Consider the following 56,560-nt stretch of genomic DNA (forward strand, 5'->3'; position numbering starts at 1 on the left):
CCTGGTCGAGGAGACGGTGCTCGGGACGGGTCGGCTCCCGATCCCGGACGAGCCGGGCCTCGGGCTCACGCTCGACCTCGACACCGTCGGCGAGCACCTCGTCGCCGGCGAGACCCTCTTCGACGAGGCCTGAAGCGGTTCGAACACGGCGAAAACCCTTTACGTATCGTTCGCCTCCCGTCCGCAATGGCACACCTCGAAGACGTCTCGGCGGACGACCTCCGAGAGATCCTCGCGGAGGTGGAGGGAAAACGAGCCACACAGCGTGTGATGGTCGGTCTCAACTACAAAGAGGGGCTCTCACAGCGGCGGCTGGCGCGGATGTACGGTCGAACCGAGAAGACGATCTACAACTGGCTCCGCCGGCTCGACCGGCTCGCGGACGAACCCGTCGAGGAAGTGGTGTACGACGCGCCACGGCCGGGTCGCCCACCGAAACTCGACGACGAACAACGCGACCGACTCGAAGACGTCCTCAACCGACCGCCGACCGACTTCGGCTACGACCGCTCGACGTGGACGCCGGCGCTCGCGCGCGAGTACATCGCCGAGACGTTTGGCGTCGAGTACGAACTCCGTCGCGTCCGGGAACTCATGAGCGAAGCGGGACTCTCCTACAGGACGGTCCGGACGGGGGACGCGGCTTCCGCTCCGACGGAAACCGACACCGAGCCCGGGAAGAAACGCTGGACGAACTGACGCTGTCATCCAAGGAACTGTAATCACTTAATGCTGGCACGACACCGGCGTCGACCGTTCCGTTCCTTCGTCGTCGCCCTTCCTTCCGGTAGTCAGAAGTACGAACTCGCGCCTCGCTCGCGGGACGGTGACTTCGTCGTCGATTTCCTCGGGACGAAACGACGTCGGATATTCATTTCAGGTCGACTATTCGAAGATTAACGATCCCGGAGATGCAATTACTTCTGATCGGAAGTCTGTAATGGACCTATGATTGTTACGTCGATACTAGTGGTATTAAGATATTAGACGACGATCTGGCTACTAACCGGCACGGAGTTCGAACTTAACCGAATTTGGCGGGACGAATTTCAACACTATCTTCGATCGTCGAAGAACGGTTCGTATGTTCGTCCCCGAGGTCCACTCGTCCTCGCGGTCACCGCTTCGTTCGGTCCGCCCGACCACCGGTCGTGGCAGCCTCCTTCCGATCTTCGTTCCATCGTGGCGGCTCGCTTCCACACCGATCCTCGATCCACCATCCAGTGTGGGGATCACAAATTTTATACCCGTGCCATGGTCTCACTGTGCATGGTTGTAGACCGCTGCATCACCGGCGGAACGGTCGTCACTGCCGAGGGGCGCACCGAGACTGGCATCGCCATCGACGAGGGTCGTATCGCCGCCGTCGGGGACCCCGAGAACCTGCCCGAGGCGGCCGAAACCGTCGACGCGACCGGCCAGTTGGTCATGCCCGGCGCGGTCGACGTCCACGTCCACGTCGACGACATGTTTTCGGTGGACAGCTACGAGACGGCGACGAGCGCGGCCGCCGCCGGCGGGACGACCACCTACGTCGACTTCGCGTGGCAGGCGTGGGCCGGCGACCTCAGCATCTGGGACGAGCCGGGGACGCTCCTCGACGGCGTCGAACGCAAGCGAGAGAAGGGCGCGGACGCGCTGATCGACTACGGCCTCCACGGCGCGATCACGCGCGAGGACCCCGCCGTCTTCGACGAGCTCGCCGACGTGATCGACGCCGGCGTCTCGTCGTTCAAGATGTTCACCACCTACGAACACGGCCTCTCGAACGGCTTCATGCACCGGGCGATGGAGCACATCGCGGACGAGGGCGCGGTCGGCGTCTTCCACACCGAGGACGACTCGCTCGTCGACCACCTCAACGCGCAGTTCAAGGCGGAGGGCAAGGGCGACCCCGAGTGGTATCCGAAGTCGCGACCCGATTACGTCGAGGCGATGGCGGCCGACGACGCGGTTCGGATGGCGCTCGAAACGGGATTGCAGTACTACGGGATCCACACCTCCTGTCGCGCGGCCGCCGACGTGATCGATTCCTACCAGGTGGACGGCAGCCAGATCCGCACCGAGACCTGCACCCACTACTGCACGCTCGACGACAGTATCTTCGCGGAGCTGGGCAACCTCCCGATGATCGCGCCGCCGATCCGGAAACCAGACGACATCGAAGCGATGTTCGAGTACATCAAATCCGGTACTATCGGCGTCGTCTCGACCGATCACTGTGGCTATCGCCTCGACCAGAAGGAGGTCGAGCACTGGTGGGACAGCGCCTTCGGCGCGAACGCCCTCCAGGTCAGTTTGCCGGTCTTCTACGACGAGGCCGTCAACCGCCGCGGGCTCGACCCGGAACTCGTCGTCGAGGTGATGGCTACCAACCCCGCCCGAACGTTCGGCCTCACCCAAAAAGGTACGCTCGAACCCGGTACCGACGCCGACATCGTCCTCCTCGACCCCGAGGAGACCTACGCGATCGACCCGGCGAACAACCACTCCATCTCGGAGTTCTCGATCTACGAGGGGCGCGAGGTCCAGGGCCGCGTGAAGAAGACCTTCGTCAGGGGCGAACTCGTGGCCGACGACGGCGAAATCGTGTGCGAACCGGGCCACGGCGAGTTCGTCGCGCGCGAGGTCCCCGACTGGGGGCCGGCGGGCCACACTCGGACTGCGGAGTAGGAAGGAACAACTCCCCGAATTCTACGACGCCTTGTGATCCGCAAAGACGTCGATGACTTCCTCGACGTTGTCACCGAGCGAGTAGACCACCGGCTCGGTACAGCCCGCCTCGCAGTACTCCCCGACGCGTTCGACCACGTCCTCGGGTGTCCCAGCCGCCACGACGTTCGTCACGACGTCGTCGTCGACGAGCCGGGACGCGCGTTCGATGTCCGCCTCCTTCGCCGGCCAGCTTCCGAGTTCCTCCTTTATCTCCTCGCCGCGTTCGGGTTCGATGCCGCAAGCCTTCCGGATGTGGGGCTGCTGGCCGATGTACTGGGTCACGAGGTGACGGGCGTTCTCGACGGCGGCGTCGTAGTCCTCGTCCATCGAGACGGCGATGAGCTGCGGCCGGTCGATATCCGCGAGCGTGCCACCCTGTTTCTCGACGCCTTCTTCGAGCTTCTCGACACCGAGCTCGTTGTGCTCCGGGGGGATGAGGTAGTTCATGAACACCCCGCCGCAGATCCCGAGACCGACGAGCTCCCCAGTCAGTTTGTGCATCGTCGGGCCGGTCGCGCCGACGTAGATCGGGACGTCGCGGGCGTCGGCGTTCGAGCGCACGAGGTCGAGTTCGATGTTCTCGACCGAGAGCGTGTCGCCCTCGTAGGTCACGTTCTCGAGGTCGAGCAGTCGCTTCGTGACGGTACAGTACTCCCACATCCGCCGGAGCGGATTTTTCCTCTCGATCCCGACGTTGCTCGCGAGCGGGTCCCACCACGCGCCGATCCCGAGCTTCATTCGTCCACCCGAGAGTTCGTCGAGCGTCGAGAAGGTCTGGGCCATCAGCGCGACGTTTCGGGTGTAGCAGTTCGTCACCCCCGGGGCGATGTCGATCTCGTCGGTGACCTGGGTGTAGGCCCCCATCACGGTCATCGCGTCGCGTACGAGCCGGGATTCGCCCTGCCAGACCGAATCCAGCCCCTGCTCCTCGGCGTACTGTGCGTAGTGGAGTTCCTCGGCGATGTCCGGGCGCTCCCAGTTCCAGATCCCGACCCGGTCGAACGTCGTCATGGTTCCTCCGTCGCGAGGTCGTAGGCCGCGTTGACCGTGGTCGTCACGGCGGCGTGGCAGTCGTCCCAACTGGTGTGTTCGGCCTCGTTGTGGCTTTTCCCCTCATCACTGACCGCGAACACCATGCCGGTGTCCATCAGCGACGTCATGTGGGTCGCGTCGTGGCCCGCGCCGCTGAAGATGTACCGCGAGTCGTAGCCCGCGTCGTCGGCCGCCCCCGCGACCGCCTCGACGCACTGGTCGGCGAACTCGACCGACGGCGCACGCATCCGCTCCTCGTGCTCCCACTCGACGCCCTCACGCTCGGCGGCCGCCTCCGCCTCCGCCAGCACGCGCTGGTAGGCCTCCTCGACGATCTCGTCGGAGGGGTCACGAAAGCCCCAGGTGAAGGTGACCTCGCCCGGGATGATGTTGATCGAGTTCGGGCTGGCGTCGATGTAGCCCGTCGAACCGACCGTGCGCTCGCCGAGGGTCCCCGGGATCCGTCGGATCTGCGTGATGACGTCGGCGGCCGGCACCAGCGCGTCCCGACGGTACTCCATCGGCGTCGGCCCCGTGTGGTCGGCTTCGCCGTAGAAGGTGATCGCACCCCACGTGAACCCCACTACGCCGGTGACGACACCGACGTCGTGGCCGCCCTCCTCCAGGTAGGGGCCCTGCTCGATGTGGAGTTCGAGGTAGGCCTCGTACTCCTCGGTTGGTTCGGCCGGCACGTCGCCCTTGTAGCCGATGCGTTCGAGTTCGTCCTCGAACCGGTTCCCGTCCTCGTCGGTCTGGTCGTACTCTTCTTCGAGGTCGTGAACGCCGGCCCAGATCCCGCTGCCCTGCATCGCGGGCTGGTAGCGCGAGCCCTCCTCGTTGGTCCAGTTGACGACCTCCACGGGATGGTCGGTCTCGATACCTTCGGTTTCGAGACAGCGAACGAATTCGAGCGCGGCGACCACGCCCAGCTGGCCGTCGTAGATCCCGCCGTAGGGCTGGGAGTCCATGTGTGACCCGACGAGGACGGTGGGGAGGTCCGCGGTCCCCTCGCGCCGGCCGAACATGTTGCCCGCCGCGTCGACCCGGACGTCGAGATTTAGACGCTCCATCTCGTCGCGCAGCCAGTCGCGGACCGCCCGGTCCTCGTCCGAGAGCGTCAGCCGGTGGAGCCCGCCGTTCTCGGTCGCGCCGATCGCGGCCTGCGCTTGCATCGTCTCGACGAGCCGCTCCTTGTCGACATCGAGTCGCATGTTACCACGACAGACAGTGGCCTCTTAAGCTTTCCTCACCGGCGTACACCTCACCACGGCTTCGGGCTCCGTTCCCCGTTCGATGCCGTCGAAAACTCCGTTATCGGTCGCTTTCACCGACTCGTTCTCCCGAAACCCCTCACTCGATCCGGTCGGCGAGCCGTTCGTGACACCGCTTCGGGTGGTCGGGATACACCGTGAGCGGGCCGTCGTTCCCGACGTGGACCGAGAGCGCGTACCGCTTTCGATAGGTTCGATAGAGGCTCAACAGCCCGGCGACCGCGAAGCCGACCCCGACGAGCGGGTTCCGGGTCGCCACGACGTAGCCACCGACTCCGACCAGCAGGAGGCTCATCACGACGAGATCCCACTCGATCGCTCGGAGCGTGATCCGTGTGATGTCCTCGTCGCGGATCTTCACCTTCCCGTCGCGCTTCACGTAGAGACCGTCGTTCCCGTAGCCCAGCCAGCCACCGTTCCGGAGCGAAGTCCGCGTGATGGCGACCTCGTCCTGGTCGGTGGAGTCCGGTGACTGTTGGCCCGGTTCGGCGACCCCGGTCGCGTCGCCTGCCTGCGCCATCAGTCGTCACCCGTTCCGCTGCCCCGGTTCGAAAGGAACCGCTCGTGGGCGGGTTCGAACGCGTTCTCGTCCTCGGTGATCTCCTCCCAGGCGGTGAGGCCGCGCTCCTCCTTGGTGCCGGGGATCGTGTTGTCGAGGACGAACGCCGCGATCCCGCCGACCGCGATCTCGGTCCCGAGCACGATCCCGATGGTGTTCGCGACCTCCGGGATCCCGAGCACCGGACCCAGCAGCGGCACGTTCGCGAGGCCGGCCTGAAGTGTCACGCCCGAGGCGGCCTCGACGTTCGCGATGTACTGGGGGATCGAGAGCCCCGCGAACAGCCCGAAGCCAACGACGAACACGTTCCGATTCTGGTTCATGTCGACGTGCTGGAGCTGTGAGAGCCCCACGCCGACGATCTGGGCGAACATCGCGAGGAAGAGCCCGCCGACGATCGGGTCCGGGATCGTGGTCACGAACGCCCCGAAGTAGCCGACGTAGCCGACGACGATCATCACGAGCGCACCGATCTGGACGACGTACCGGGAGGCGACACCCGTGATCCCGATCGCGCCGACGTTCTCGGTGTAGGAGGTCGAGCCGTTGCCGGTGCCCATGATCCCCGCGAAGACGTTGCCGAGCCCCTCCATCCCGAGGCCGTGGTTGATCCGCTTCTTGTTGGGCGCGCCCTCGCCGGCCATCCGCGCGACGGAGTGGTAGTCCCCGAAGCTCTCGATCGCGGAGGCCAACATTCCGGCGAGCATCCCGACGACGAACGACCCGGTGAACAGCGGCATGCCCCACTGGAAGGGCACGATCGCGCGGATCGGCGGTGCGGCCGCGACCGGGCTCAGGTCGACGACGTTCGCCACGCCCGCGAGCGTGACCACGAGCGCGATCAGGTAGGCCGTTCCGAGCCCGAGCAACACGGGGAAGAGCTTGAACACCTCGGCGTAGTTGTTTAGATACTGCGAGAAGAGCACGATCAGTGCGAGCGTCAGCCCCGCGAGATACCAGTTCTGGTTCGCGGACGTGATCTGGCCCACGCTGAGGAGCGCGAGCCCGATGAGACCGATCACGACCGCGATCACGATCGGACCCATGTACTTCTTCAGCCGGCCGAACACCCCGAAGTAGCCGATCGCCACCTCGGCGAGCCCGGCGACGATCACCGCGCCCTGGAGCTGGCGTATCATCACCTCCGGCGGCGCGTTGCTCGCCGCGAGCACGCCGATGATCGCGAGCGCCGGCCCGAGCATCGAGAAGGTCCCACCTTGCACGATCGGGTAGCGGTTCCCGACCGTGGTCTGGGCGAGCGTGGCGACGCCCGAGACGACGAAGAAGGTCCCCACGAGCTGGGCGGTCTGGGCCGCGTCGAAGCCGAGCGCCCCCGCGAGAACCAGTGGAATCGCGATCGTCGAGCCGATCATCGTCATCCAGTGTTGGACGCCGAGGAGTATCGACCGCCCCAGCGGGGGCTTGTCGTCGACCCCGTATATCACCATCCCCGACTCGATATCGGTGTTCGTCGTACTATCCCCCTCAGACATGGAGCTTTTCCACCCTGTCCCCTCGTTTGCTGGTCGGTTGTCGGTCGTTCATGCGATGATAGTGGCTGTTTTGAGACCGACTTATTCTTTTGGGTTGTGATCCCCGTTCGGGCGAACCCAGCCGTGCGTCACGACTCGATCCCCGCATCGGCGTACTCCTTGCCGTCGGTGAACGCCGGCAGTACCTCTCTCCCGTAGGTCTCGACGTGTCTGGCCTCCTCGCCGGACATGAGGTAGATGTTGAACTGGTCCACGCCTTGTGCTTCGAGCTCTTCGAGCTTCTCGATGTGGTCTTCGGGCGTGCCGAGCACACAGAAGCGGTCGATCATCGGGTCCGGGATCCAGTCGAGGTGGTCGGCGTCCTGTTCGGCGTGTTCCGAGTAATCGTAGCCACCCTCCGCGCCCTCGCCCTTCCGACCCTCGATGTAGGTCGTGAGTTCCTCGGGGAGTTCGTCACCCTTGTGATGCGTGTCGACGAGGTCGGCGACGTGGTTGCCGACCATCGCGAGGAACCAGCGGAGCCTGTCGCGCGCCTCGTCTACGTCCTCGCTGAGCCAGACCGGCGCACACGACATGATTCGGATCTCCTCGGGGTCGCGGCCGTGTTTGCGCGCGCCCTCGCGGATCTGGTCGACGAACCAGCCCACGAGGTAGGGATCCGAGATCTGGAGGATCACACCGTCGGCGGTCTTGCCGGCGAGTTCGAGCATCCTCGGGCCGTAGGCCGCAACCCACGTCACGAGCTCGGTGTCGGTCCAGGTCAGCTCGATCTCGTTGCCGGTGTTCGGGTGTTCGATCGGCTCGCCCCGGTGGAGGTCGCGGATGTAGTCCACCTGTGTCTCGAACTCGTGCCACGGCACCGGCTGTTCGCCGAGCATTCGCAGCGAGCTGTCGCCACGCCCGATCCCGAGCTCCGCCCGGCCGCCCGAGAGCTGGTTCAGCCCCGCGAACGCGCTGGCGGTCACCGAGACGTCCCGTACTTTGGGATTGGTGACCAGCGTTCCCGTCTTCATCCGGTCTGTGTTTTCGAGCAGCTGTGCCATCTGCGGGTAGGGGTCCTTCCAGAGAACGTGGGAGTCGTAGAACCAGCCGTAGTCGAACCCCGCGTCCTCCGCGAGCCCCGCCAACGCCACCGTTCGCTCGGGCGAGACGTCACCCTTGAACGTCACCGCGAACTCGTCGAGTGTCATACGGTCACACGACACGTCTCGTTCGTAATACGTCTATCGATCCCTCGAATCTCTCGCTAAACGTTCGTCAAGAACCGAGAATTTTGGATTTCGTCCGCATCCTGCCCCGAAACGCTGGCCGGATCGGCGAGAGTGGAACGCGAATCGTTCCCGTCCGCGCTCAGGCGTCGGGCCAGCGCTCGATGTAGACCGTCTCGTCGGTGTAGAAGCGGATCATGTCGTCGCCCTGGGCGTGGAGGTCGCCGAAGAAGGAGTCCTTCCGGCCGCCGAAGTGGAAGAACGCCATCGGGGCGGCGGTGCCGGCGTTCACGCCGAGGTTGCCGACGTCGGCCTCGTGGCGAGCTTTGCGGGCGTCGGCCCCGCTCCCCGTGAAGAGGCTCGCGGCGTTGCCGAAGTCACTCCGATTGAGGACCTCGATCGCCTCGTCGATGTCGGCCACCGGGAGGAGTCCCAATACCGGCCCGAAGATCTCCTCGCGTGCGATGGTCGCGTCGGGGTCGACGTCACCGAAGACGGTCGGCCCGAGGAAGTTGCCGTCGGGGTATCCTTCGACCTCGACATCGCGGCCGTCGAGCAGGAGTTCGGCCCCCTCGTCGACCCCCGTCGCGATCATCTCGCGAACGCGTTCCTCGTGTTCGGGGCTGATCAGCGCGCCGATGTCCGTGCCGTCGTCGAGGCCGTAGCCGACGACCTGGTCCTCGGCCTCCGCGACGACGCGCTCGGTGAACTCGTCGTAGACCGACTCGTCGACCACGACGACGTCGTTCGCGAGGCACCGTTCGCCGCCGCAGGCGAACGCCGACGAGATGGTCTTCTTCGCCGCGAAGTCGAGGTCGGCCGACTCGGCCACGATGATGTGGTTCTTCGCGCCGCCCTGGGCCTGCGCGCGCTTGCCGCTCGCCGCCGCCCGCTCGTAGATGGTGCGCGCGACGGGCGTCGAGCCGACGAACGAGACCCCCTCGATCCCGCCGTGGTCGAGGAGTGTGTTCACGGTGTCGACGCCGCCGTTGACGAGCTGGACGACGCCATCGGGAAAGCCCGCCTCGTCGAGGAGTTCGAACAGGCGCTGAGCGACCACCGGGTCCTGTTCGCTGGGTTTGAGGATGAACGAGTTGCCGGTCGCCACGGCGTAGGGCAGGAACCAGAGCGGGATCATCCCCGGGAAGTTGAACGGGGTGATCGCCGCGAAGACGCCGAGCGGTTTGCGGACCGCGGTCTCGTCGATGTCGGGGGCGGCGTTCGGGAGGTGGCCCGCCTGCATCATCGAGGGGATCCCGCAGGCGACCTCGACGTTCTCGATCCCGCGGCGGAGTTCGCCCTTGGCCTCGCCGAGCGTCTTGCCGTGTTCCTGGACGAGTACCTCGGCGAGTTCGTCGTGGTGGTCCTCCAGCAGGGTCTTGAGCCTGAACAGCGGCTGGATCCGCTCCTCGACGGGCGTCTTCCGCCACGTCTCGAACGCCGCTTCGCCGGCCGCGACGGCCTCGTCGACGTCCGCCGCCGAACTGAAGCCGACCGTCGAGACCGTCTCGTTGGTTGCAGGATTGACGACCTCGCGACCCTCCTCGGATGGCGCGGTCCAGTCGCCGTCGATGTAGTTCGGTACGTCGTTCCACGGGGGGGTGGTATCGAGCGTCATGCGATGTGCGTGAGTGTGTCCACCTCGACATAAACCTTTCCGACAGCGTTCGTTCGAGCCCCGAATCCATCGACTCCTGTTTTACTGTTCTCCCAGAAATCGTCGTTCGTTCAGCCGATCGCCGAACGAGCCAAAGACTAATCACGGGTAGTTCCGTAGAGGGTGGCGTATGAGCGAACCCGAGTCACCCATCGGGGCCAACGCGGTCGAGCGAACCGACAAGGAACACGTCTTCGGGACGTGGTCCTACCAGTCCGAGGTCGACCCCACCCAGGTCGTCGAGGCGGACGGCGTCCGTTTCACGACCGCCGATGGTAACGAGTACATCGACTTCTCGAGCCAGCTGATGTGCTCGAACCTCGGTCACGCCGCCGACCGGGTCGCCGACGCGGTCGCCGAGCAGGTCCGCGACGTGCCGTTCGTCGCGCCGAGCTACACCACCGACGCACGCGCGAAGCTCGGCGAACAGCTCGCCGAGATCACTCCAGGGGATCTCTCGAAGACCTTCTTCTCGACCAGCGGGACCGAGGCGGTCGAGGCCGCGCTCAAGATCGCCCGACTCTACACGGGGAAACAGAAGGTCGTCTCGCGCTACCGGTCCTATCACGGCGCGACCCACGGTTCGATCAGCGTCACCGGCGACCCGCGACGGCTCGCTTCGGAACCCGGTGTTCCGGGCACCATCAAGGCTCCCGACCCCTACGCCTACGGCTCGACGCTCGACCCGATGGAGAGTCTAGAGTACATCGACGAGATGCTGATGCTCGAAGGCGACACCGTCGCCGCCGTCCTCGTCGAACCCATCGTGGGCTCGAACGGGATCCTGGTGCCACCGGACGAGTACCTCCCCCGATTGAAGGAGATCGCCCACGACCACGGCGCGCTCCTGATCTGCGACGAGGTGATGAGCGGGTTCGGGCGCACGGGTGAGTGGTTCGGGTGTGACGTCTTCGGTGTGACACCCGACATCATGACGATGGCGAAAGGGTTGACAGGAGCCTACCAGCCACTCGGCGCGACGACCGTCACCTCGGAGATAGCCGACTACTTCGAGGACGAACTGTTCTGTCACGGCCACACCTACGCCGGCCACCCGGTCGCGGTCGCGGCGGGGGCGGCCGCGGTCGAGACCTACCGAGAGGAGAACCTGATCGAGCACGCCAGCGAGGTCGGCGACTACCTCGGCGAGCGGATCGCGGAGCTCGGCGAGCGCCACCCGAGCGTCGGCGAGACACGCGGGGTCGGCCTCTTCCGAGGGATCGAGCTCACCAAGCGTGCCGACGAGCGGATCCCCTTCGGCGAGCGAAAGGACAAGATCTCGACCGGGACGACCGTGGTCGACGAGGTGTCGGCGACCGCGGCCGACCACGGGACCTACGTCGCGAACATGATCAACACCCTGATCGTCGCGCCACCGCTCCCGATCACCGAGCGCGAGGTCGACGAGGCCATCGACGCGCTCGACGCCGGGCTCGACGTCTCGGACGACGCGATGGACGACTGACGGCCGCGCCGTCGCCAGCCCGGAGGTTCATACCCTCGCGCCCCCATCCGACGGTATGAACGGTTCACAGGACGCGGCCGCGGCGCTCGACGAGACCGACCTCGCGCTGCTCGAACAGGTCGAGGCGGATTTCGACGTCAGCCTCGAAACGATCGCCGACGAACTCGGCCTCTCGAAGTCGGCGGTCCACTATCGGCTCAACAAACTCGAAGCCAACGGCGTCATCCGCGGGGTGACCGCCGACGTCGACCCCCTCGCACTGGGGCTGGAGATGACCGCCGTCACGGACGTCATGGTGGCCCACGAGACCGGCTACTCCGAGGCGATCGGGGAGTCGCTGGTCGCGCTCGACGGGGTCGAACACGTCTACTACACGATGGGCGACGTCGACTTCGTGGTCGTCAGCCGTGTCCAGAGCCGCGACCAGCTCAACGACCTCATCGACCGGATCGTCGCCGTCGAGGGCGTCAACGAGACCGCCTCGAAGTTCGTGCTCGACGAGTTCGCCGACCACGCCGTCTCCTCGAACCTCACGCCCGCGGCACGGAACACGATCCTCGAACCGGCCGACCGGTAGCCGTTCGCGGGTACGAACCCAGTCCGATCGGCTCGATCCGAAGTCAGCAATAAGTCTTTACACACCCGATACGGGAGGGGCTCGCTCGACCAACGGATCGGAGAGACGGGATTCATCTGAACGACGACAGCGAGACGGAGCACGAGCCGGCTCGACCGTCGATCGCTGACACTCTCCACAGACCGACCACCGCACATCACTTTCGATCTAATGTCTCTGTCTGTACTGGAGAACTCCGATAATCATCTGTTTTGCTTTCGAGATTGGTGAAAATCGAGAGAATATTGTAGAAAAAATCTGAATTAATCATCTAACTGAAATTCGTGCGCGAGATGTTGAGGAGTAACGATTTAATGCTGAAAATTCGGCCGTGCTGCTGGGTACGGCTCTCCTCGCACCTCGACCGGAACGGTGGCGGCGCGTCGCCGGCGGCGGCTACCCGAGCGGTTCGGTAAGCGCGTCCCGCGCCGTCGTTCGGGAACCGAGACCCTCCTCGACGTCCGTCCGGTCGAGGGCGTCACGAGCGAGTTCGCTCGCGAGCCGCTCGATCTCGGCGAGGCGGTCGGCGTTGTCGTCGGTGCAGTTCGTCGCGCACTCGGCGTGGATGGTTTCGGGATCGTGCTGGTGGTACTTCAGCCGACCGTGGCAGTGTGGACACCGGAGTTCGACGTGGCCCAGCATCCACTCGACGTCGATTCCCGTGGTGTCGAGGTGGTCGTGGAGCGCGAGCCAGACCACCATGTCCGGCGAGTGTGGTCCGCTCGCGGTGCGTTTCAGGTCGCGGAGCCGGAGCGCGACCGTCCGATAGAGCTCGTCGTCCGGCCGGTGGTGGTACTGGTGGGTGCGCCGGAAGTGGGTGAGGAGCGCCCGGCGGGACGAACAGACGGCCCCCGCGGTGAGTTCGCCATCTATCTCCTCGGCCGAGACATACTCGTCGTCGACGGGCACCCTGAGCGGTGGGCCGTCCGCGCGATAGTACCGTTCCTCTGAGAGCCGTGCACCGGTCTTCGGACAGAACGCGAGATCCCCGATCATCGATGTTGCCTCCAGTGAAGCGATCCCGACCGACCGTCGTAAGCGAGCGGGACGGCTTTCCGGGAGTGCCAGAAGCGCTACTCCGGGTGGTGGTACGTCCGGCCACGTCCCTCACCCCGCTTTTCGATCAGGTTGTAGTGGGCGAGCTTCGAGAGGTGATTTCTGACGGTCCGGTTGGAGCGGGGTTCCTCGACCCGCTCGCGGTACGCCTCGTAGAGCTCGCCGGGCGTGACCGTCTCGCGGTCGTGGACGATCTCGTAGAGCGCGCGCTGGTGTGGCGTGAGCTGTTCGACGTTTCGTTGTCTGACCTCGGTTCGGCCCGCCGGGATCGCGGTTCGGATCGTCTCCATCCCGATCCCGTCCTTCTCCGCTCCCTCGGCCTGCCGTGCGGCGCTCCGGAGGATCCCGATCGCGACGCGGGCGTCGCCGGCCGCGGCGTCGGCGATGGTCACCAGCCGGTCGCGCGGGACCTCCACGTCGAGCCCCCACCGAACCCGGTCGTGGAGGATCGAGACCAGCTCGTCGAGTTCGTACTTCTCGAAGCGGATCCGGGTCGAGGCGTGGAGGCGCGAGACCAGCCGGCTGTCGAGCCGTGCGAACAGTTCCTCCTCGCTGTTGGCGATCAGGACCATCGAGACGCCGACGGTGCGATAGAGGTCGTAGAGGAGGTCGTGGTCCTGCAGCTGGTCGACCTCGTCGAGGATCACCACGAACTCCGGCCCGTCGTAGGCTTCGAGCCGTTCGAGGAGGGCGTCCGTCGGCGTCGACTGACGGTGGATGTCCGCCGTCGAACCGATGGCTTCGAGGATGCGATAGAGCGCCCGGAATCGGGTGTAATCCTGCCAGCAGTTGACGTACTGGTAGTTGAGGTCGAGCACCACTTCGCGGAGGCGGGCGAGCGCGAACCGGGCGAGACAGGTCTTGCCCGTCCCCGAGGGCCCGAACAGGAACGCGGTCTCGGCGGGCTCGTTGCGCGTCACGGGGTCGAGCGCGCGGGTGAGGGCGTTCATCTCCTGGTCGCGATGGCCCACCTCGCGCGGGAGGAACTCGTCTTGGAGCACGCGGGCGTCCCGGATCATGTTGCTGGTGTTCACGCCCACCGACATAAGCGGCGGTGCCGGGTTTCCAGTTCTTCCGGAAACCGATCTGTCGAGCCGGTGATATCGGCGTTCACCGCCGCCACGGGGGAGTATAAGTCGCTACACCCCGAACATCGATCGTGTCGAATACTACGTCGGACACAGCGACCGAACGGTATCGAGTTCGACCGGAGACGGTGGTGACCGACCGCGGTGACGGTCCGGCCGTCGTGTTCGCCCACGGCACCCTGATGGACCGGACGATGTTCGACCCACAGGTCGAGGCGCTCGCCGACGACTTTCGGACGGTGGCCTACGACCTCCGGGCGCGGACGGACCAGTACGCGAGCTCCTACGACCTCTACGACCTCGCGGACGACGTCGACGCGCTCTGTGACGGGCTCGACCTCGACACGGTCGTGCTCTGCGGGATGTCGATGGGCGGGTTCATGGCGCTGCGCTTCGCCGAGCGCTACCCCGAGCGGCTCGACGGACTGGTCCTCATCGACTCGATGGCCGAGTCGTACACCGAGGTCGAACGCGAGCAGTACGGCCAGCTCGCCGAGCAGGCTCGCGCGGAAGGGAAATTCACGGAGCCCGGCGTCACGGTCGCGCGGGACGGGCTCTTCGGCGAGACCACGCGCGCGGAGAACCCCGCCCTCCCCGATCGCTGGGTCGAACGGTGGCGGACCTACCCCGCCGAGGGGTTCTACCGCGAGATGCACTCGTGGCTGAACCAGCCGGACTTCACGCCGAAGCTCTCGGGTATCGACGTCCCCGTCCTCTCGATCCACGGCGAGGAGGACGCCTCGATAGCCCCCGAACGCACCGAACCGATGCTCGACGCGCTCCCCAACGCCCGCCAGGAACTGATCCCGGAAGCCGGGCACTCCTCGAACCTCGAAAACCCCGAAGCGGTCAACGAGGCGCTTCGAGGGTTCCTGAACGACGTCTACTGAAAAGCGCAGTCAGTCGTCGGCGATAACGGGTTGGCGCACCGGCCGATCCGTCGGCTCGCCGTCGATGTCGTAGGGGTATTCCCCAGTAATGCAGCCCATACAGAGGTCGTCCCGTTGGGTTTCGAGCGCGTCGGCGATCGCCCCCGGCGAGAGGTACGCGAGGCTGTCGGCGTCGATCTCGTTTCTGACCTCCTCGACGGTTCGATCGGCCGCGATGAGCTCCTCGCGGGTCGCCATGTCGATCCCCATGTAACACGGGGCGGTGATGGCGGGCGAGCCGATCCGGAGGTGGACCTCCGACGCGCCCACGTCCCGGAGGAGTTCGACGAGCTGGGTCGAGGTCGTTCCCCGGACGATCGAGTCGTCGATCAGCGTCACCGTCTTGTCCTCGACCGTGGACTTGATCGGGTTGAGCTTCAGCCGAACGGCGCGTTCGCGCTCGTCCTGGGTCGGCATGATGAACGTCCGGCCGACGTACCGGTTCTTCATCAGCCCCTCCGCGAACTCGACGCTGCCCTCGTTCTCGTTTGCAGCCTCGGCGTAACCCGAGGCGAACGCCCGGCCCGAGTCGGGCACCGGCATCACCACGTCGGTGTCGATGCCGTTCTCGGCCCAGAGTTTGCGGCCGAGTTCGCGCCGGACCTCGTAGACCAGTTTGTCGTCGATGGTCGAGTCGGGCCGGGCGAAGTAGACGTGTTCGAAGAAGCAGTGAGCGGTGTTGTCGAGTTCCGTGAGCTGATACGTGCTGTAGCCCGAGCCGTCGGGTTCGAGGACGACAAGTTCGCCGGGTTTGACGTCGCGGATGAGCTCCCCGTCGAGCGCGTCGACGGCGGCGCTCTCGGAGGCGAGTACGTAGCCGTCCTCGAGCTCGCCGAGACAGAGCGGGCGATTGCCCTGTGGGTCGCGGAGGCCCAAGACCCGATCGTCGTGCATCACGGTCAACGAGTAGGAGCCGTGTATCTTGCCCATGGTTCGTTCGACGGCTTCGACGAGCCCGGAGTCGAGGAGATTCCGCGCGAGGTCGTGGGCAATGACCTCGGTGTCGCCATCGGAGGTGAACGCGTGGCCGAGCCCGGCGAGTTCGTCGCGGAGCGCGTCCGCGTTCACGAGGTTTCCATTGTGCGAGAGGCCGAGCGAGCCGCTCTTGAACGAGACGGCGAAGGGTTGGGCACAGGAGCTGTCGACGCTGCCAGCGGTGGGGTAGCGAACGTGGCCGATGCCGTTCGAGCCGTTGAGACTCGCGATGTCGGCGGGGTCAAAGGCGTCGCCGACGAGCCCCATCTCGACGTGGGAGTGCTGTTGGAAGCCGTCGTGGGTGATGATCCCCGCCGACTCCTGGCCGCGGTGCTGGAGGGCGTAGAGCGCGTAGTAAAGCGGGCGCGCGGCGGCTCGGTCGGCGAGGGAGACGCCGACGACGCCGCACTTCTCGTGCATCTACTCGCCGGCCTTCTCCTGCCACGCGTAGTCGCGTCGTTTGGCGGATTTCCCGAACCCGCACGACGCGCAGACCTTCTTGGTCTTGTGGTAGGAGGCCTCGCCGCACCGCCGGCACTTCACGTGCACCGTCTTGTTCTTCTTCCCCTGACTCGGTGTTCCTGAGCCCGTCATGGTGTTATCGACACGACGTTGTCGCCCCGGATAATCGTTGTGCTCTCGACCGTCTCGGTCGCTGCGTCGTTCTCGGGGTCCTCCTCCGCGGGGTCGAGCACCACGTTCATGTGCTGGTCGTAGCCACCGAGTTCGCCGGCGTAGGCCGCGCCGTCCTTCAACCGGACGGTGACGCGGTCGCCGAGCGTCGCCTCCAGCACGTCGAGGGGTCGTCCACTCATGGCCCCCACTCGCCGGGTTCGCTTCTTAAACGTACCGACCGTTCGCGACCGTTTCGGGTCGACGACGAGGGTCACCGTCCCGCGATCTTCGTATGTTCGGCTGCGGTGGCGCGCGCTCACGACCGGTCCGAACGACAGTGAGGGCCGGTCGTGGACACTGTGCGAGGGATGAGCACCGTAGGGAGTGAGCCGCAGGCGAACGACCGAGGAGCGCAGTCGGCTGGGGAGGCGTGTGGCCTGTGCGGGGCGGTGCTGTGCGTCTCTCATTTGCATCGGAATTCGCCGTAGACGAATCAGCAGTCCAACTTTCGCCGTAGACGAATCAGCAGGCCGACCAAAACGGTACGTCAGGCAGCGAACGGGTCCGAGGTCGCCTCCCGTCGCCGACCCCGATACCACAGCAGGAGCGACGAACAGCCGCCGACGAGCGCGACCAGCACACCGAACCCGACGAACAGCGGCCCCGGCGAACCCGGGTCGTACTGAATATCGAACGTGTACATTTCACCCCGATATCGAACCGCGTTGTTTGCGAAGAACGCCAGTGAGGTGTCTTCGACGTGGGCCGCCTGACCGGTGGCCGGCCCAGCGGGGTCCGTCGTCATCCGGTCGAAGATCGCCTGCTGTGATGATGAGAGGTCGTGATAGGCTATCGCCGGCTCGGACGACGACGTCGTCACGTCGTCGACCTGCACGAGATACGGTGTCGACTGAGCCGTGGTGTACGCGGCCCAGCCGGCGATGACGATCCCGAGAACACAGAGGCCGACAGCGACCAGCTGAGCGACACGGCCGACGTATTTTCTTCCATTCATGTTCGATAGATCTCGAAGGGTTCGCTTAAACATTTCTGCCAGTGGCTCGACGGCTCGGTGAGTCAACTCGTAGACGAAAACGCGGGCAAGCGGCGTTGGTTCAGATCTCGACGGCGAAATCGTCGTCCGCACCCACAGATTCCGAGAACGCGCCGAGCAGGTCGACGACTGAATCGAGGTCGTCGGTATCGATAACCTCCACAGGGGTGTGCATGTAGCGATTCGGGATACCGACGTTGAGCGAGGGGATGCCGCCGCGCTGGGTGAAGATCGCGTCGGCGTCGGTGCCCGTTCGGGAGCCGGTGGCCTGGAGCTGTACGTCGACCTCGGCCTCGTCGGCGGCCGCGCGCAGTTTCTCGACGAGGACGGGATGATTCGCGCCGCCGCGGGCGATGACCGGGCCCGCCCCGAGTTCGACGCCGTTGGAGCGGTTGCCGGGCGTCGCGGGTTCGTCGGTGGCGTGGGTGACGTCCATCACGATGGCCGCGTCGGGCGCGAGGTCGAAGCCGACCATCTTCGCGCCCTGGAGGCCGACCTCCTCTTGGACGGTGCTCACGGCGTAGACGGTCGCCTCGACGTCGGCCTCGCAGGCCCGTCGGAGCCCCTCGGCGGCGGCCCACGTGCCGACCCGGTTGTCCATCCCGCGGGCGGCGAGCCGGGTTCCTTGAAGGGGTTCGAGCGTCGTCGCGACCGTCAGCGGGTCGCCGATGGCGACGAGCTCGCGGGCGGCTTCCTCGCTCTCGACGCCGATGTCGACGTGGAGGTCCTCGATGTCGGCGACCTCGTGTTCGTCGCGGAGGTGGATCGCGGCCTGGCCGATGACGCCCGCGACGGGGTCGTCGTCGGTGTGGACGGTGACGTGCTGGCCGCGCGAGACGGTCTTGTCCGCGCCGCCGATGGAGCCCAATCTGAGGAATCCCTCGCCGTCGATGTCCCGAACCACGAACCCGATCTCGTCGGCGTGGCCGGTGAGCGCGACCGTCGGTGCGTCGTCGCTCCCCTCGTGGACCGCGACGGCGTTGCCGTAGTCGTCGGTGGACACCTCGTCGGCGAACTCGCCGACGTAGTCGAGCCAGACACGCTGACCGCGGGTTTCGAAGCCTGACGGAGTCGGGGTTTCGAGCAGGTCGTCGAGGAACGTCCGCTGGGTCTCGTTCACCCGTCGTCTATCGGGTCGGTGGACATGAACGCCTCGAAACCGGTCGGCCCGAACGCCTCGAACACGTATCGCGCACGCAAGCCCAAAACGGATAAGATGCCGGCCCACAGATGGCCGGTATGGCAGACAAACTGACGCTGGTCGAACTCCATCTCCACGCCGACAACAACGAGTTCGAGAGCGAACTCGAACTCAACTCCGACATCGGCGAGGTGCTCCGCGATCGGCTCGGCTTCGGGGGCTCCGAGACGGACGCGCTCCCGTTCGGGGACGACGAGACGGACTCGGCAACCGCCGACGGCGGCGACACGGTCCAGATCGGTGAGGACGAGGAAACCGAGACGGAGACCGAGACCGGCAGCGCAGTGGTCGAGATCGACCCCGACACCGAGGTCGAAGACGAACCCGACTACGACGAAGCCGACGACTCGGGTGGCCGCGGCATCGGTCGGACCTTCCTGCTGCTGGTCGTGGTCGGCCTCCTCGCGCTGGCCGCGTGGTGGTACCTCGGCGACGACGACATCGAGAACGAGTTCGAAGAGCTGTAGGGCGAAACGCTTTGGTTCGTCGGGGCCTCGATGAGGCGTGAACCTCTACGACAGCGTACGGGCGGTCGCCGAGGCCTCGGGTGAGGGCCTGATCGACTGGAACGCCGTCACCCGGGCGGCGCGCTCGGCCACCGAGCCCGGCGACCTCTCGCTCTCGGCGGCGACCCGGTCGGGCTACGCGCGCGACGTGCGCGACGCCAGAACCCGTATTCAGGAGGTCTCGGCCGTCGAGTTCGACCTCCCCGACGTGGTGGAAGTCCAGAACCGCTACCACTGGATCGACGCCAACATCGCGACGTTCGAGCGCGTGATGGGCACCCTCGAAACCGAGACCCGGAGCTTCGCGCCGGACCTCGGGGTCGCACGCGTTCTCAACACCGGCTCGATGACGGTCGCGCTCTCCTTCCTCGCGAACAACGTCCTCGGCCAGTACGACCCGCTCCTCCTCGCCGACGCCCCCGCCGAGGACCACGCGCTCTACTTCGTCCACCCCAACATCGTCCGGGTCGCCGACGAGCTCGACGTCTCCGAGGAGCGCTTCCGCCGGTGGATCGCCTTCCACGAGGTGACCCACGCCGCCGAGTTCGGGGCCGCGCCGTGGCTCTCGGGCCACCTCGAAGCCCGGATGGAGCGCAGCGTCGCGGCGCTCGGCGAGGGCAGCATCGACCGCGAGGCCTTTCGAGAAGTGAACGCCGCGATGACCGCGGTCGAGGGCTACGCCGAACTCCTGATGGACCGGGCGTTCGACGACGAGTACGCGGACCTTCGGCGAAAAGTCGACGCGCGTCGGGGCGGGAAGGGACCGATCTCACAGCTCGTGCGCCGGTTCCTCGGGATGGGGATGAAACGCCGACAGTACGAACGCGGGAAGGCCTTCTTCGAGACGGTGGCGGACGAACGCGGGCTCGAGACCGCGAGCCTCGTCTGGGAACGCCCGGAGAACCTGCCGAGCGACGCCGAACTCGACGCGCCCGCGGAGTGGCTCGCGCGAGTGGCCTAATCCCGGAAGGCGAACCCCTTCGGGAAGGCGAACACGACGAGGAGCGCTCCGACGACCAGCCCGAACAGCACCGCGATCGCGACCACGGGGAGCGTTGGCTCGCCCTGAAACGTGATGAGGCCGGCCGAGGCCCCGACGAGGAGCACGAACCCGATCTTGAGCCGCCGGGAGACGCTGAGGCGCTCCTCGCGGGAGACGGGCCCGACCATCAGGCTTCACCGGGCACGCTGACGTGCATCCCGACGAAGCGCCAGTCGGCGTCGATCCCCTCCGCTTCGTCCGGGCCGCGACGCACGAGCGTGCCGCTCCAGCGCGTCTCGTGGTCGTGACGCTCGTCCTCGTCGTCGATCCACGCCATCCTGACCTGGTCCGAGAACCACGCGGTGTCGTCGCGTTCGGTGACGCGGAGGGCGTGGCTCTCGACGGTCCACTCGCGGGTCGTACGGATCTGTTCGCGGAGTCCCTCCTCGATCTCCTCGCCCACGAGCCGTTCGCCGATGCCGAACTTGACGGTCGACTCGTCGAGGTCGAAGAAGGGGTGGAGCGGGTCGCCCGCGCGGAGTGCCGCGTAGTACGTCTCGACGGTGGTTTCGGCGGTCATTGGAGGGGGGAGGGCCCGTGGGTTACTGAAATCCGCGGTTGGTCTCGTCGGCGTCGACGAGCTCGTCGAGTTCGGTGTTGAGGAGGCGTTCGGCCTCCTCGAATTCGCCCGAGAGGTCGTCGAGGCCGTCGGGCCGCCCGTAGGAATCGTGTTCCATCGGGCCGTAGGCGGGGCTGTCGAGCGCGCCCATCACGTCCTCGAAGAGATCTCCTGGGGTCGTCGGTGCGTCGGAGTGAGCTTCGAGCACGCTCTCGAGGTCGCGAGCGGCCTCGGTCGCCTCGTTTTCGTCGGTCATCGGGGACTGGACGCCGAAGCGGCCCGCGTCCTTCTTCGGGAAGAGCGAGTCGAGGTCGTCGTCGATCCGGCGGGCCACGCGGGTGCCGACGCCGCGGACCTCGAAGGGGTTCTTCGCGTAGGTCTTGAGCTGGTAGACGCCCGCCGAGGGGTGGCCGAGGTACATGTCCTCGCCGATGCCGGAAGCTCGATTGCCTGCGACCGCGCGCCAGCCGCCCGCGTCCGCACCCGACTCCGTGACGTCGGAGAGAATGTCCTGCCAGTCGTGCACGTTCATGGCTGACATACCACCGGCCCGACCATCAACCCACCGTTCGGCTCGATCTCAGGTCTTCGGGCCGGCCGGCGGTGCGGCGGTGCGGTAGCCGCCGCGGTGCGGTCGGCGGTCGCGGGGCGGTGGCGGTTGCGGGGCGCCAGCGGAGCGGTCCTGGCGGACGAAGGGCGAGGCGCGCGAGCGAACGGAGTGAGCGCGCGCCGAGGGCTTCGGCGGTGTGGTTGCGGGGTATGGTAGCGTCCGCGCGAGCGAAGTGAGCGCGGTTCACCGTGAACGAGCCGAAGGCGAGTGAGCGGCAGTTTTTAGTCCAGGTTTTTGCGAGGAGCGGTTCGCGCGGAGCGCGAACCCGACGAAGTAAAAAAGTGGGTGTGTGTTACCCGAAGTTCTCGACCTTCGCGTCGTCGGGGTCGCCGCCGGCGGCCGCGAGCGCCGCGGTCGCGTCGTCGAGGAAGTCGGCGAAGCCGTAGACGAACGCCTGGGCGTCGGGGGTGGTTTCGAGTGCGGCCGCGACGGCATCGCCGAGCTCCGTTCCGGGATCGAGCACCGTGACGAACGCGCCCGCCTCGCGGAGCGCGTCGAGGCGCTCGCGATGGGCGGGGTCGTCGTCGCGGTAGACGACGCTCGCCGCGCCGCCGTCGCGAAGCGCGCGCTCGGCGACGCCGACGGCGGGGCCCACACCCGGTCCGCCGGCGAGCACGGCGATGGATGACTCACCCTCGTAGTGGGCGCTGCCGAACGGTCCCGCGACCTCGATACTGTCGCCCGGTTCGAGGCTCGCGAGTCGGGGCCCGAGGTCGCCGTCGGGGTCGATCCCGACGGTGATCTCGAAGGTTTCGCCGACGCCGGGAGAGGAGAGGGTGTAAAAGCGCGACGCCGACTCGCCGTCGACGTCGAGCGTGAGTTTGACGAACTGGCCGGGGTGGGCGTCGAATCCCCCTGGAGTAACGAGGTCGAGCGCGACGGTGTCCGGTCCGACGTCGCGAACTCCCTCGACGGTGGTCGGTGTTGGTTCCATAGCTCGCCTCGGTGGGTTTCGGCCAAAGGGACTTCGGTCAGTGTTCCGAAGCCTTTTCCTCCGCAGATGGCGTACGCGGTTCAAGCACATGCCAGACGATCTGAACTGGGCCATCGGCGGGGAAGCCGGCGACGGGATAAACTCCACCGGCAAGATCTTCGCTCAAGCGCTCTCGCGCGCGGGCCGACACGTCTTCACCTCGAAGGACTTCGCCTCGCGCATCCGCGGCGGCTATACGGCCTACAAGGTCCGGAGCTCGACCGCGCAGGTCGAGAGCGTCGTCGACCGGCTCGACATCCTGATCGCGTTGACCCAACGCACGGTCGAGGAGAACATGGACGAACTCCACGAGGGCTCGGTCATCATCTACGACGGCGAGCGGACGATGATGGAGGACTTCGAGGCCCCCGAGGGGATGATCGGACTCCCCGTCCCGCTGAAATCGCTCGCCGAGGACGCCGGTGGCGCGATCATGCAGAACATCGTGGCGCTCGGGACCGCGTGCGAAGTGGCGAACTTCCCGATCGAGAACCTCGACGAGGCGCTCGAGAAACGCTTCGGCAACAAGGGGCAGTCGATCGTCGAGAACAACAAGAAGGCCGCCCGGCTCGGCGAGGAGCACGTCCAAGACGAGTACGACCGCGACGACTTCGGCTACGACGTCGAGACCACCGACAGCGACTACGTCCTGTTGAACGGCGACGAGGCCATCGGTATGGGTGCGATCGCCGCCGGCTGTCGCTTCTACTCGGGCTATCCCATCACGCCTGCGACGGACGTGATGGAGTACTTGAAGGGCCGTATCGAACGCTACGGCGGCCACGTGATGCAGGCCGAGGACGAACTCTCGGCTATCAACATGGCGCTCGGCGCGGCGCGGGCTGGCGCGCGTTCAATGACCGCTACCTCGGGCCCGGGGATCGACCTGATGACCGAGACCTTCGGGCTCGTCGCCACCAGCGAGACCCCGCTCGTGATCTGTGACGTGATGCGCTCGGGGCCCTCGACCGGGATGCCGACCAAGCAGGAACAGGGCGACCTCGATATGCTGCTCTACGGGGGGCACGGCGAGATCCCCCGATTCGTGGTCGCGGCCACCACGGTCGCCGAGTGTTTCCACAAGACCGTCGAGGCGTTCAACCTCGCGGAGAAGTACCAGACGCCGGTGTATCTGGTCGCGGACCTGGCGCTCTCGGTCACCGAACAGACCTACGAGCCCGAGGAGTTCGATATGGACGCGGTCGAGGTCGACCGCGGGAAACTCGTCGACGAGAACGACATCGACACGTGGCTCAACGACAAGGACCAGTTCCAGCCACACTTCCCGGCCGCCGACGGCGTCAGCCCCCGCACCCTTCCCGGGACCTCGGGCGGCGCGCACATGACCACCGGGCTCGAACACGACGAGCTCGGTCGGCGGACCGAGGACACCGACGTCCGTATCGAGCAGGTCGACAAACGAAACCAGAAGGTTCAGACCGCTCAGGAGGAGGAGGAGTGGGACTATCGCGAGTTCGGCGACCCCGACGCCGACACCCTCGTGGTCTCGTGGGGCTCGAACGAGGGCGCGATGCGCGAAGCCATCGGGTTCCTCGAAGAGGCCGACGTCTCCGTCCGGTTCCTCTCGGTGCCCTACCTCTTCCCGCGACCCGACCTCTCCGAGGAGTTCGAGGAGGCCGAGGAGGTCATCGTGGTCGAGTGTAACGCGACTGGTCAGTTCGCGGACGTGCTCGAACACGACACCCTTACCCGCGTCAACCGCGTCAACAAGTACAACGGCGTGCAGTTCAAGGCCGACGAACTCGCCGAGCGGATCACCGAACAACTCGACACGCCACAGGAGGTCCCCACATGAGCTCAGACGTCAGATTCACGGATTTCAAGTCCGACAAGCAGCCGACGTGGTGTCCCGGATGCGGCGACTTCGGGACGATGAACGGCATGATGAAAGCCCTCGCGAACACCGGCAACGACCCCGACAACACCTTCGTGGTCGCCGGTATCGGCTGTTCGGGCAAGATCGGCACCTACATGCACAGCTACGCGCTCCACGGCGTCCACGGCCGCGCTCTTCCTGTCGGCATCGGCGTCAAGAGCGCGAACCCCGACCTCGAAGTCATGGTCTCGGGTGGCGACGGCGACGGCTACTCCATCGGCGCGGGCCACTTCGTCCACGCGGTCCGCCGCAACATGGACATGACCTACGTCGTGATGGACAACCGGATCTACGGCCTCACGAAGGGCCAGTTCTCGCCGACCAGCCGCGAGGACTTCGAGACGGCGACCTCGCCCGACGGGCCGAAACAGGAGCCGGTCAACCCGAAGGCGCTCGCGATGGCCGCCGGCGGGAGCTTCATCGCTCAGTCGTTCTCCTCGGACGCCCAGCGCCACGCCGAGCTCGTCCAGCAGGCGATCGAACACGACGGCTTCGGCTACGTCAACGTCTACAGCCCGTGCGTGACGTTCAACGACGTCGACACCTACGACTACTTCCGGGACTCGATCGTCGACCTCGACGAGACCGACCACGACTCGAACGACAGGGACGCGGCTCTCGAGAAGATCGCCGACGACGACACCGAGTACATGGGCGTGCTCTACCAGGACGAGGATTCGGTGCCCTACAACGAGCGCCACGACCTCGACGCCAACATGGCCGATATCCCCGACGGCGCACCCGAGGACGCGACGGACCTCGTTCGCGAGTTCTACTAGAACCCACTTTTTTACTGCGGGGGGTTCCGCTCACTCCGTTCGCTCCACCCCCGCTTGCAAAAACCTGGACTAAAAACTGCCACTCGCTCCCGCTGGTCGCTCGTGGTACAACCACTAATTTCTCCGCACAGCACCGCTCCCGCAACCGCACCGCCGAAGCCCTCGCCGTGCGCTCACTCCGTTCGCTCCTCGCTCGGCCTCCGGCCTCGCTCGCGCGGCTCGCCCTTCATCCGCCAGGAGAGCACCGCTCTCCTGAGCCTCGGCTCGCTGACGCTCGCCGAGACACCAGGAACAACACCGCTCCGCTGGTCGCGACGGCCACCGCCACCGCCGACCGCCCCGCGACCGCAACCGCCGGCCGCCGCGGGCGGCCGTGCATCACTCAGTCGGCGAGCCAGTCGGCGAAGCTGTGGTCGCCGATCAGGGTCTCGGACTGGCGCTGGATGTACGCGCGCTGCATCCCGTGGACGGCGTCCGCGAACCCCTCGCCGTCGTCGAGGCGGGTTCTGACCTCGTTTCGTTTCCAGTCCGCCGGGGTCACCCGGTGGCGGGCGCGCTGGCGGAGCGGCCAGAGGTACTTCGCCGTCTCGTTCTCGGAGAGTCCACGGGATTCGAGGCCGTCCTTCGCGTGAGCGAAGAGGTCCGAAAAGATCTCCTCGTAGTCCCGGGTCTCGCGACCGTCGTTGGTGATCCAGACGAGGTCGGCGTCGAGCCCGTGATAGACCGCCTCGTAGAAGTTCTCGTGGGCGTCCTGCCAGTCGAGGCTCGCGACGGGGTGTTCCCGTCGGGTGAGGCTTTCGAGGAGCCCCGCGAAGGCGGCTTGGAACGCGATGGCGTCCCTGACCGTGGGCTGGCCCGCGATCGGCCGGAACTCGATCCGCGCGTTCGCCGCCGACTCGGTCGCGCCGTCGAAGACGGGGCGCACCCACCGCCAGTAGGTGCCGTGTTTCACCCGGAAGGTCGAGAACGCGTCGTCGAACCGGTTGGTCTCCTCGACCGGCATCGAGACCACGGTGTCGTCGTTCGCGATCCGCTCGGCGGCCTGCTCGGCCGAATCGAGGTCGTGGGGGAAACGAACCTTCCCGGTGCCGCCGTCGGGGTTGAGGACGGCTTCGAAGACGTGGACCCGATTGCTCATCCAGCCGTCGTCCAGAATTCGGTCGGCGGGGGTGTCGTCGTAGAGGTCCGGCGGGAAGAACGGCGAGTTGACGCCGAGCGCGAGCAGCGGGCCCGCGACCCGGAGCGCGTAGGCGAAGTACTCGGGGAGGTCGGCGGCGTGGGAGACCTGGTAGTGGGGCTGGATCGAGGTGATCAGGCTCTCGGGCATCACGGTGTCGGCCGAGAGCGAGACGTGGGGCGCGTCGAGACGCATCCCAGCCGAATCCGCCCCCTCGGTGTTCGCCATCGCGTGATAGCGCACGGACTCGCTCATGTTCGAGGCGATCCGGATCCCGTCGTCGGCGACGCTGCTGGTGAGGTACTCGTTCGCGGGTTCGCCCTCCGGGGGGATGGTCCACATCCCGTCGCTCACCAGCCGGAGGTCGGAACTCGCCACGGCGTCGAGCGCGGTCCGCAGGCGGGCGTTGACCTCGGCCTCCTGGGCCTGGAGCCCGTAGCCGTTGAGCGGCTGCGGGCTGGTACACATCTCGGCGTTGTGGAGCCCGAGCTCCTTCTCGAAGCCGATGTACTCGAGGAGTCGGCGCGGCACCCGCGCCAGCGCGCTCGTCCCACGATTCACCCCGTAGAACTCGTACTCCAGCCCGATCATCGCCTGTGGGTTGTCGAACGTGCCCGCATCGAGTTCGCGTTTGACGACCGCGGCCTCCTCCTCGGCGCGGGCGTTGAACTCATCGACGTCGACGGTGAGCACGTCCGTGACCCGCCCCGCGAGGTCTGACCTCGACATACCCCGCAGTGAGCGAGCGACCGTCTTCAACCCCGCGACTGTCGATGGCGCGGATGCCTCCCCGTGCTCCCGACCGATCACCGTAGCGCGCACTCGCGTCGGTGCGAACGAAGTGAGCACCGATCGCGGACGTTGTGCGAGGTTTGCGCGAGTGACGCGAGCGCAAGCTCGTCAGAGTGGTTCGGAAGACGCAAAGCGTCTTCCGTCATCACGGGAGAGCTTCGCTCTCCCGAACGACTTTGCTCTGACGGTGGATGAGCACCGCAGGGAGCGATAGGTGGTGTGAACGAAGTGAACACCACCGAACGCGCGAACGGCGAACGAAGTGAGCCGTGAGCCGAGCGACCGAGGAGCGCAGTCGGTTGGGGAGGCGTGTGGCGGTCGCTGGGCGGTGCTGCGCGGAGGAGTTAGTGGTTGTACCGCGAACGAGCGGCGCAAGGTTCGGGTGAAGCGAGAACCCCGATGTAAACGGGGAGCGGAGCGACCCGTGAGCCACAACGAGCTAACCCGAGGAGGAAAAGTAGGGGTGAATGCTGACCCTCTTGTGGGAAACACGGTTGGGTCTCTGCGGTCGTCTTCAAAGCCACTGCTCCAACCATTCGACGTGGTCGGTCATCTCGTCGGCGGAGAGGTGTGTGTCGATACGTCTGATCCCCCGAACGAACGCACCCGGTGAGAGACCCTGGTCACTGTAGCGGACGATACCGGCGTGTTCGATATCGAGCCCCAGTCTCGTGAAATCGTCGTCGTTCGTGAGTACGACCCGCCCGTTCGCCCGACATTCGGCGAGGTGGTCCTCGTCACTTAGTCCTCGTTCGTAGTCCGCTTCCACCGTCGAAACATCGTAGCCCTCGGCTCTGAGTGCCGTGATAAACGCCCTGTCGACGTGTTCGTCGGCGCGGAACGAAAGCCGAGGCATCCCTCAGTGTTCGACGGCTTCCGGTGCCTTCGAACGGGTTTTCAGGACCGCATCGAGTTCGCGACGCCGTTCGCGAGTGGCGTTCATCTCCTCGATGTTGTCGTAGTAGTACGCGAGCGCGGCGTAGACTGCCGAAATCTCGATATCGAGCTGGTCGGCGACGTACTCGGGAGCGTGGTCGTGGTCCAGAACTCGCTCGGCAACGTCGACCACCGCGATCCGACGGCCGTCGAGGCGCGCGTTCCCGCCGAGCACATCGTCCGTCTTCACGATCCCCGTCATGGATGGTCTTGTCCGCCATCCGGGATAAACCTGCGGCCGCATCGGGCGTGGCCCGCGAAATCGAGGACGAACTACAGCACGCCCATCGCGGTCAGCCGTTCGGGGAGGTAGGTATCCGTGACGAAGTCCAGACCACGCGCGGCCAGCGACTGCTGTTCGGCCTTCTTCCCGATGTCGAGCTGGAGTTCGATCTGTTCGCGCCAGTAGTCGGTCTGGAAGCGCGGGTCGGTGAGTTCGCTTTCGAGCGCGTTGATGTCCGAGTCGCTGAGTGGATCGGTCGGCAGGTCGTACTCCACGATGTCCGCGGGCTGGATCCCGATGAAGCGCGCCTCGGGTGTGGCGAGGTACTCGGAGAGGTGGGCGGACTTGATGGAGCCGTAGGCCACCGAGCCGTAGATCCGATAGGACCACGGGTCGCCGTCAGTGAAGACGACTACCGGGAGATCGAGTTCGTCGTGGAGTCGTTTGATGATCCGCCGGGTCGCACGCGCGGGCTGGCCGCCGAGGTGGACCACGAGGGTGCTGAAGTCCTCGTCGAAGCCGTTCTCGACCAGTCGGTCGCGCATCCCGCCGGTCTCGACGCAGAGGACGAAGTCGATGTCGTGGTCGAGGAACTCGATGGTGTCCGGGTTGTTCGGGATCTGGTAGCCGCCCTGGCCGACGTCGTCTTGGCAGTGGATCTCGCGGTCGCCGCGGTTCGTCTGCTCGCGGATTCTGAGGGGTCCCATGAGCTTCGCGCCGGACTCCTCCGGGCGCATGTGGAAGTCCTCGCGAGTAACATGAGAAACGATCTCCAGATCCTCGATCAGCTGGTTCGATTCGTCCTGGTCCGAGAACTGGGCTTCCTTCTCGTCCCAGCTCTCGGAGAGGTAGTAGAGTTCACGCAGGGTGGACGAGCGGTCCTCGTCGAGCTGTTCGGCGAGGAAGTCGATGGTGTAGATGGCCTTGAGGAGCTTGCGCGCGCCGCGAACGGAGTTCGCGCTTCGCGTGCTCTCGCGGTCGCCGTAGACCCATACTTCACTGTCCTCGTCGTACTCGATGTTGGATTTCGTCCGCGTCGGGAGGCGCATCTCGGGGACTTCCCCCGCGGCGAACTGGTCGTAGAACTCGGCGGCGAGGTCGATGAGCCGCTCGCGCGCCGAGGCGTCGATGTCGGGTGTGTCGGTGCTCATGGGTGGGTGCTGTTGGTGGGAGTTAGGCGTTGACGGTGAGTTTCGCGTCGTCGATACCGGTCACGTCGAGGTCGAAGGCGGCGTCGGCGTCGGCGAGGTCGTACTCGAGGGTGGCCTCGTCGTTGCCGCTCACCTCGGGCGACCACTTGATGAACCACTCGCCGTCCATTTCGACGACGCGCGCGCCGTCCGAGACCGCCGTCGGCTCGGCCGAGACGATCTCGGTGAGCTCCGGGCTCTCGCCCGCCGAGGAGTGGTTCTCGACGACGAGCTCGACGTGGTCGTCCTCGATACGGCGCTCGACCAGCACGTTGTTCATGATCCGCGCGAGCGAGTCGTCGATGTCCAGCTCCTCGCGTTCGGTGACGTCGGCGAGCTTGGTCGCCATCTCGGGAAGGATCGCCCCGAGGACGTCCTGTTTCTGGCGGCGCTGTTGCATCGACTGGCGCTTCTTCAGGTAGCTCTTCAGTTCGCGGGCGGCCTCACGGACCGCGAGCTCGATCTCGTCCTCGATCCCGGGGACGTTCGCGATCGCGTCCTTCGACTCGCTGGTGAACGGCACGTTGGTCGAGGCGACGTGGATCATGATGACGCACGGCCCGTTTGGCATCCCCGAGCCGCCGGGCTGGTCGAGCCCGTAGTTCCGCCAGCCGATCGACTTGATCACGTCGGTCGTCGCACACGCGCCGCGCTGGTAGACCAGGGGAACCCGGTTGGCGAAGCGCATGAGCTGGACACTGCCCTCGGCTTGGAGTTCGCCGCCGTAGGCGATACCGGCCTCGACGATGAACGGGTCGCCCCCGTGGACGCCCGCGTCCCGCGTCGCCGAGGCGTAGAAGTCCGCGTCGAACTCCTTTTCGAGCCCCGAGCGTACGAGCTCGGCGGTGATCGGCGAGAGGCAGTCAGTCGGCGGCGCGATGATGTCCGTCGCGCCCATCGCGTCCAACAGCGCGCTCGCGGTGTCGCGGTCCCCGGCCACTTCGGTGACGTTCGGCGGGTCGTCGGGCACCGCCCGACAGACCCCCCAGACGGCCTCGACGACGTTCTCGCGCGCGGTCTCGCCGAACGAGACCCCGTCACGCTCCTCGGTCATCGCCGCCGCGCGGTCGACGAACTCGGCGAGGTCGTCGCGTCGGAGGCGGTCGCGCCCGCCCTCGAACTTCGCCGCCAGTCGGTCGGCGAACGGCTCGATGGTCGAGCCGTCCTTTCGGGTGCTCGTCGCGTCGTCGGCGAGCTCGTAGAGGTCGCTCTCGCGGTTCTCCCGGATCACCTCCCACGCCGCCGCGACGGCCTTCTCACACACCGTCTCGCCGAACGTCGTACCGGTCTCGGTGTTGGTCTCGCCCGCCGCCGTCGTCACGAGCGCGTCGAGTTCGTGGTGTGCGAGGCGGTCGCGCTCCCCGACGGCCTCGGCCACGCGAGCGGCGAACGCCTCGACGTCCTCGGCGCGCTTGTTCGCCACCACGTCGGTGACCGCGGCCTCGATCGCCTCGCCGTCGTGGGGCGTTCGCCACGCCATCTCGCGACCGTAGTGGCGGTCGTTGAACGCCGCGATGACGTTCGCGGCGGTCTTCTTTCCGACCCTGGTGAACTCCTCCTGGAGGAACCCGGAGAGGCTGTAGGAGTCGGTGTCGTCGAGCATCTTCAGCAGCGTGCCGAGCTCGACCCCGTGGGGATGGGGGCGGATCTCCTCGGTCTCGGCCGGGAGTTCGTCGGTCGCGCGTTCGGCCTTGAACTCGCCGCCGGGCTCGCGGAGCTCGATCCGGGCGTGGGGGTTCACCACCGCGGTGTGTTTGATGTAGTCCCGGAGCTGGCCCCGAGCGCGCATGTTCGCGTCCATTTCGAGCTCGATCCGTGTCCCGTGGGGTCGGTCCCAGGTCGTCGTCTCCTCCACCGAGACCTCGGGCTCGTTGGTGTCGGTGTCGATGATGAGCTCGAAGTACTTCGCCTCGCCGCCCCCCGTTCGGCTCGTGATCTTCGCGGGTTTCCCGCTCGTCAGTTGACTGTAGAGCACCGCCGCCGAGATACCGATCCCCTGCTGACCCCGGGCCTGCTCGCGCTTGTGGAATCGCGAGCCGTAGAGGAGCTTCCCGAAGACCTTGGGGAGCTGTTCGGCGGTGATACCGGGACCGTTGTCCTCGACCACCAATCGATAGTAATCGCCGACTTCCTCGATCTCGACGTAGATGTCGGGGAGGTGCCCGGCCTCCTCGGCGGCGTCGAGCGCGTTGTCGACCGCCTCCTTCACGGCGGTGACGAGACCTCGGGCACCGCTGTCGAACCCGAGCATGTGCTTGTTCTTCTCGAAGAACTCGGCGATGGAGATCGCGCGCTGGCCCTCCGCGAGCTCCGCGGCGACCCCCCCATCGTCGAGTGTCGATTGGAGGGATGGCATTGGTGGTGGTATTTCGGGGACGGTTAAAACCCCGATGGTACCACGGCGGAAGTGGAGTGAGTGGCCGAGTCGATGACCGACGAAAACCGCCCGCCTCCTCGGCCGTCAACCGGTGTATCACGGCGTCAGCGCCGCCATACCGATAGCGCGCGTGCGGGAGACTTATGCCGCCAGGACTGCTACGAATCGATAGATTATATGTCGCAAGACAAGTATGGAGCGGGGCAGATTCAGGTCCTCGAAGGCCTCGAGGCTGTCAGAAAGCGTCCGGCGATGTACATCGGGTCGACGGACGCCCGCGGGCTCCACCATCTCGTTTATGAGGTCGTCGACAACGCCATCGACGAGGCGCTCGCCGGGTACTGTGATTCGATCACCGTCACGATCCACGACGGCGAGCACCCCTCCGTGAGCGTCGCCGACGACGGCCGCGGGATCCCGGTCGACGAGCACGAGAACGGGAAGTCCGCGCTCGAAGTCATCATGACCGTACTCCACGCCGGCGGGAAGTTCGACAAGGAGTCCTACCAGGTCTCCGGCGGGCTTCACGGCGTCGGCGTCTCGGTCGTCAACGCGCTCTCGAAGTGGGTCGAGGTCACCGTCAAACGCGACGGCGCGGTCTGGAAACAGCGCTTCGACCACGGCGAACCCGACGGCGACCTCGAACGGGTTCGCGACCTCGACCCCGAGGAGGAGACGGGCACGGAGCTCCGCTTCTGGCCCGACGAGGAGGTCTTCTCGACGACGGACTTCGCCACCACGACGCTCGCGACCCGGCTGCGCGAGCTCGCCTTCCTCAACTCCGGGGTCGAGATCCAGCTCAGGGACGAACGCGACGACAGCCAGGAGCGATTCCGGTACGACGGCGGCATCCGCGAGTTCGTGGTCTACCTCAACGAGTCGAAGAGCGCGCTCCACGAGGACGTGATCTACCTCGAGGACACCGCGACCATCGACGATGGCGAGGTCGCGATCGAGGTGGCGATGCAGACCACCAGCGAGCTTCAGGGCTCGATCCACGCCTTCGCGAACAACATCAACACCCGCGAGGGCGGGACCCACCTCACGGGGTTCAAGACCGCGCTGACACGGGTCGTCAACGACTACGCCAAGGAGAACGGCCTGCTCGACCCGCTCGACGGCGACACGCTGAAGGGCAGCGACATCCGCGAGGGGCTTACCGCTGTGATCTCGGTCAAGCACCCCGACCCGCAGTTCGAGGGCCAGACCAAGACCAAACTCGGCAACGGCGAGGTCAACGGCATCGTCGCGAGCGCGGTCCACAAGCACCTCGACACCTACTTCGAGGAACACCCCGACACCGCGAAGGCGGCCATCAGCAAGGCCGTCGAGGCCGCGAAGGCTCGCCGCGCGGCGAAGAAAGCCGAGGAACTCACCCGCCGGAAGTCGGCGCTCGAATCCACCGCGCTCCCCGGCAAACTCGCCGACTGTCAGACCCGCGACCCGAGCGAGGCCGAGCTCTTCATCGTGGAGGGCGACTCCGCGGGCGGCAGCGCGAAACAGGGTCGGGACCGGGAGTTTCAGGCCATCCTCCCCCTCTTCGGGAAGGTCCTCAACGTCGAGAAGCACAGACTAGATCGGATCCTCGAAAACGAGAAGATTCGAAATCTGATCACCGCCATCGGCGCGGGCGTCGGCGAGGAGTTCGACATCGAGGAGACCAGATATCACAAGATCGTCATCATGACCGACGCCGACGTCGACGGCGCGCACATCCGGACGCTCTATCTGACCCTGCTCTATCGCTATCTCAAGCCGCTCATCGAGGCGGGCTACGTCTACGCCGCCCAGCCGCCACTCTACCGGATCCGGAAGGGCAGCGAGACCTACGACGCGATGACCGAAGCCGAACGCGACCGGATCGTCGAGGAGAAGTGCGACGGCTCGCCCGACCAGGTCCAGCGGTTCAAGGGCCTCGGCGAGATGAACCCCGACCAGCTCTGGGAGACCACGATGAACCCCGAGAACCGGATCCTCAAGCGGATCACCCTGGAGGACGCCGCCGCCGCCGACCGGATGTTCTCGGTGCTGATGGGCGACGCGGTCGAGCCCCGCCGGGACTTCATCAAGAGCCACGCGACCGACGCCGAGTGGGTGGACATCTAATGCATCCCCACCTTTCAGCCCCACCTTTTGCTGCGCTCGCCTTCGGCTCACTGGCAAAATGTGGATCAAAAGCGCGTCGGGTTCCCGTTCGGTCACCCTCGCGCCCGCTCGCTCACTCCGTTCGCTCGCGGTGGGACCACTGGCGACGCCGCACCGCGACCGCACCGGCCGCAGAAGCCCTCCGGCGCTTCGCGCCGTCGCCCTTCATCCACCAGGACCGCACCGCAACCGTACCGCGGCCGCACCGCCGCGGCCGACCGGCCACCGAAACCGCGACACACCCCTGATCCATGAGTTCTGATATTCCCCCAAGCGGTCCCGACGCGTCGATGGATTCGGTCCGTATCGAGGACGAGATGGAGCAGTCCTACATCGACTACGCGATGTCCGTCATCGCGGGTCGGGCGCTCCCCGACGTTCGCGACGGTCTCAAACCCGTCCACCGCCGGATCCTCTTCGCGATGCACGAGGAGGGCGTCACCTCCCGTGCGGGCCACCGGAAGTCCTCCTCCGTCGTGGGCGACACGATGGGCGACTACCACCCGCACGGCGATTCGGCGATCTACGACGCGCTCGCCCGGATGGCCCAGGACTTCTCGATGCGCGCACCGCTCGTCGACGGCCAGGGTAACTTCGGCTCCGTCGACGGCGACCCGCCGGCGGCGATGCGCTACACGGAAGCCCGGATGAGCCCGATCGCGGAGGAGCTCCTCTCGGACATCGAGAAGGACACCATCGACTTCGTCCCCAACTACGACGACCGCCTCGAAGAGCCCGACGTGCTCCCGGCGGCCTTCCCGAACCTCCTCGTCAACGGTTCGTCCGGTATCGCGGTCGGGATGAGCACGAACGTCCCGCCGCACAACCTCGGGGAGGTGATCGACGCCACGATCCACCTCATCGAGAACCCGAACTGCGTCGTCGAGGACCTGATGGAGCACGTGAAGGGGCCCGACTTCCCGACCGGCGCGGAGATCGTCGGTCGCGAGGCGATCCACTCGGCCTACACCACGGGTCGCGGTCGGGTCCGGATGCGCGCGAGCTACGAGATCGAGGAGAACTCGAGTGGTGATCGGATCGTCGTCACCGAACTCCCCTATCAGCAGAACAAGGCCAAACTCGTCGAGCACATCGCGGACCTCGTCAATGACGGCACCCTCGAAGGGGTCTCCGACCTCCGTGACGAGTCGGACAGGGACGGCATCCGGATCGTCATCGACCTCAAGCGCGGCGCGCTCACCGACGTGGTCGAGAACCAGCTCCTCGAACACTGCTTCGAGAAGACCTTCGGGGTGATCAACCTCGCGCTGGTCGACGGCGAGCCACAGGTCCTCGACCTGAAACAGCTTCTCGGGCACTACCTCGACCACCGTCGCGAGGTGGTCCGCCGGCGCACCGAACACGACCTTGCCGAGTCCGAGGACCGAGCCCACATCCTCGAAGGTCGGCTGACCGCGCTCGAAAACGCCGAGGACGTCATCGAGCGCATCCGGGACGCCGAGGACCGGGACGCGGCGAAGGCCGCCCTGCAGGACTCCTACGACCTCTCCGAGCGCCAGGCCGACCACATCGTGCGGATGCAGCTCGGGAGCCTGACCTCGATCGAGGTCGAGGAGATCGAGGCGGAGTACGAGGACGTCCAGACGGAGATCGACCGGCTCGAAACCATCCTCGGGAGCGACGCCGAGCTCGACCGGGTGATCACCGACGAGCTCCGGGACGTCAAAGCCGAGTACGCCGACGACCGCCGGACGCGGATCGTCGAGGACTACGGCACCGTGACCCGCGAGGACCTCATCCCCGAGGAGGAGGTGGTCGTGGTGGTGACCCAGAACGACTACATCAAGCGGATGCCGGCGGCGAACTTCGAGGCGCAGGGGCGCGGCGGCAAGGGGATCATCGGCACGAAACTCAAGGAAGGCGATAGGGTGTCGGCGGTCTTCCGGGCGAACACCCACGACTATCTCCTGTGCTTCACCAACCAGGGCTACGTCTACCGACTCAAGGTCTACGAGGTGCCCGAGATGGGTCGGACGGCGCGCGGGAAGTCCGCGGTGAACCTCGTCGACCTCGACGACGGCGAGGATATTACTGCTGTGGTGGCGACCGACGACCTCGACGACGAGGACCAGTGCCTCACGATGGTCACGCGCGAGGGGTACATCAAGCGGACCTGTGCCACCGACTTCGAGAACATCCACTCGAACGGTCTGATCGCCACCCGGCTCGAAGACGGCGACGAGCTCGTCGACGTGACCGTCACCGACGACGAGGGCGACCTGATCGTCGCCACCGAGCAGGGGATGGCGATCCGGTTCCCGAAGGGGGAAGCCCGCGAGATGGGGCGGAGCGCCCGTGGGGTGAACGCGATCAAACTCACCGACGACGACGCGGTGGCCGGGCTGGTGGTCGCCGACGACGACCACGACCTCCTCACGCTCACCGAGAACGGCTACGGCAAGCGCACCCCGATGGAGAAGTACCGGACCCAATCGCGCTACGGCAAGGGGCTGAAGGACATCAAGACCGGCGACCGTAACGGCGGCGTGACGGCGATCGAGACCGTCACCGCCGACGACGACCTCGTGGTGATGAGCCAGAGCGGCCAGATCATTCGAACCCACGTCGAGGACATCTCGGCCGTCGGCCGGAACACGAAGGGCGTCCGGGTGATGCAACTTGCCGACGGCGACCACGTCGCCTGTCTCGACGTCCTCTCCGAAGTCCAGTAGGCCGCCGTCGCGGCGGCGGCGCGGTCGCGGTGCGGTCCTGGTGGATGAAGGGCGAGGCCCGAACGGAGCGAGGTTCGACCGAAGGGAGAACCTCGGATGCGAACGGGGAATGCAATGACCCGTGAGCGGAGTGAGTGGCCGAGGGCTTCGGCGGCCGGTGCGGTGGCGGAGTCGGTAGTTATTGTACCGCGAACGAGCGAAGCGAGTGAGCGGGCGCAAGCGCGACCAACGGGAGCGCGCAGCGCTTTTGATCCACATTTTGCCAGGGAGCCGAAGGCGAGCGCAGCAAAAGGTGGGGTTTTATTGAAACATCCGCAACGGCTCGGCCTGTGAGCTCTCGTCCTCGGCTTCGGCCATCCGTTCGGCGAGTCGCTCGCGGGCCTCGCGGATCTCCTCGGCGCGTTCGGTCAGGTCCTGGGTCTCGACCTCGACGTCGGCGATCGGCGCGACTCCGTGTTCGAGGACGACCCGGGCGGCCTCGGGGTCCGGGAACTGGGGGTTGGTCTCGACGATCAGGCCGACGCCGTCGAGACCGACTCGGCCCGCGTGGTAGAGCAACGCGCCGGTCGGGCCGCTGACGAGGCCGCCCTCGGCGGGTGGGACGATCCCCGCGTCGTCGAGCAGGCGGTCGCCGTTGCCGGTCGAGACGCCGTAGAGTTCGCGGGGGCCGTCGGACTGGTCCGGCAGCCCCGAGAGGTAGATCGGGGTGACGTCGTGCTCGTCGAGCCAGCCGGTCACGCAGGCCGCGAAGGCGGTCGCTTCCGAGGGTGAGACGGGGACGTCGCTCTGGAGCACGACGAGGTTCCGGTCGGGGTCGGCGTGGAGGCGGACCGGTGGGACCAGCGCGGAGCGTTCGCCGCGGTAGACCCCGACCTGGGGGACGCCGTCGCAGTGGACGCCCGCGTAGTACTCCATCTCGAAGGCGTTCACGAGGTGGTCGGCGACGGTCTTCCCGACGAGGCCGACCCCGGGGAGCCCCTCGACGAGCGTCGGCGAGTCGAGTTCGATGTCGGCCACGACGTCGATACGGGCCATAGGTGGAACCAGTCGCCGCGCCGACATAGCTCTTCCCCGGACTCCGAAATCGACAAGCGACCGCGCCGACGACCGGCGGTAATGGACCCCCTCGACAGATACGAACCCCTCGTCGACGATTTCGCGGCGTTCCGCGCGGTCTGTGAGCGCCCGCTCGGCCACGTCGCCCGGGTCAACACCATCAAGACGGACGTCGAACGCGCTAAGCGAGCGCTCGACGAGGAGGGCGTCGAGTTCGAGTCACCCGACTGGCACCCGGGGCTCGTGAAGCTCGACGGCACGACCACCGGCCGGACGTGGGGTGCGTTCCATGGCTGGCTCCACGGCCAGGAGGAGGTCTCGGCGCTGCCGGCGACGGTCTGTGACCCGAAACCGGGCGACCGGGTGTTCGCGGCGTGTGCCGCCCCCGGCGGGAAGGCCACCCAGCTCGCGGCGCTCGCCGACGACCGCGGGCTCGTGGTCGCGAACGACCGGAACCTCGGACGGCTCTCGGCCCTCCGGTTCAACGCCGAGCGCCTGGGGGTGACTTCGATGGCCGTGACGAACCGGGACGCCGGCAACTACTCGCTCGCGCCGTTCGACTTCGAGGCGTTCGACCGCGCGCTCGTCGACGTGCCGTGTTCGTGCGAGGGCACCATTCGAAAGAATCCCGACGCGCTCGACGAGTGGTCGTTACAACGAATCGAATCGATCGCCGGCACGCAGAAGTCGATCCTTCAGCGGGCGGTCCAGGCGACCAAGTCGGGTGGAACGGTGGTCTACTCGACGTGTACCTTCGCGCCGGAGGAGAACGAGGCGGTGCTGGACGCGGTTCTCGATGGCGAGGACTGTCGGCTCGTCGAGTTCGAGTGCGGGCTCGAAACGAGACCTGGGGTCACCGAGTGGGAGGGCGAGCACTTCGACTCGAGCGTCGAGCGCGCGAAGCGGGTCTACCCCCATCTCAACGACACGGGAGGATTTTTCTGTGCGAAGTTGGAGGTCACGGGATGAGTGGTCCAAACGGGAACGACGGCTCGCGGTTCGACCGCCTGCCCGCGACCGCCGCCGACCGCTCCGTCGAGGGGCGAGCGACCCGCGAGGAAGTCGTAGAGTTCTGGCACGACCGCTACGGCGTCTCTCCCACCGTCTTCGACGAGTACACCTTCTGGGAGAAGGGTGCGGGGAAGGTCTGGGCCTTCGCGGGCGAAATGGAGGAACCGGTCGAGATCGAGGCGCTTGGGATGACCTGCCTCCGAACCCGGCAGGAGCACTGGAAACCCACCACTGACGCGGCCCAGCGCTTCGGCGGACACGCCACCGAGAACGTGATCGACCTCACCCGCGACGAGGCCCGGCGGTTCGTGGCGGGCGAAGATCAAGAAATCGAGTGGGACGGCGATTGGGGTTACCTCGTCGCGGCCCACGACGTCGCCGGCGAGCCCGAGCCCCTCGGTGTGGGGCTCTACCTCCACGACGAGCTCCGGTCACAGATCCCGAAGGGCCGCCAACGCGACCTCTGACTCAGCCCTTCTCCCGCACCGTACCGCCGCTCAGTCCCTCCCACTCCACCCGATAGCCGAGTTTCGAGAGGAGGGCGCTGGCGTCGTCGATCCCGATCTCGTCGAGGCGGGCTTCGGCCGCCGAGAGCGCCATCCCCGGTTCGATCGTCTCGTCGAGCGACGCGAGCACCGCCGGGCGAACGAGCGTGCGTCCGACGCGGTCGTGTTCGGGGAACCGCTTCCCCTCGACGACGGCCTCCGAAACGCCGTAGTCGGTGGCGAGCTCGGCGAGCGGGACGACGTCGGCCTCGGGAACGAGTTCGTCCGGCAGCGCCGCCGCGCGTTCGTCGTTGAGTCGCTCCTCGTACCCTCGGAGTGCGTCCCGGACGTCCTTGAGCCGGACCCGCTTCGAGTAGGGGATCGCGCGGGCGTCGCGGGCGTCGAGCTTCTCGCCCACCCCCAGGGAATCGTCGACCGCGACGAGGAGTTCGACGGCTTCGAGCCCCTCGATCTGTGAGAGCTTCTTCGCGACGTACGCCGGGGTCCAAAAGCCCATGATCTCGAAGTAGACCCGGAAGTTCCCGTACTTCCACTCGAACGCGAAGTCCGGGATCATCACCCTCGCACCCGTTTCGAGCGGTTCGGGTTCGCGCACGAGGTCCCAGTCGAGGTCGAGCGAGGCGAACCGGGTCGCGAAGTCGGCCTCCACCGCGCTGTCGTAGCTCACCTCGACAACGGGTTCGGTTCCCGGCACGCGAAGGTCATCGTCCGTGAGCCGGAGTTCGCGCTCGGTGCCGTGGTCGTCGATGGTCGCCGCGAACACCCACTCCCCCGCCCCGGCGACACTTCTGAGGAGTCGGGCGAACCGGGTGCCGTAGCGTCTGGTCCGTCGAAACACGCTGTCGGGGCCCGTCACGACGACTTCGCGTTCCGAGAGCGTCCCTCCTCGCTCGCCGGTCCGTCGGATCTCGTACATCAGCCGGAGGCGTTTCACCGCCGTGACGACCGCTCGCGGGTCCGAACACCTGATCCGGACCTCGGTCGCGTCGAAGAGGGCGGTCTGGGCCATCGAGAGGTCGTACTGCGTGAGCAGTCCGTCGGGGTCCCACGGGACGTCGACCGCCACGAGCACCTGCCGTTCGTCGAGGTCGGCGTAGAGCGACCGCTCGACGACCTCCGGTGACGCATCGAGCGCGTCGGCGGCCCGCGACAGCGCCGTCTCGCGCTCGCCCTCGGTGACGACCCCGACCGACTCCGCGGCGGCGAAGACGGCGCTTCGGGTTCGTTCGGGGTCGATCCCGGCGCGCGTCTCGAAGGTCGCCTCCCGGTCGACGAGCTTCGCGAACCCGCGGACGAGTTTGAAGTCGTCGGCCTCGTGTTCGAGGTCGGCGAGCGCGTCGTCGAGGTCCGCCCGCGTCTCGCCGACGTGGCCCTGATAGACCCCGATGACCCGCGCCGCGAGCCGCCGGTCGTCCGGGGTCGCGAACTGCGGGTGGTAGCCCCCGCCGGCGCGCGACACGCGGAGGAGGTCCTTCGTGAGCACACCGAAGCTGAGGAACCACGACGTAAAAACCGTACTCGCCGCTACCGCCGCCGTTCGGCGACCCGCTCCTCGGCGGTCTCCTCGGTGACGACCTCGTAGAGCAGCGCCCGCCCTCCATCGGCCTTCGGGCGGAGCACCCGGCCGAGGCGCTGGGTGAACTCCCGTTCGGAGCCGCTGCCCGAGAGCACCACCGCGACGTTGGCGTCCGGCACGTCGACCCCCTCGTCGAGGACGTTCGCGGTGACGACCCGCGAGTAGGTCCCGTCCCGGAAGTTCTCGAGGACCTGGCGGCGCTCGGCCGCGCCCGTTTGGTGAGTGATCGCCGGGAGCAGGAACCGCTCGGAGAGCCGGTAGACGAGGTCGTTGTGCGCGGTGAAGACGATGACCCGGTCCTCGCGGTGGCGGTCGAGGAGGTCGGCGAGGGTCTCGACTTTGGCCGCGGCGTTCATCATCACCTCGCGAGCGCGCTGGTTGGCGAGCAACGCCGCGCGCGCCTTCGGGTCGTTCCCCGAGCGCATCACGAGCTTCCGGTAGTCGCTCCCGCTTCGCATATCGAGGTTCGAGCGCGCGAGGTAGTTCGTGAAGATTTCCCGATGTTCGTCGTACGCGGCGCGTTCGGCGTCGGTGAGCGAGACCTCGACGCGTTTCACGTCGTAGGCCGCGAGGTGACCTCCGGCGAGGTCGTCGGCCGCGATACGGTGAACCAGTGGGCCACAGAGCTCGGCGATCGCCTCGTGCGCGCCGTCGGGCCGCTCGAACGTCGCGGTCAGCCCCAGCCGCGCGGGTGCGGCGAGCAGGCGCGCGATCTCGCGGTAGCCTTTCCCACCCAGATGGTGGACCTCGTCGAAGACCACCAGCCCGAACCGGTCGCCGATGTCGTCGGCCCGGAGGTAGGCCGAGTCGTAGGTCGCCACGGTGAGGGGTTCGACGCGCTGTTCGCCCCCGCCGAGCTGGCCGACCGGAACCGAAAATTCGGTTTCGAGTTCGTGCCGCCACTGTGAGAGGAGGTCGATCGTGGGGACCACCACGAGCGCCGCGACCCCGAGGGCTTCGATGGCCTCGATGCCGATGACGGTCTTCCCGCTCCCGGTCGGGAGTTCGAGTACGCCGCGGTCGTCGTTCGCCCGCCACGCGTCGAGCGCTTCCCTCTGGTAGTCACGAAGTTCGTACGCCGAAGCCACGTCGAGCCCCGGCGCGTCGAGCACCCGGTCGTCGACCGCGACCCCACGCTCGTCGAGGGCATCGCGCAGTTCGGCGTAGCGGAACGCGGGCGCTCTGGCCGTCTTCGAACGCGGGTCGGCCTCGACGAACGGCAGGTCGAGGTCGACACCCTCGACCCGGAGGGTGCCGTTCTCGTAGGTCAGCGTGGCGGCCACGCCGACCCTGTGGGTCGCGGGCGCTTATACCCGCCGTCGAGCATCCGGATGCGCCCCCAATGGTCGGCACCGGGTCCGTCGAGCGGCGCACGATTCCTGAATCCTTTTGTCCGTGTATCGGCTCCCCTCGACCATGACCGAGAACGACGGCGGGCCGTCGAGCGACCCGAACGAACCGGAGGAGGTGCCGGTCGAGGAGGCGGCGACCGGCGAGTCGACGGCGAACGACGCGGCCCCGGAGACCGACGCGACGGCCGCGGACCTCGTCGAACGCGTCGAGGAACACGCGGACGGGGAACTCGCGCGCGAGGTGGACGACCTCCGCGAGCGCGCCGCGACGGCCGCGGAACGCGCCGACGAGGTCGAGGAGCTCGAAACCCAGCTGAAACGCAAGCAGGCGGACTTCCAGAACTACAAGAAACGGACGAAACAGCGCCAGGAGGAACAGGAGGCCCGCGCGACCGAGGACCTCGTCACCCGTCTCCTCGAGGTCCGCGACAACCTCTCGCGGGCGCTCGACCAGGACGAGGAGGTCGACATCCGGCCGGGCGTCGAGAGCACCCTGGAGGAGTTCGACCGGGTGCTCGACGACGAGAACGTCGACCCGATCGACCCCGCGCCCGGCGACGCCGTCGACCCGCAGCGCCACGAGGTCATGCTCCGTGTCGACAGCGACGAGCCCAGCGACACCGTCGCGGAGGTCTACCGCCCGGGCTACGAGATGGGCGAGAAGGTCCTCCGCCCGGCGCAGGTCACCGTCAGCGAGTAACCTTACCGGCGGCGGCTCGCCGAGGCCGCGATCCTGACCCCCGGACTGTAGAAGTGAACCGGGTCGCTCTCGGGGTCGGCGAAGCCGTTGGCGCGAAAGAGCGAGTTCCCCTCGATCGTCACGTCGGCCCGCGAGAGCGGCCAGCGGTCGTGGCTCACGTTCGAGTATCGGATGGTGCCGTCCGGCGCTTCGGTGTAGAAGCGATAGCGCTCGGTGATGAAGTCGGCGAGGGTTCCGGTCCCGGTCTCGACCTCGCCCTCGGTCGGTTCGTAGCTCGCGCGGAAGTCGGCGGGTCGCGCGCCGGGATGGCGGCGGTGGTTCACGAACCGGTTCCGGTGCCCTCTCGATTCGTGGGTTATCCGGGCGTAGTAGTACGGCAGGTGGTGGAACAGCCGCGCGCCGAGTACGCCCGCGATCCCCTCGGCATCGAGGCTGAAGAAGTAGACGCTGGGCGTCCCGTCGACGTCGACGTAGGTCCGGAGGTTGAGCTCGGGGAGGTCGACGCCGAATCGCTCCGGTACCCCGCGCGGGCGGACGGCGGCGTTGGTGAAGGGCACGACCGAGAGCCACGCCTCGCCCTCGAACGTGTCGACGTCGAGCGCGTCGGGGAGGTGGGCGGCGACGGTCTCGGGTGGGAGCGGCCAGTTGGCGAAGAGGAGTTCACGCCAGTGCATCTCGAGAGGGACGACCATAGCCGGAACACGGGTTCGAGGCGCTTTTGGCTTTCACCCACGGACCGTTCGTCACACGGTGTCCGCCGGAACGATGGTATTGCGGTCCGGGGTTCGTCCCGCTGGTTTCACGACCGAATCCCTCGAAAACGCTGTAAGGGGACGGTATCGCGCGTTCGACGACGACGGCTGATGTAGCAACTTTTAACCGGCGGAAACCGATAGGGGTTCCCAACAATGGCGAGCAACAAGATCCTCGGTATCGACTTGGGGACGACGAACAGCGCGTTCGCGGTGATGGAGGGTGGCGACCCCGAGATCATCGTCAATGGCGAGGGCGACCGCACCACGCCGTCGGTGGTAGCCTTCACCGATGACGAGCGCCTCGTGGGCAAACCCGCCAAAAACCAGGCGATCCAGAACCCGGACCGCACGATCAACTCGATCAAGCGCCACATGGGCGAGGACTACGAGGTCGACATCGACGGTGAGGACTACACGCCCCAGGAGGTCTCGGCGCTGATCCTCGGCAAGATCAAACGCGACGCCGAGGAGTACCTCGGCGACGAGGTCGAGAAGGCGGTCATCACCGTGCCTGCGTACTTCTCGGACAGCCAGCGCCAGGCCACGAAGGACGCCGGCGAGATCGCGGGCTTCGACGTCGAGCGGATCATCAACGAGCCGACGGCCGCCTCGATGGCCTACGGCCTCGACGACGAGTCCGACCAGACGGTGATGGTCTACGATCTTGGAGGGGGCACGTTCGACGTCTCGGTACTCGATCTGGGTGGCGGTGTCTACGAGGTCGTCGCGACCAACGGTGACAACGATCTCGGTGGCGACGACTGGGACCAGGCCATCATCGACTGGCTCGCGAAGGAGTTCGAGTCCGACCACGGCTTCGACCTCCGGGAGGACCGCCAGGCCCTCCAGCGGCTGAAGGACGCCGCGGAGGAGGCCAAGATCGAACTCTCGAACCGGAAGGAGACCACGATCAACCTCCCGTTCATCACGGCGACGGACTCGGGACCGGTTCACCTCGAAGAGAAGCTCTCGCGGGCGAAGTTCGAGTCGCTCACGTCGGACCTCATCGAGCGAACCGTCGAACCGACCCAACAGGCGCTCTCGGACGCGGGCTACGACGCCGACGACATCGACGAGGTCATCCTCGTCGGCGGCTCGACCCGGATGCCCCAGGTCCAAGAACAGGTCTCGGAGCTCGTGGACAAGGAGCCCCAGAAGAACGTCAACCCCGACGAGGCGGTCGCACTGGGCGCGGCGATCCAGGGCGGCGTGCTCTCGGGCGACGTCGACGACATCGTGTTGCTCGACGTGACGCCGCTCTCGCTGGGTATCGAGGTCAAAGGTGGCCTCTTCGAGCGCCTCATCGACAAGAACACGACCATCCCGACCGAGGAGTCGAAGATCTTCACCACCGCCGCCGCGAACCAGACCGAGGTTCAGGTCCGAGTCTTCCAGGGCGAGCGCGAGATCGCCAACGAGAACGAGCTGCTGGGTGAGTTCCGGCTTGCAGGAATTCCGCCGTCGCCCGCGGGCACCCCGCAGATCGAGGTCACGTTCAACATCGACGAGAACGGTATCGTGAACGTCGCGGCCGAGGACCAGGGCTCGGGCAACTCCGAGGACATCACGATCGAGGGCGGTGCGGGCCTCTCGGACGAGGAGATCGACCGGATGCAGGACGAGGCCGAGCAGTACGCCGAAGAGGACGAGCAGCGCCGTGAGCGCATCGAGGCGCGCAACAACGCCGAGAGCTCCGTCCAGCGCGCGAACACGCTCCTCGAGGAGAACGAAGAGCAGGTCGACGACGACCTCCGGGCCGACATCGAGGACGCCATCGGCGAGGTCGAGGAAGTGCTGGAGGACGAGGACGCTACAACCGAGGAACTCGAGGACGCGACCGAGAGCCTCTCGACCGAGCTTCAGGAGATCGGCAAGCAAATGTACCAACAGCAGGAGGCCGCCCAGCAGGCCGCGGGCGGTGCCGGCGGGATGGGCGGTGCGGGCGCGGGTCCCGGCGGCATGGGTGACATGGGTGGCGACCCCGACGCGGACGACGACGAGTACGTCGACGCCGACTTCGAGGACGTCGACGAATCGTCGGGCGACGAGGACGACGAGAACTAGATCGGCATTCGCGTTCTCGAATCCCAACTGAAGTGCCACTTTCGTTGGCGGATCAACACACCCTTAGTGCGCTGACCCCCTATTCGATGCCATGGCCACCATCCGCCAGCTCGTCATCGACGTCCTCAAACCCCACCAGCCGACGATGCTCTCGGTCGCACAGCGGGTCGCCGAGCTCGACGGCGTCGGCGGCGTGAACGCCATCCTCGTCGAGATGGACGAGGAGGTCCGGAACATCAAGTTCACCATCGAGGGCGAGGACATCGACTTCGAGGCCGTCACCGAGACCATCGAGGACACGGGCGGGCAGGTCCACTCGGTCGACCAGGTCGCCTGCGGCGAGTACATCGTCGACGAGATGCCGACCCCGCAGGACTGATGGCGGTCGGTTCGGATTCGGATGGAGGGTCGGTGCTCGATCGGGTCGGCACCGACATGGTGGGGCCGATCGCCCGGCGGTACTTCGTCTCGAACGGCTTCGACGGCGCGCTCACCGGTGTCGGGGTCACCGTCGGCGCGTATCTCTCGGGGATCGACGAGGGCCTCACGGTGGTGAGCCTCGGCCTCGCCGCCGCCGTCGGGCTCTGTACCTCCGGGGTCTGGAGCGTCTGGGAGATCGAGCGCGCGGAGATGCGCGCCGAGATCCAGGAGACCGAGGAGGCGATGCTCGCGGACCTCAGCGACACCCAGGTCGAGCGCGACAAGATGAGCAACCAGGTCGTGAACGCCGCGATGAGCGGTCTGGGACCGTTGCTCGGGCTCGTCCTCCCGCTCACGCCGTTCCTGTTCGAGGCCACGGTCCTCACGATGTTCGAGGCCACCATCGCCTCCGTCGCGGTCGCGGTCGGCGTGCTGTTCACCTTCGGGGCCTACATGGCCTCGATCTCGCGTCAGCGGTGGTACGTCGCGGGCGCGCGGATGGGGCTCGCCGGCATCGTGGTCGCGGTGATCAACGTCTTCCTTCCCGGATAAACACCCACTTTTTTACTCCTCGGGTTAGCTCGCTGCGCTCGCTAACCACTCGTCGCAAAAACCTGGACTAAAAACTGCCGCTCGTTCGGCTTCGCCTCACTCACGGTACAACGACTTTCCGCTCCGCAACCGCCCCGCAACAGCCACGAGCCACCCCAACCGACTGCGCTCCTTGCTCGCTCGTTCCACTCGCTCACTGTCGTTCGAAACGGCGAAGCCGTTTCGTGATGACGAGAGAGCGAAGCTCTCTCGAACCACGGTGCTCATCCCACGCGCGAGTCGTGCCTCCGGCACTCCCGCGCGCCACCGCAGTCACATAACTTTCCCGAGCGATCCAACCGAACTTATGGGAGAGGCCCAGCATAGTAGCGCATGGTCGATGCAGGAGTTGTCGGGTTGCTGGTCGGCCTCGCGACGTTCCTCGTTTTAGGTGGCTACTACGAACTGCGTAGTCAGCCGAACGTGCCGCTGATCGTACGTGTCTCGTTTCTGACGGGATTGACCGTGCAGCTCGTCGACAGCATCGTCATCGACGGGACGTGGGGGCTGGTCACGATATCGACGCCCGATTGGGTTGGTCTCTCGACGACTACGATGGGGGGCTCGTTTCTCGTGTTTCCCGGCTACGTCGTCTGGCGGTGGCTGCCGCGGTCGTCGGATGCGCTCGACACCGACGCGAAACGGCGACTCTATCGATCCAGATGGTATTGGCTCGGCCTCGCTGCGGTGGTGATCGTGGCTTTCGCGATCGTCTTCTGGCTGGTTCTCATGCAGGCTGGGATTCTCTGAGCGCTACTCCACCTCGTGGAGGCGCTCGCCACGGTGGAGCCGGGTCGCGATCGAGAACGTCTGCTCGGCCGAACGCCGGGTCGGGAAGTGCGCCGCCATGTAGCGCGCACACGCCAGCAACGCCAATCGTTTCTCTTCGTCGTCTTCCACGGTCTCGAACCGGCGGAAGGCGGTCTCGACGTTCTGCAGGGTGTGGAAGTTCGCGTCCTCGCGGAGCAACCCCCGGCCGAGAGTGCGTTTCAGGTCCTCGGGATCGCCGCCCGCGTCGAAGTGCTCGCTCACGAGGCTCGCCGCACGGTTGACCTTGCCTTGCTCGTCGAACGCGTCGAGCAGCTCCTCCCGGATCTCCTCGGGCGCGTGGTCGGTCTCGCCGGGCTCCGGGACCGGCGCACGCGGCGAGTTGAGGAACCGGTCGAGGTAGACGCTCATCGCGCCGTCGAAGCAGGCTCGATAGAGCTCGGTCGCGTCGGTCTTCTCGGTCGCGCGCCGGACCGCGTCGGCGTAGGTGAGGGTGTGGTGGACCGTGTTCCAGTCGCGGAACTCGTTGTTGGTCGCGAACCACGCGACGCGTCTCGTCGCGGCCCGTGCCACCGCGTCCGCGAGTTCGGTCGTCGTCGCCCCGTTCCGGACCGCGTCCGTGAGCGCGTCGATGATCGCCTCGGCGTCGTCCGCGAGCAGCGTCTCGACGAACGCCTCGGGTTCGTCCCACTCCTTCCCGTCGCCCGCCGCCACGAGGTCAGGCAGGGAATCGTTCGCGTCGGCGCACAGCCCCGCGATGTCCACTGGCTGTCGCCACGAGGAGAGCTCCTCCGAGCGGGTGGCGTCCGTGATCTGCGCCACCGTCGAGGCGAGCGCGCTATCGGCGTGCTCGTCCCATCCGAGGTGCTGGACGGTCTCGAAGGCGGTATTGATGAAATCCAGGGTGTGACCCGCGTTCATGTAGCGGTGGTCGGTGGCTCCAGCGAAGACGATCTCGGCCACGTCCTCGGGTGGGAGGCACGCGATGGCGGTGAGGAGACACCGCTCGGCCCCGTCGCTGTCGCGGACCTCACAGGTGTTCCGGAACCAGGATTTCAGCCGTTCCTTCGAGAGATCCCGGTTGTCGAAAGCGTACTGCTGGAAGCGGGGTGGTTCGCCCGCGGACTCGCTCGCGACCTCGCGCACTCCCAGGAACATCGCGCGACGCTTGTCGCGCCCGCCGACGGCGTCGTAGAGGTTCGCCATACAGCCAAGCGTCGTGAGGCCGCGGCCCCAGCCCATCGCGCGGTACTTCGTCCCGAAGTTCACCGCGGTTTCGAGCGGCGTGTAGAACCCCTCACCCTTCTCGTCTCGCGGCTCGCTTCGCTCGCCGCTCGACCGTTCCGTGGCGCTCTGCGCCACGTCGTCCAGCCCGATGACCGACTTCGCCATCACGAGCGAGAGGTTCTCCTGGAGGCCGTCGGCGAGCCGGTTGCGCCACCGCGTCGCGGGCGGCACGTCGGGTTCGGGCTCGGGATCGAGGTAGACCTCTCCATCTCGGATCTCGATGGGGAAGGTCTGGAGGTCGTCGGCGAAGAGGTCGAAGGTGTCCCCCGCCTCCAATTCGAAGCGCGCGTGGTGCCAGTGGCAGGTCAGGATCCCCTCGTCGATGGTGCCACGGGTGAGCGGGAACCCCATGTGGGGACAGCGATTGTCGACGGCGTAGACCTCGCCCTCGTGGTGGAACAGCGCGACCGGCCGCCCGCCAGCGTTCACGACCTGTTGGCCCTCGGCTTCGAGGTCGGGCAACGAGGCGACCCGCACGTACTTCGTGTTTTCGACTGCCATGGGTGCAGATCCGTGTGGAACCGACAAAACCGTTCCCTGAAATCCGTATTTGTAGGATATGCTGAACGACCACGCCGTGGCGAACGGATTCCGGAAGATCGCGATCAGGAACCGGATTGGTGGCCGCTGTGGTGCGGCCGGCGGCCGCGGGGCGGTGGCGGCGCGGTCCCTGGAGGATGAAAGGGCGAGCGCGACCGAAGGGAGCGCGAGGGCTTCGGCGGAAGCGGTGCGGGAGCGGTTTCGGTGCGGAATCGGTTAGTGGTCCCACCGCGAGCGACCGGCGGGAGCGAGCGGCCGTTTTTAGTCCAGGTTTTTGCAAGCGGGGGTGAAGCGAGCGCAGCGAGCGGAACCCCCCGCAGCAAAAAAGTGGAAACGGAGTGGAGGTTTAGTGAAATCGAACGCCGAGGTCGTGGAGGTCGTTGTTGCCGGCGAGGTTGATCAGGAGCGGCGTCAACCCCTCGACTTCGGGTGCGGCGGCGAGCGGGCCGGCGTCGAGCGCCCGGATCCCCTCGATCTCGGTCGTGAGGTCCTCGACCGTCGATTTGGCGTCGCTATCGTCACCCACCACGAGCACGTCCCAGTCGAGGTCGGCGTCGAGGTCCGCGAGCCGACCGGCGGCGAGGTTGTGGAAGGCTCCGACTACCGGAACGCCGTCAGGGGCGGCCCCCGCGGCGAGGGCGGTCACGCTGCCCGCGCTCGGCGGGTTGTAGGTCATGGCTCCGTCCTGGTTCTTCATCCCGACGGCGGGGCTCACGAGGACCGTGTCGTCGAGCCCGTCCGTTATCGACTCGATGGTGTCCGCGAGGTGGTAGGCGGGGACACAGAGCACGACCACGTCGGCGCGGTCGGCGGCCATCGCGTTGTCGAACCCGTTGACCTTGCCCTCGATATCTCTACTACGGAGTTCGTCCTCGTAGCGCTCGGCGTGTTCGCGGGCCTTCTCCGGGTCGCGGGAGCCGATAACGACCTCGTGGGGGGTGTCGCGGGTCCACCGGAGCGCGAGGCCAGTGCCGATGTCGCCGGTGCCGCCACAGAGCGCGATTCGCATACCTGTTCCTCGATCGAACGCCGAATAAACGTTGTGTGACGCCGATGTGGCACCTCGTCGGTGGCCGTGAGACGGCGCTGGTCGTGGGTCGTGGATGATGGTTCGAACCCCGACAAACCGGCGCTCGCCGGGCAGGGTGCTATGCTGGTCGGTCGCGTCGATCCGACCGAACAGCGACGTCGGCCACTCGAAACACGGGAGCGCCAATGTACACCGATCTCCTCTTTCCGACGGACGGGAGCGACAACGCGACCGACGCGATCAACGACGGGTTCGACCTCGCGACGGGGTGGAACGCGACGGTCCACCTGCTCCACGTCGCCGAACCGACCAGCACCGTGTTCTACGACAGCAGACCCTCGGCGGTCGACGAAGTGGACCTCGACCGCTACGAGGTCGCCGAGACCGCGATTGGGGTCTTCGCCGAGGCGGCCCAGGACCGCGGCCTCGACGTCGAGACGGCGGTTCGTCGTGGCGTCGCCGCCGAGGAGATCCTTCGATACGCCGACGACACCGGGATCGACCTCATCGTGATGAGCACGCGCGGCGTGACCGGCCTCGACCGGGTGTTCCTCGGCAGCGTGACCGAACGGGTTATCGGGGCCGCCGCCGTCCCGGTCTTGGTGGTGTGACCGGTCATAGCGGCGGCCAGTCGCCACGGTCGGCGACCACCCTTTCAGAACACGGCTACACGGGATCGAGCAGGTCGACCACGTCGTCGACCGAGTCGAGCACCGCGTCGGCTCCGACCTGTTCGAACGCCTCGCGCCCGGCCTCGCCCGAGAGCCCGCCAGTGAGCACGCCGACCCCCCGATACTCGCGTTCCGGGTCGGCCTCGACAGCGTTGTTCGCCGTGCGGACGTCGTCGAGCGTGTCGCCGACGAAGACGACGCGTTCCGCCCCGAAGCGCTCGGCGAGTTCGACGAGCGCCGCGGGGTCGGGCTTCCCGGGGAGCGAACTGTCCATCGTGAAGCGGTGGTTCTCGGGGAGGTCGAGACCGGCCCGCGAGAGCGCGATCTCCGCCTCGGCGGCTGGTCGGCCGGTGACGACCCCGACTTCGAAGTTCGAGGTGAGCCAGTCCAACGTATCCCCGTCGAGCAGGACCGACTCGTCGTCGATGAACCCGGTGTCGACCCCCTCCGCGAGGTCGGGATCGGGCTCGCCGCCCTCGATCTCGGCGTAGCGCTCGGGCCCGAGATAGAGGGTCTGGAAGACGTCGCGGAGGCGGCCGGGGTCCCACGCCGCGAGGACGCGTTCGCGTTCGGCGGGACCGAGCGCGTCGGCGACCACCACTTCGGCGGCGTCGAGCCCGCCGCCGGTGGCCGCGATCCGACTGGTGAACGTGCCAATGTCGTCGTCGAGCCCCTCACGGCTCGCGAGGAGGTAGAGCGCCGCGGCGTCCGTGAGCTCCCAGTCGTTGTTGAACCCGCCGGCGTTCTTGAACGCCTGCACAGCTCTGTCGTCGATCGACTCGCCGAGCACGACGTCGAGCGACTCGCGTATCGCTCGCCGGTAGGAGTCGGCGACGTCGACCACGACGCCGTCGATGTCGAGCACCACCGCGTCGGCCTTCATGCTCGCCTCCGTTCGCCGGCCGGCGTTCGGCCACCCGTCGTCACCGTGTAGAGCGTCTCGCCCGGCAGGGTCTCGGGGGTCGCGTCGATGGCGGGGAACTCGTTCCCGAGGGTCGTAAAGAGGAACGCCGCGCCGGCTTCACGGGCGACGGCGCGTGCCGGGCGGTGGAGTTCGCGCGGGAGGTTCAGGGCATATACTGCATCGGCTCCGGCGTAGATTCTGGAATCCGGTGCGGTGAGGTCGTCCCGTTCGAACGAGACGGCCGCGGGTACCGTTCGCGGGTGGATGTCAGTCGCGGTGACCCGCGCGCCGGCGTCGGCGAGCGCGCGAGCCAGGTCGGTTCGGCGACCGACGCCGACCTCGACGAGGGCGTCGAATCCCGCGAGTCGGTCGGCGAGCGCCGCGATGGTGGGGTTCACGTCGGGTCATTTATGATTGCCGCGACCTAATCCCTTCGTATGCACGTCGACATCGTGCCGGTCGGTGACGTCCCCGTCCGCATCAAGCGGGCGGCCTCGGCCGGATTGCGGTCGGTGTATGACTGCGACGTCACGCTCCACGACGCCTACGCGCTCCCCGACGACGCCTACGACGAGAACCGCGGGCAGTACCGCGCCGAATCGTTCATCGAGCTCGCGGGCCGGGTCGGCAGTGCCGAGAAGAACATCGCGCTCACAACGCAGGACCTCTTCTACCGCCGTCGCAACTACGTCTTCGGTCTCGCCTACCTCTCGGGTAACGGCAGCGTGGTCTCGACCTACCGCCTCCAGACCGCCGCCGACGGCGGGAGCCTCGACCGCTCCGAGCGTGACGTCTTCACCGACCGCGTCCGCAAGGAGGTCGTCCACGAGATCGGCCACACCCTCGGCCTCGAACACTGTAGCGACGAGCGCTGTGTCATGAACTTCTCGCCCACCGTCCGCGAGGTCGACGTCAAACGCCAACACCTCTGTCGCGACTGCAAACGGCTGGTCTAATCCGTCTCCGTCGTCGTGCTCGACGCGAACGAACCGAAATCGATAGTTTCGGGACCTGTCTGCACCACCTCGCCTTCGTACCGGCACGGCGTGGCACTCCCCGGATCGAACTCACCATCCCCCGGGTCGGCGTACATCACCGCTCGGATCGTGTGCTCGCCAGTGAGCGGCTCGTTGAGACGGATCGGTTGTCCGTCGACAGCCACACCACCATCGGGAGACCGGTACCCCTCGCTTCCGAGAACGGTATCGCCCTCGAACACGACGAGGACTACGTTCGCGTTCGTCTCGAGCGAGTACGCGACGTAGACCGTCTGCCGGGTCCAACTCGGCGGGTTGTCGAGCGCGTAGAACGAGAGATCCCTCGCGCCCTCACAGCTATGGTTCACGGTAGTCGTTTCCGGTGTCGTCTCACCGCTGGTCGATGCTTGCGTTTCGATGGATCGTGTGGTCGGCATAGGGCCGTCCGCGCGCCCGGTGACGGTCCACGGCCCGCTCGGCGTGGGTTCCGCCGTCGCCATCGTATCGGACCCGCCGCCTCCACCTGACGAATCGTCGACACAGCCTGCGAGCAGTCCGCCCGCGAGCACCCCACCGCCGGCACGAAGCACCGCCCGCCTTGTCGGGGTCATAGCGGACCCGTTCACAGAGTCGGCAAGTGCTTTGTGGCGGATCCGTCCGCTTCAGCTTCGCCGCCATCGCTGAGCTTCGACGAGCGCGGCGACCCCGCTGACCAGACCGGCGACGAGCAGCCCCGGTCCGCCGACGAGCCACATCGGGAGGCCGTACTTCGCGAGCGTCACGCCGAAGGTCGCGGCCCGCACCGTTCGACCCGTCTCGTTGAGCCGGGAGTCGAACCGCGGCTCGTCGGCGGTCGGGTGGTCGGCGCTTCCCTCGCCCGCTCCATCCGCGGGGATCCGGTCGGCGTCGTAGGGCAGTCGCCCCGTTTTCACCGCCCAGACGGTTTCGCCGTTCGCGTCGACCTCCACGATGCGGTCGTTGTACGAGTCCGCGACGAGGGTGTTTCCGTTGGCGAGGCGGTCGGCGTCGCGCGGCCAGTCGAAGCGGGCGCTCCCGCCGGCGGCCCAGACGCGATTGCCTTTCTGATCGAACTCCACGACGCGGTCGCCCTCTGAGTCGGCGACGAGGACGTGGCCGTCGGCGAGGCGGTCGGGGTTGTGCTGGGCGGCGAGCGGGCCGACGTAGCCCGCCGGTGTGTAGTGGTTCGGGCCGAGGACGGGCATCACCGACACCGACCCGTTCGGGGCGACGCGGAGTTCGACGACGGTGTCGAAGTTCCGGAGGCTGACCTGAAAGGTCCGGTTCCCGAGCCTGTCGACGTCGTTCATGTGGGTCCAGTCGCCCTCGGGGCCCATGTCCGCGGGCCGGTCGTAGGTCGCGTTGGCGTTCCACTGCCACTGGACCGAGCCGTTCCGGTCGATGGCGAACACCCGGTCGTTGCCCATGTCGGCGAGCACCCAGCGGTCCGCGCCGTCGACGGTGTAGTGGTCGACGTCGTGGAGTTCGTGTTCGTGGCGCTCGACGTCGTACCAGCCGTACCGCCAGCGCGTCTCGTTGGTCCGTGGATCGACGATCCGCACGGTGTTGTGTGCACAGCCGGAGACGTTGTCGGTCGCGTACCGCGCGGGGCACTGGCTGTCGGGCCGTTCGTCCGACCCGGCGATCTGCACTCGATGGGGGCCGAGCGCCTCGACGTCGAAGACGTTGCCGACCGCGGTGTACTCCCAGATCACTGTCCCGTTCGGCGCGACCATCATCGCGCCGCCCTCGTCCTGGTAGCCCTGGAGGCCGACGAGCGTGTTCGTCGCCGGTCGGTCCCCGTCGACGGCGAGGTGTGGGGTTGCGGCGCTCACGAAGCCGACGAGCGCGAGCGCGACCAGGAGCGCCGAACAGCCGGCGAGAAGCAGCGCGCGCCGTTTCGAGGGCTGACGAACCCGGCGTCGCACCCTCGAACGCCAGCCCATCAGGCCGTGTAGTAGTACTCGCCCTCGCGTTTCTGCTCGCGGTCGAGCTGGCTCCCGGGTTTGTTGATCCGGGGCCGACCGACGCGCTCGTCACGCCGGAAGGTCACGTCGAGGTCCGAGAGGAACCGGTTCATCCCCTCGCGCATTCCCACGGGCGGGCTCGCGTGCCCGGACTGGGCGGGCTCGCCGTCGAACACCAGCAGCCGGTCGGCGAGCAGGTCGATCATGTAGGTGTCGTGGTCGATGACGAGCGCGGTCGCGTCGTGGTTCTCGGTGTACCGTCGAATCGCGGAGATGGCCTGAACACGTTGTTCGACGTCGATGTGGGCCGAGGGCTCGTCGAGCACGTAGAGGTCGGCGTCCTCCGAGAGGCACGCCGCGATCGCGACGCGCTGGCGTTCGCCGCCCGAGAGATCGGTTAAATTCTGCTCCATCACGCGGCCGAGCTGGAGGGGCTGGGCGATCTCGGTGTTCCAGTAGGAGGTGCCGAAGTCGGTGGTGATCGAGGCGAGGTACGAGTCGACGCGCATCGGCTGGTCGAGCTGGATGTACTGCGGTTTGTAGGCCACGGAGAGTCGGGTGTCGAGTTCGCCCTCGTCGGGCGCGAGCTCGCCGGTCAAGAGTTCCGCGAAGGTGGATTTCCCGATACCGTTCGGGCCCACGACGCCGAGGACCTCGTTCTCGTAGATGGTGCCGCCTTCCACGGACAAGGAGAACTCGCCGTCGCCGTAGGACTTCGCGAGGTCGGGATACTCGACGAGGGTGTCACCTCCCTTCGTGCTCCGCGGGGCGTGCTCCTCGAACTCGATGGCGTTCGGGCGAATTCTCATGTTTTCGTTGTCGAGATACCCCGAGAGGTACTCGTTGATGCCGTTCTTCACCGACTTCGGGTCGGTGATCACGCCGTAGGCCCCGGGCTCGCCGTAGGCCACGTGGAGGGAGTCGGCGAGGAGATCGAGGATCGCGAGGTCGTGTTCGACCACCAGCATCGAGCGGTCGTCGCCGACGAGTTCGCCGATGAGCCGCGCCGCGGTCATCCGCTGACCGATGTCGAGGTAGGGCGTGATCTCGTCGAGGAAGTAGAAGTCGGCCTCGCGAGCGAGCGTCGCGGCGAGCGCAACGCGCTGGAGTTCGCCCCCGGAGATCGAGTCGATCGGCTGGTCCATCACCGGGCCGATCGAGAGCCGCTCGACGAGTTCGTCGAGCACGCCACGCTCGTCGGTGTTCTCGAGGAGTTCTCTCGTATTGCCGTCGAAGCGGTTGGGGATCCGGTCGACGTACTGCGGTTTTCGGGCCACCGTCACGGCGTCGTCTTGGAGGGCTTCGAGGTAGCTCTGGATCTCCGTGCCGCGGTACTCGTCCATCACCGCGTCCCAGCCCGCGGGGTCGCCCCACTCGCCGAGATTCGGGGCGATCTCGCCGGCGAGGATCCGGACGGCGGTGGTCTTCCCGATGCCGTTCGGCCCCAGAATTCCGGTGACGCGGCCCTCACTGGGTGCGGGCAGCCCGTAGAGCGCGAAGGAGTTCTCGCCGTAGCGGTGGACGGGTGAATCGT

General features: G+C 66.8%; 53 protein-coding genes and 1 pseudogene (1 of these 54 cut by a window edge). 21 read left to right on the plus strand and 33 right to left on the minus strand.

Annotated features, from left to right (window positions below; genetic code table 11):
* From D3261_RS10730 to D3261_RS10740, 3 genes and pseudogenes are all read left to right on the plus strand, one after another.
* Positions 1–133: pseudogene (locus tag D3261_RS10730) on the plus strand (mandelate racemase/muconate lactonizing enzyme family protein); the annotation flags it as partial.
* Positions 134–186: 53 nt separating this feature from the next.
* On the plus strand, positions 187–699 hold the full coding sequence (locus tag D3261_RS10735) for a helix-turn-helix domain-containing protein (protein ID WP_120072227.1): 513 nt from the start codon (positions 187–189) through the stop codon (positions 697–699).
* Positions 700–1,269: 570 nt separating this feature from the next.
* Positions 1,270–2,673, plus strand: coding sequence for a dihydroorotase family protein (locus D3261_RS10740; protein ID WP_120072229.1), 1,404 nt, complete (start codon positions 1,270–1,272; stop codon positions 2,671–2,673).
* A 21-nt stretch (positions 2,674–2,694) separates the two neighbouring features.
* Here D3261_RS10740 and D3261_RS10745 read toward each other — a convergent pair whose 3' ends face one another.
* From D3261_RS10745 to D3261_RS10770, 6 genes are all read right to left on the minus strand, one after another.
* Positions 2,695–3,726: an LLM class flavin-dependent oxidoreductase gene (locus D3261_RS10745; RefSeq protein ID WP_120072231.1), complete on the minus strand. Its 1,032-nt coding sequence runs from the start codon at positions 3,724–3,726 to the stop codon at positions 2,695–2,697.
* Positions 3,723–4,958 carry a M20 family metallo-hydrolase gene (locus D3261_RS10750; protein ID WP_120072233.1) on the minus strand — a complete coding sequence of 412 codons (1,236 nt, stop codon included), beginning with the start codon at positions 4,956–4,958 and terminating at the stop codon, positions 3,723–3,725. Before D3261_RS10750 ends, D3261_RS10745 begins: the two co-directional genes overlap by 4 nt.
* A gap of 139 nt (positions 4,959–5,097) precedes the next feature.
* A complete protein-coding gene (locus D3261_RS10755) occupies positions 5,098–5,538 on the minus strand; it encodes a hypothetical protein (protein ID WP_120072235.1) in 441 nt (146 codons plus the stop codon).
* Positions 5,538–7,070 (minus strand): uracil-xanthine permease family protein, encoded by a 1,533-nt coding sequence (locus D3261_RS10760; RefSeq protein ID WP_233553969.1) that lies wholly within the window; start codon positions 7,068–7,070, stop codon positions 5,538–5,540. Before D3261_RS10760 ends, D3261_RS10755 begins: the two co-directional genes overlap by 1 nt.
* Before the next feature lie 128 nt (positions 7,071–7,198).
* Positions 7,199–8,260, minus strand: coding sequence for a TIGR03842 family LLM class F420-dependent oxidoreductase (locus D3261_RS10765; protein WP_120072237.1), 1,062 nt, complete (start codon positions 8,258–8,260; stop codon positions 7,199–7,201).
* Between the two features lie 160 nt (positions 8,261–8,420).
* Positions 8,421–9,896, minus strand: coding sequence for a CoA-acylating methylmalonate-semialdehyde dehydrogenase (locus D3261_RS10770; protein ID WP_120072239.1), 1,476 nt, complete (start codon positions 9,894–9,896; stop codon positions 8,421–8,423).
* 169 nt (positions 9,897–10,065) lie between these two features.
* Here D3261_RS10770 and D3261_RS10775 point away from each other — a divergent pair, with 169 nt between their 5' ends.
* Entirely contained in the window at positions 10,066–11,400 is a 1,335-nt protein-coding gene (locus tag D3261_RS10775) for an aspartate aminotransferase family protein (protein WP_120072241.1), read from the plus strand.
* Positions 11,401–11,455: 55 nt separating this feature from the next.
* On the plus strand, positions 11,456–11,977 hold the full coding sequence (locus D3261_RS10780) for an Lrp/AsnC family transcriptional regulator (protein ID WP_120072243.1): 522 nt from the start codon (positions 11,456–11,458) through the stop codon (positions 11,975–11,977).
* 435 nt (positions 11,978–12,412) lie between these two features.
* On the opposite strand, the gene D3261_RS10785 is transcribed toward D3261_RS10780, so the two are convergent.
* Entirely contained in the window at positions 12,413–13,012 is a 600-nt protein-coding gene (locus D3261_RS10785; RefSeq protein ID WP_120072245.1) for a hypothetical protein, read from the minus strand.
* Between the two features lie 77 nt (positions 13,013–13,089).
* The gene (locus D3261_RS10790) at positions 13,090–14,091 is read right to left on the minus strand and encodes a Cdc6/Cdc18 family protein (RefSeq protein ID WP_233553970.1); all 1,002 of its coding nucleotides are present in this window, start codon (positions 14,089–14,091) and stop codon (positions 13,090–13,092) included.
* Positions 14,092–14,231: 140 nt separating this feature from the next.
* On the opposite strand from D3261_RS10790, the gene D3261_RS10795 reads away from it, so the two are divergent.
* Positions 14,232–15,050: an alpha/beta fold hydrolase gene (locus D3261_RS10795; protein WP_120072248.1), complete on the plus strand. Its 819-nt coding sequence runs from the start codon at positions 14,232–14,234 to the stop codon at positions 15,048–15,050.
* Positions 15,051–15,059: 9 nt separating this feature from the next.
* Here the strand turns inward: D3261_RS10795 and purF are convergent, their stop codons facing one another.
* From purF to D3261_RS10820, 5 genes are all read right to left on the minus strand, one after another.
* Positions 15,060–16,484: an amidophosphoribosyltransferase gene (purF, locus tag D3261_RS10800; RefSeq protein ID WP_120072250.1), complete on the minus strand. Its 1,425-nt coding sequence runs from the start codon at positions 16,482–16,484 to the stop codon at positions 15,060–15,062.
* On the minus strand, positions 16,485–16,658 hold the full coding sequence (locus D3261_RS10805) for a 50S ribosomal protein L37e (RefSeq protein WP_005044428.1): 174 nt from the start codon (positions 16,656–16,658) through the stop codon (positions 16,485–16,487).
* Positions 16,655–16,879 carry an LSM domain-containing protein gene (locus tag D3261_RS10810; RefSeq protein ID WP_120072389.1) on the minus strand — a complete coding sequence of 75 codons (225 nt, stop codon included), beginning with the start codon at positions 16,877–16,879 and terminating at the stop codon, positions 16,655–16,657. Before D3261_RS10810 ends, D3261_RS10805 begins: the two co-directional genes overlap by 4 nt.
* 347 nt (positions 16,880–17,226) lie before the next feature.
* A complete protein-coding gene (locus D3261_RS10815) occupies positions 17,227–17,694 on the minus strand; it encodes a hypothetical protein (RefSeq protein ID WP_120072252.1) in 468 nt (155 codons plus the stop codon).
* A gap of 100 nt (positions 17,695–17,794) precedes the next feature.
* The gene (locus D3261_RS10820; protein ID WP_120072254.1) at positions 17,795–18,853 is read right to left on the minus strand and encodes a M42 family peptidase; all 1,059 of its coding nucleotides are present in this window, start codon (positions 18,851–18,853) and stop codon (positions 17,795–17,797) included.
* A gap of 119 nt (positions 18,854–18,972) precedes the next feature.
* Between D3261_RS10820 and D3261_RS10825 the strand changes: the two genes are divergently transcribed.
* A complete protein-coding gene (locus D3261_RS10825) occupies positions 18,973–19,401 on the plus strand; it encodes a hypothetical protein (RefSeq protein ID WP_120072391.1) in 429 nt (142 codons plus the stop codon).
* Between the two features lie 37 nt (positions 19,402–19,438).
* A complete protein-coding gene (locus D3261_RS10830) occupies positions 19,439–20,401 on the plus strand; it encodes a zinc-dependent metalloprotease (protein WP_120072256.1) in 963 nt (320 codons plus the stop codon).
* Here D3261_RS10830 and D3261_RS10835 read toward each other — a convergent pair.
* From D3261_RS10835 to D3261_RS10850, 4 genes are all read right to left on the minus strand, one after another.
* Positions 20,398–20,610, minus strand: coding sequence for a hypothetical protein (locus D3261_RS10835; RefSeq protein WP_120072258.1), 213 nt, complete (start codon positions 20,608–20,610; stop codon positions 20,398–20,400). The genes D3261_RS10830 and D3261_RS10835 overlap by 4 nt on opposite strands.
* Entirely contained in the window at positions 20,610–21,002 is a 393-nt protein-coding gene (locus tag D3261_RS10840; RefSeq protein WP_120072260.1) for a nuclear transport factor 2 family protein, read from the minus strand. Before D3261_RS10840 ends, D3261_RS10835 begins: the two co-directional genes overlap by 1 nt.
* 22 nt (positions 21,003–21,024) lie before the next feature.
* Positions 21,025–21,573 (minus strand): hypothetical protein, encoded by a 549-nt coding sequence (locus tag D3261_RS10845; RefSeq protein WP_120072262.1) that lies wholly within the window; start codon positions 21,571–21,573, stop codon positions 21,025–21,027.
* Between the two features lie 370 nt (positions 21,574–21,943).
* Complete coding sequence (locus tag D3261_RS10850) at positions 21,944–22,585, minus strand: ferredoxin--NADP reductase (RefSeq protein ID WP_120072264.1); 642 nt, start codon at positions 22,583–22,585, stop codon at positions 21,944–21,946.
* 88 nt (positions 22,586–22,673) lie between these two features.
* Here D3261_RS10850 and D3261_RS10855 point away from each other — a divergent pair, with 88 nt between their 5' ends.
* The gene (locus D3261_RS10855; protein WP_120072266.1) at positions 22,674–24,440 is read left to right on the plus strand and encodes a 2-oxoacid:acceptor oxidoreductase subunit alpha; all 1,767 of its coding nucleotides are present in this window, start codon (positions 22,674–22,676) and stop codon (positions 24,438–24,440) included.
* Positions 24,437–25,300, plus strand: a complete 864-nt coding sequence (locus D3261_RS10860; RefSeq protein ID WP_120072268.1) for a 2-oxoacid:ferredoxin oxidoreductase subunit beta — start codon at positions 24,437–24,439, stop codon at positions 25,298–25,300. The genes D3261_RS10855 and D3261_RS10860 overlap by 4 nt, the downstream gene beginning before the upstream one ends.
* 382 nt (positions 25,301–25,682) lie before the next feature.
* On the opposite strand, the gene D3261_RS10865 is transcribed toward D3261_RS10860, so the two are convergent.
* From D3261_RS10865 to D3261_RS10885, 5 genes are all read right to left on the minus strand, one after another.
* The gene (locus tag D3261_RS10865; protein WP_120072270.1) at positions 25,683–27,206 is read right to left on the minus strand and encodes a hypothetical protein; all 1,524 of its coding nucleotides are present in this window, start codon (positions 27,204–27,206) and stop codon (positions 25,683–25,685) included.
* Between the two features lie 577 nt (positions 27,207–27,783).
* Positions 27,784–28,125 (minus strand): DUF5615 family PIN-like protein, encoded by a 342-nt coding sequence (locus D3261_RS10870; protein ID WP_120072271.1) that lies wholly within the window; start codon positions 28,123–28,125, stop codon positions 27,784–27,786.
* 3 nt (positions 28,126–28,128) lie between these two features.
* Positions 28,129–28,407, minus strand: a complete 279-nt coding sequence (locus D3261_RS10875) for a DUF433 domain-containing protein (protein ID WP_120072273.1) — start codon at positions 28,405–28,407, stop codon at positions 28,129–28,131.
* 71 nt (positions 28,408–28,478) lie between these two features.
* Positions 28,479–29,579, minus strand: coding sequence for a DNA topoisomerase IV subunit A (locus D3261_RS10880; RefSeq protein ID WP_120072275.1), 1,101 nt, complete (start codon positions 29,577–29,579; stop codon positions 28,479–28,481).
* A gap of 22 nt (positions 29,580–29,601) precedes the next feature.
* Positions 29,602–31,974, minus strand: coding sequence for a DNA topoisomerase VI subunit B (locus tag D3261_RS10885; RefSeq protein ID WP_120072277.1), 2,373 nt, complete (start codon positions 31,972–31,974; stop codon positions 29,602–29,604).
* Between the two features lie 198 nt (positions 31,975–32,172).
* Here D3261_RS10885 and gyrB point away from each other — a divergent pair, with 198 nt between their 5' ends.
* Together gyrB and gyrA are read left to right on the plus strand one after the other, a co-directional pair.
* The gene (gyrB, locus tag D3261_RS10890; RefSeq protein ID WP_120072279.1) at positions 32,173–34,101 is read left to right on the plus strand and encodes a DNA topoisomerase (ATP-hydrolyzing) subunit B; all 1,929 of its coding nucleotides are present in this window, start codon (positions 32,173–32,175) and stop codon (positions 34,099–34,101) included.
* Positions 34,102–34,391: 290 nt separating this feature from the next.
* The gene (gene gyrA / locus D3261_RS10895; protein ID WP_199693992.1) at positions 34,392–36,833 is read left to right on the plus strand and encodes a DNA gyrase subunit A; all 2,442 of its coding nucleotides are present in this window, start codon (positions 34,392–34,394) and stop codon (positions 36,831–36,833) included.
* Between the two features lie 300 nt (positions 36,834–37,133).
* Here the strand turns inward: gyrA and D3261_RS10900 are convergent, their stop codons facing one another.
* Positions 37,134–37,868 (minus strand): proteasome assembly chaperone family protein, encoded by a 735-nt coding sequence (locus D3261_RS10900; protein ID WP_120072282.1) that lies wholly within the window; start codon positions 37,866–37,868, stop codon positions 37,134–37,136.
* 81 nt (positions 37,869–37,949) lie between these two features.
* Here D3261_RS10900 and D3261_RS10905 point away from each other — a divergent pair, with 81 nt between their 5' ends.
* Together D3261_RS10905 and D3261_RS10910 are read left to right on the plus strand one after the other, a co-directional pair.
* Positions 37,950–38,858, plus strand: coding sequence for an RsmB/NOP family class I SAM-dependent RNA methyltransferase (locus D3261_RS10905; RefSeq protein ID WP_120072284.1), 909 nt, complete (start codon positions 37,950–37,952; stop codon positions 38,856–38,858).
* Positions 38,855–39,367 (plus strand): hypothetical protein, encoded by a 513-nt coding sequence (locus D3261_RS10910; RefSeq protein ID WP_120072286.1) that lies wholly within the window; start codon positions 38,855–38,857, stop codon positions 39,365–39,367. Before D3261_RS10905 ends, D3261_RS10910 begins: the two co-directional genes overlap by 4 nt.
* Before the next feature lies 1 nt (position 39,368).
* On the opposite strand, the gene D3261_RS10915 is transcribed toward D3261_RS10910, so the two are convergent.
* Together D3261_RS10915 and D3261_RS10920 are read right to left on the minus strand one after the other, a co-directional pair.
* Complete coding sequence (locus tag D3261_RS10915) at positions 39,369–40,889, minus strand: DUF790 family protein (protein WP_120072288.1); 1,521 nt, start codon at positions 40,887–40,889, stop codon at positions 39,369–39,371.
* 41 nt (positions 40,890–40,930) lie between these two features.
* On the minus strand, positions 40,931–42,265 hold the full coding sequence (locus tag D3261_RS10920) for a DEAD/DEAH box helicase family protein (RefSeq protein ID WP_120072290.1): 1,335 nt from the start codon (positions 42,263–42,265) through the stop codon (positions 40,931–40,933).
* Positions 42,266–42,398: 133 nt separating this feature from the next.
* Between D3261_RS10920 and D3261_RS10925 the strand changes: the two genes are divergently transcribed.
* The gene (locus D3261_RS10925) at positions 42,399–43,034 is read left to right on the plus strand and encodes a nucleotide exchange factor GrpE (protein WP_120072292.1); all 636 of its coding nucleotides are present in this window, start codon (positions 42,399–42,401) and stop codon (positions 43,032–43,034) included.
* A 2-nt stretch (positions 43,035–43,036) separates the two neighbouring features.
* Here the strand turns inward: D3261_RS10925 and D3261_RS10930 are convergent, their stop codons facing one another.
* Positions 43,037–43,726, minus strand: coding sequence for a YqjF family protein (locus tag D3261_RS10930; RefSeq protein WP_199693994.1), 690 nt, complete (start codon positions 43,724–43,726; stop codon positions 43,037–43,039).
* Positions 43,727–43,942: 216 nt separating this feature from the next.
* On the opposite strand from D3261_RS10930, the gene dnaK reads away from it, so the two are divergent.
* The 4 genes from dnaK to D3261_RS10950 all read left to right on the plus strand — a co-directional run bounded on the left by dnaK (position 43,943) and on the right by D3261_RS10950 (position 47,614).
* Positions 43,943–45,853 (plus strand): molecular chaperone DnaK, encoded by a 1,911-nt coding sequence (gene dnaK, locus D3261_RS10935; RefSeq protein ID WP_120072294.1) that lies wholly within the window; start codon positions 43,943–43,945, stop codon positions 45,851–45,853.
* A 91-nt stretch (positions 45,854–45,944) separates the two neighbouring features.
* Positions 45,945–46,232, plus strand: a complete 288-nt coding sequence (locus D3261_RS10940) for a DUF211 domain-containing protein (RefSeq protein WP_120072296.1) — start codon at positions 45,945–45,947, stop codon at positions 46,230–46,232.
* Positions 46,232–46,825: a VIT1/CCC1 transporter family protein gene (locus D3261_RS10945; RefSeq protein ID WP_120072298.1), complete on the plus strand. Its 594-nt coding sequence runs from the start codon at positions 46,232–46,234 to the stop codon at positions 46,823–46,825. Before D3261_RS10940 ends, D3261_RS10945 begins: the two co-directional genes overlap by 1 nt.
* 372 nt (positions 46,826–47,197) lie before the next feature.
* Positions 47,198–47,614 carry a hypothetical protein gene (locus D3261_RS10950; RefSeq protein ID WP_120072300.1) on the plus strand — a complete coding sequence of 139 codons (417 nt, stop codon included), beginning with the start codon at positions 47,198–47,200 and terminating at the stop codon, positions 47,612–47,614.
* Positions 47,615–47,617: 3 nt separating this feature from the next.
* Here the strand turns inward: D3261_RS10950 and D3261_RS10955 are convergent, their stop codons facing one another.
* Entirely contained in the window at positions 47,618–49,420 is a 1,803-nt protein-coding gene (locus tag D3261_RS10955; protein WP_120072302.1) for a Rieske (2Fe-2S) protein, read from the minus strand.
* Between the two features lie 385 nt (positions 49,421–49,805).
* Positions 49,806–50,468, minus strand: a complete 663-nt coding sequence (gene npdG, locus D3261_RS10965) for an NADPH-dependent F420 reductase (protein WP_120072306.1) — start codon at positions 50,466–50,468, stop codon at positions 49,806–49,808.
* Between the two features lie 206 nt (positions 50,469–50,674).
* Here npdG and D3261_RS10970 point away from each other — a divergent pair, with 206 nt between their 5' ends.
* Positions 50,675–51,100: a universal stress protein gene (locus D3261_RS10970; RefSeq protein WP_120072308.1), complete on the plus strand. Its 426-nt coding sequence runs from the start codon at positions 50,675–50,677 to the stop codon at positions 51,098–51,100.
* 55 nt (positions 51,101–51,155) lie between these two features.
* On the opposite strand, the gene D3261_RS10975 is transcribed toward D3261_RS10970, so the two are convergent.
* Together D3261_RS10975 and D3261_RS10980 are read right to left on the minus strand one after the other, a co-directional pair.
* Entirely contained in the window at positions 51,156–52,043 is an 888-nt protein-coding gene (locus tag D3261_RS10975) for a TIGR01548 family HAD-type hydrolase (protein ID WP_120072310.1), read from the minus strand.
* The gene (locus D3261_RS10980) at positions 52,040–52,462 is read right to left on the minus strand and encodes a UPF0146 family protein (protein ID WP_120072312.1); all 423 of its coding nucleotides are present in this window, start codon (positions 52,460–52,462) and stop codon (positions 52,040–52,042) included. The genes D3261_RS10975 and D3261_RS10980 overlap by 4 nt, the downstream gene beginning before the upstream one ends.
* 39 nt (positions 52,463–52,501) lie before the next feature.
* On the opposite strand from D3261_RS10980, the gene D3261_RS10985 reads away from it, so the two are divergent.
* Positions 52,502–53,020 (plus strand): archaemetzincin family Zn-dependent metalloprotease, encoded by a 519-nt coding sequence (locus D3261_RS10985; RefSeq protein ID WP_120072314.1) that lies wholly within the window; start codon positions 52,502–52,504, stop codon positions 53,018–53,020.
* On the opposite strand, the gene D3261_RS10990 is transcribed toward D3261_RS10985, so the two are convergent.
* The 3 genes in view from D3261_RS10990 to D3261_RS11000 are tightly spaced (at most 51 nt apart) and all read right to left on the minus strand, a layout consistent with a single transcriptional unit that may run on beyond the window.
* On the minus strand, positions 53,017–53,652 hold the full coding sequence (locus D3261_RS10990; RefSeq protein WP_147464968.1) for a hypothetical protein: 636 nt from the start codon (positions 53,650–53,652) through the stop codon (positions 53,017–53,019). The two genes, D3261_RS10985 and D3261_RS10990, sit on opposite strands and share 4 nt — an antisense overlap.
* Before the next feature lie 51 nt (positions 53,653–53,703).
* Positions 53,704–54,987 (minus strand): hypothetical protein, encoded by a 1,284-nt coding sequence (locus D3261_RS10995; protein WP_233553971.1) that lies wholly within the window; start codon positions 54,985–54,987, stop codon positions 53,704–53,706.
* A 17-nt stretch (positions 54,988–55,004) separates the two neighbouring features.
* Positions 55,005–56,560 carry the 3' portion of a ribosome biogenesis/translation initiation ATPase RLI gene (locus D3261_RS11000; RefSeq protein ID WP_120072320.1) on the minus strand. Its footprint extends 280 nt past the window's final position, so only the last 1,556 of its 1,836 coding nucleotides appear in the window; the start codon falls outside the window, past its right edge; it ends in the stop codon at positions 55,005–55,007.

This window comes from Halococcus sp. IIIV-5B, assembly GCF_003602035.1.
In the GTDB taxonomy this organism is placed as follows: Archaea; Halobacteriota; Halobacteria; order Halobacteriales; family Halococcaceae; genus Halococcus; species Halococcus salsus.

Coding starts and splice junctions, on each gene's coding strand:
- D3261_RS10735 (WP_120072227.1), top strand. CDS start 187: ATGGCACACCTCGAAGACGTCTCGGCGGACGACCTCCGAGAGATCCTC.
- D3261_RS10740 (WP_120072229.1), top strand. CDS start 1,270: ATGGTTGTAGACCGCTGCATCACCGGCGGAACGGTCGTCACTGCCGAG.
- D3261_RS10745 (WP_120072231.1), bottom strand. CDS start 3,726: ATGACGACGTTCGACCGGGTCGGGATCTGGAACTGGGAGCGCCCGGAC.
- D3261_RS10750 (WP_120072233.1), bottom strand. CDS start 4,958: ATGCGACTCGATGTCGACAAGGAGCGGCTCGTCGAGACGATGCAAGCG.
- D3261_RS10755 (WP_120072235.1), bottom strand. CDS start 5,538: ATGGCGCAGGCAGGCGACGCGACCGGGGTCGCCGAACCGGGCCAACAG.
- D3261_RS10760 (WP_233553969.1), bottom strand. CDS start 7,070: ATGTCTGAGGGGGATAGTACGACGAACACCGATATCGAGTCGGGGATG.
- D3261_RS10765 (WP_120072237.1), bottom strand. CDS start 8,260: ATGACACTCGACGAGTTCGCGGTGACGTTCAAGGGTGACGTCTCGCCC.
- D3261_RS10770 (WP_120072239.1), bottom strand. CDS start 9,896: ATGACGCTCGATACCACCCCCCCGTGGAACGACGTACCGAACTACATC.
- D3261_RS10775 (WP_120072241.1), top strand. CDS start 10,066: ATGAGCGAACCCGAGTCACCCATCGGGGCCAACGCGGTCGAGCGAACC.
- D3261_RS10780 (WP_120072243.1), top strand. CDS start 11,456: ATGAACGGTTCACAGGACGCGGCCGCGGCGCTCGACGAGACCGACCTC.
- D3261_RS10785 (WP_120072245.1), bottom strand. CDS start 13,012: ATGATCGGGGATCTCGCGTTCTGTCCGAAGACCGGTGCACGGCTCTCA.
- D3261_RS10790 (WP_233553970.1), bottom strand. CDS start 14,091: ATGATCCGGGACGCCCGCGTGCTCCAAGACGAGTTCCTCCCGCGCGAG.
- purF (WP_120072250.1), bottom strand. CDS start 16,484: ATGCACGAGAAGTGCGGCGTCGTCGGCGTCTCCCTCGCCGACCGAGCC.
- D3261_RS10805 (WP_005044428.1), bottom strand. CDS start 16,658: ATGACGGGCTCAGGAACACCGAGTCAGGGGAAGAAGAACAAGACGGTG.
- D3261_RS10810 (WP_120072389.1), bottom strand. CDS start 16,879: ATGAGTGGACGACCCCTCGACGTGCTGGAGGCGACGCTCGGCGACCGC.
- D3261_RS10815 (WP_120072252.1), bottom strand. CDS start 17,694: ATGAATGGAAGAAAATACGTCGGCCGTGTCGCTCAGCTGGTCGCTGTC.
- D3261_RS10825 (WP_120072391.1), top strand. CDS start 18,973: ATGGCAGACAAACTGACGCTGGTCGAACTCCATCTCCACGCCGACAAC.
- D3261_RS10835 (WP_120072258.1), bottom strand. CDS start 20,610: ATGGTCGGGCCCGTCTCCCGCGAGGAGCGCCTCAGCGTCTCCCGGCGG.
- D3261_RS10840 (WP_120072260.1), bottom strand. CDS start 21,002: ATGACCGCCGAAACCACCGTCGAGACGTACTACGCGGCACTCCGCGCG.
- D3261_RS10845 (WP_120072262.1), bottom strand. CDS start 21,573: ATGAACGTGCACGACTGGCAGGACATTCTCTCCGACGTCACGGAGTCG.
- D3261_RS10850 (WP_120072264.1), bottom strand. CDS start 22,585: ATGGAACCAACACCGACCACCGTCGAGGGAGTTCGCGACGTCGGACCG.
- D3261_RS10855 (WP_120072266.1), top strand. CDS start 22,674: ATGCCAGACGATCTGAACTGGGCCATCGGCGGGGAAGCCGGCGACGGG.
- D3261_RS10860 (WP_120072268.1), top strand. CDS start 24,437: ATGAGCTCAGACGTCAGATTCACGGATTTCAAGTCCGACAAGCAGCCG.
- D3261_RS10865 (WP_120072270.1), bottom strand. CDS start 27,206: ATGTCGAGGTCAGACCTCGCGGGGCGGGTCACGGACGTGCTCACCGTC.
- D3261_RS10870 (WP_120072271.1), bottom strand. CDS start 28,125: ATGCCTCGGCTTTCGTTCCGCGCCGACGAACACGTCGACAGGGCGTTT.
- D3261_RS10875 (WP_120072273.1), bottom strand. CDS start 28,407: ATGACGGGGATCGTGAAGACGGACGATGTGCTCGGCGGGAACGCGCGC.
- D3261_RS10880 (WP_120072275.1), bottom strand. CDS start 29,579: ATGAGCACCGACACACCCGACATCGACGCCTCGGCGCGCGAGCGGCTC.
- D3261_RS10885 (WP_120072277.1), bottom strand. CDS start 31,974: ATGCCATCCCTCCAATCGACACTCGACGATGGGGGGGTCGCCGCGGAG.
- gyrB (WP_120072279.1), top strand. CDS start 32,173: ATGTCGCAAGACAAGTATGGAGCGGGGCAGATTCAGGTCCTCGAAGGC.
- gyrA (WP_199693992.1), top strand. CDS start 34,392: ATGAGTTCTGATATTCCCCCAAGCGGTCCCGACGCGTCGATGGATTCG.
- D3261_RS10900 (WP_120072282.1), bottom strand. CDS start 37,868: ATGGCCCGTATCGACGTCGTGGCCGACATCGAACTCGACTCGCCGACG.
- D3261_RS10905 (WP_120072284.1), top strand. CDS start 37,950: ATGGACCCCCTCGACAGATACGAACCCCTCGTCGACGATTTCGCGGCG.
- D3261_RS10910 (WP_120072286.1), top strand. CDS start 38,855: ATGAGTGGTCCAAACGGGAACGACGGCTCGCGGTTCGACCGCCTGCCC.
- D3261_RS10925 (WP_120072292.1), top strand. CDS start 42,399: ATGACCGAGAACGACGGCGGGCCGTCGAGCGACCCGAACGAACCGGAG.
- D3261_RS10930 (WP_199693994.1), bottom strand. CDS start 43,726: ATGGTCGTCCCTCTCGAGATGCACTGGCGTGAACTCCTCTTCGCCAAC.
- dnaK (WP_120072294.1), top strand. CDS start 43,943: ATGGCGAGCAACAAGATCCTCGGTATCGACTTGGGGACGACGAACAGC.
- D3261_RS10940 (WP_120072296.1), top strand. CDS start 45,945: ATGGCCACCATCCGCCAGCTCGTCATCGACGTCCTCAAACCCCACCAG.
- D3261_RS10945 (WP_120072298.1), top strand. CDS start 46,232: ATGGCGGTCGGTTCGGATTCGGATGGAGGGTCGGTGCTCGATCGGGTC.
- D3261_RS10950 (WP_120072300.1), top strand. CDS start 47,198: ATGGTCGATGCAGGAGTTGTCGGGTTGCTGGTCGGCCTCGCGACGTTC.
- D3261_RS10955 (WP_120072302.1), bottom strand. CDS start 49,420: ATGGCAGTCGAAAACACGAAGTACGTGCGGGTCGCCTCGTTGCCCGAC.
- npdG (WP_120072306.1), bottom strand. CDS start 50,468: ATGCGAATCGCGCTCTGTGGCGGCACCGGCGACATCGGCACTGGCCTC.
- D3261_RS10970 (WP_120072308.1), top strand. CDS start 50,675: ATGTACACCGATCTCCTCTTTCCGACGGACGGGAGCGACAACGCGACC.
- D3261_RS10975 (WP_120072310.1), bottom strand. CDS start 52,043: ATGAAGGCCGACGCGGTGGTGCTCGACATCGACGGCGTCGTGGTCGAC.
- D3261_RS10985 (WP_120072314.1), top strand. CDS start 52,502: ATGCACGTCGACATCGTGCCGGTCGGTGACGTCCCCGTCCGCATCAAG.
- D3261_RS10990 (WP_147464968.1), bottom strand. CDS start 53,652: ATGACCCCGACAAGGCGGGCGGTGCTTCGTGCCGGCGGTGGGGTGCTC.